General features: G+C 67.4%; 49 protein-coding genes, 3 tRNA genes and 1 pseudogene (1 of these 53 running past the window's edge). 25 read left to right on the top strand and 28 right to left on the bottom strand.

What is annotated here, in order from left to right; all coding sequences use genetic code 11:
• The 3 genes from A605_RS00265 to A605_RS00255 all read left to right on the top strand — a co-directional run.
• On the top strand, positions 1-251 hold the 3' portion of the coding sequence (locus A605_RS00265) for a rhodanese-like domain-containing protein (RefSeq protein ID WP_015399492.1). It extends 46 nt beyond the left edge of the window; only the last 251 of its 297 coding nucleotides appear in the window; the start codon falls outside the window, past its left edge; it ends in the stop codon at positions 249-251.
• 33 nt (positions 252-284) lie between these two features.
• Entirely contained in the window at positions 285-1148 is an 864-nt protein-coding gene (locus A605_RS00260) for a sulfite exporter TauE/SafE family protein (protein WP_015399491.1), read from the top strand.
• Positions 1149-1379: 231 nt separating this feature from the next.
• Positions 1380-2654, top strand: coding sequence for an MFS transporter (locus A605_RS00255; RefSeq protein WP_015399490.1), 1275 nt, complete (start codon positions 1380-1382; stop codon positions 2652-2654).
• A gap of 356 nt (positions 2655-3010) precedes the next feature.
• On the opposite strand, the gene A605_RS15605 is transcribed toward A605_RS00255, so the two are convergent.
• The 6 genes and pseudogenes from A605_RS15605 to A605_RS00225 all read right to left on the bottom strand — a co-directional run bounded on the left by A605_RS15605 (position 3011) and on the right by A605_RS00225 (position 8038).
• Complete coding sequence (locus tag A605_RS15605) at positions 3011-3163, bottom strand: hypothetical protein (protein ID WP_015399489.1); 153 nt, start codon at positions 3161-3163, stop codon at positions 3011-3013.
• Positions 3164-3976, bottom strand: a pseudogene (locus A605_RS00245) (class E sortase). It lies immediately after the preceding gene.
• A 464-nt stretch (positions 3977-4440) separates the two neighbouring features.
• Positions 4441-5847, bottom strand: coding sequence for an MBL fold metallo-hydrolase (locus A605_RS00240; RefSeq protein ID WP_015399488.1), 1407 nt, complete (start codon positions 5845-5847; stop codon positions 4441-4443).
• 298 nt (positions 5848-6145) lie between these two features.
• The gene (locus A605_RS00235; protein WP_015399487.1) at positions 6146-7132 is read right to left on the bottom strand and encodes a M56 family metallopeptidase; all 987 of its coding nucleotides are present in this window, start codon (positions 7130-7132) and stop codon (positions 6146-6148) included.
• Positions 7129-7500: a BlaI/MecI/CopY family transcriptional regulator gene (locus A605_RS00230; protein ID WP_015399486.1), complete on the bottom strand. Its 372-nt coding sequence runs from the start codon at positions 7498-7500 to the stop codon at positions 7129-7131. Before A605_RS00230 ends, A605_RS00235 begins: the two co-directional genes overlap by 4 nt.
• Positions 7490-8038 (bottom strand): hypothetical protein, encoded by a 549-nt coding sequence (locus tag A605_RS00225; protein WP_015399485.1) that lies wholly within the window; start codon positions 8036-8038, stop codon positions 7490-7492. Before A605_RS00225 ends, A605_RS00230 begins: the two co-directional genes overlap by 11 nt.
• A gap of 127 nt (positions 8039-8165) precedes the next feature.
• Here A605_RS00225 and A605_RS00220 point away from each other — a divergent pair, with 127 nt between their 5' ends.
• The 3 genes from A605_RS00220 to A605_RS00210 all read left to right on the top strand — a co-directional run bounded on the left by A605_RS00220 (position 8166) and on the right by A605_RS00210 (position 10810).
• A complete protein-coding gene (locus tag A605_RS00220; RefSeq protein WP_027004387.1) occupies positions 8166-8936 on the top strand; it encodes a DsbA family protein in 771 nt (256 codons plus the stop codon).
• A 4-nt stretch (positions 8937-8940) separates the two neighbouring features.
• Entirely contained in the window at positions 8941-9810 is an 870-nt protein-coding gene (locus tag A605_RS00215; protein ID WP_015399483.1) for a cytochrome c biogenesis CcdA family protein, read from the top strand.
• A gap of 187 nt (positions 9811-9997) precedes the next feature.
• Positions 9998-10810 carry a cytochrome c biogenesis CcdA family protein gene (locus A605_RS00210; protein ID WP_015399482.1) on the top strand — a complete coding sequence of 271 codons (813 nt, stop codon included), beginning with the start codon at positions 9998-10000 and terminating at the stop codon, positions 10808-10810.
• 40 nt (positions 10811-10850) lie between these two features.
• Here the strand turns inward: A605_RS00210 and A605_RS00205 are convergent, their stop codons facing one another.
• A complete protein-coding gene (locus A605_RS00205; protein ID WP_027004386.1) occupies positions 10851-11486 on the bottom strand; it encodes a TlpA family protein disulfide reductase in 636 nt (211 codons plus the stop codon).
• A gap of 387 nt (positions 11487-11873) precedes the next feature.
• Here A605_RS00205 and lnt point away from each other — a divergent pair, with 387 nt between their 5' ends.
• Positions 11874-13343: an apolipoprotein N-acyltransferase gene (gene lnt / locus A605_RS00200; protein WP_015399479.1), complete on the top strand. Its 1470-nt coding sequence runs from the start codon at positions 11874-11876 to the stop codon at positions 13341-13343.
• 230 nt (positions 13344-13573) lie between these two features.
• On the opposite strand, the gene A605_RS00195 is transcribed toward lnt, so the two are convergent.
• The 3 genes from A605_RS00195 to A605_RS00185 are packed head-to-tail and all read right to left on the bottom strand — an operon-like array spanning position 13574 to position 16393.
• Positions 13574-14755: an MFS transporter gene (locus A605_RS00195; RefSeq protein WP_015399478.1), complete on the bottom strand. Its 1182-nt coding sequence runs from the start codon at positions 14753-14755 to the stop codon at positions 13574-13576.
• Between the two features lie 13 nt (positions 14756-14768).
• Complete coding sequence (locus A605_RS00190) at positions 14769-15728, bottom strand: zinc-binding dehydrogenase (protein ID WP_015399477.1); 960 nt, start codon at positions 15726-15728, stop codon at positions 14769-14771.
• 20 nt (positions 15729-15748) lie between these two features.
• Positions 15749-16393 carry a lipocalin family protein gene (locus A605_RS00185; RefSeq protein ID WP_015399476.1) on the bottom strand — a complete coding sequence of 215 codons (645 nt, stop codon included), beginning with the start codon at positions 16391-16393 and terminating at the stop codon, positions 15749-15751.
• Between the two features lie 136 nt (positions 16394-16529).
• Between A605_RS00185 and A605_RS00180 the strand changes: the two genes are divergently transcribed.
• The 3 genes from A605_RS00180 (at position 16530) to A605_RS15670 (ending at position 18574) form a co-directional block, all read left to right on the top strand.
• A complete protein-coding gene (locus A605_RS00180) occupies positions 16530-17063 on the top strand; it encodes a hypothetical protein (RefSeq protein WP_015399475.1) in 534 nt (177 codons plus the stop codon).
• 120 nt (positions 17064-17183) lie between these two features.
• Positions 17184-17795: a hypothetical protein gene (locus tag A605_RS00175; RefSeq protein WP_027004385.1), complete on the top strand. Its 612-nt coding sequence runs from the start codon at positions 17184-17186 to the stop codon at positions 17793-17795.
• Between the two features lie 182 nt (positions 17796-17977).
• A complete protein-coding gene (locus tag A605_RS15670) occupies positions 17978-18574 on the top strand; it encodes a hypothetical protein (RefSeq protein ID WP_015399473.1) in 597 nt (198 codons plus the stop codon).
• A 74-nt stretch (positions 18575-18648) separates the two neighbouring features.
• Here the strand turns inward: A605_RS15670 and A605_RS00165 are convergent, their stop codons facing one another.
• The 4 genes from A605_RS00165 to A605_RS00150 form a co-directional block, all read right to left on the bottom strand.
• A complete protein-coding gene (locus tag A605_RS00165; protein WP_015399472.1) occupies positions 18649-18957 on the bottom strand; it encodes a CHY zinc finger protein in 309 nt (102 codons plus the stop codon).
• 62 nt (positions 18958-19019) lie between these two features.
• A complete protein-coding gene (locus tag A605_RS00160) occupies positions 19020-20270 on the bottom strand; it encodes an amidohydrolase (protein ID WP_015399471.1) in 1251 nt (416 codons plus the stop codon).
• A 42-nt stretch (positions 20271-20312) separates the two neighbouring features.
• Positions 20313-21074, bottom strand: a complete 762-nt coding sequence (locus tag A605_RS00155; protein WP_015399470.1) for a hypothetical protein — start codon at positions 21072-21074, stop codon at positions 20313-20315.
• Positions 21075-21091: 17 nt separating this feature from the next.
• Positions 21092-21841: a DUF5058 family protein gene (locus A605_RS00150; protein WP_015399469.1), complete on the bottom strand. Its 750-nt coding sequence runs from the start codon at positions 21839-21841 to the stop codon at positions 21092-21094.
• 218 nt (positions 21842-22059) lie between these two features.
• Here A605_RS00150 and A605_RS00145 point away from each other — a divergent pair, with 218 nt between their 5' ends.
• Positions 22060-23022, top strand: coding sequence for an Lrp/AsnC family transcriptional regulator (locus A605_RS00145; protein WP_015399468.1), 963 nt, complete (start codon positions 22060-22062; stop codon positions 23020-23022).
• 358 nt (positions 23023-23380) lie between these two features.
• On the opposite strand, the gene A605_RS00140 is transcribed toward A605_RS00145, so the two are convergent.
• Positions 23381-23464 (bottom strand) — tRNA-Leu (locus tag A605_RS00140).
• A 350-nt stretch (positions 23465-23814) separates the two neighbouring features.
• On the opposite strand from A605_RS00140, the gene A605_RS00135 reads away from it, so the two are divergent.
• From A605_RS00135 to crgA, 8 genes are all read left to right on the top strand, one after another.
• Entirely contained in the window at positions 23815-24735 is a 921-nt protein-coding gene (locus tag A605_RS00135) for a DUF3662 and FHA domain-containing protein (RefSeq protein ID WP_015399467.1), read from the top strand.
• A gap of 44 nt (positions 24736-24779) precedes the next feature.
• A complete protein-coding gene (locus A605_RS00130) occupies positions 24780-25274 on the top strand; it encodes an FHA domain-containing protein FhaB/FipA (RefSeq protein ID WP_015399466.1) in 495 nt (164 codons plus the stop codon).
• Entirely contained in the window at positions 25271-26746 is a 1476-nt protein-coding gene (locus A605_RS00125; RefSeq protein ID WP_015399465.1) for a PP2C family protein-serine/threonine phosphatase, read from the top strand. Before A605_RS00130 ends, A605_RS00125 begins: the two co-directional genes overlap by 4 nt.
• Positions 26747-28132, top strand: a complete 1386-nt coding sequence (locus tag A605_RS00120; protein ID WP_015399464.1) for an FtsW/RodA/SpoVE family cell cycle protein — start codon at positions 26747-26749, stop codon at positions 28130-28132.
• A complete protein-coding gene (locus tag A605_RS00115; protein ID WP_015399463.1) occupies positions 28133-29566 on the top strand; it encodes a penicillin-binding transpeptidase domain-containing protein in 1434 nt (477 codons plus the stop codon).
• Positions 29566-31248: a serine/threonine-protein kinase gene (locus tag A605_RS00110; protein WP_015399462.1), complete on the top strand. Its 1683-nt coding sequence runs from the start codon at positions 29566-29568 to the stop codon at positions 31246-31248. Before A605_RS00115 ends, A605_RS00110 begins: the two co-directional genes overlap by 1 nt.
• Positions 31245-33236: a Stk1 family PASTA domain-containing Ser/Thr kinase gene (gene pknB, locus A605_RS00105; RefSeq protein ID WP_015399461.1), complete on the top strand. Its 1992-nt coding sequence runs from the start codon at positions 31245-31247 to the stop codon at positions 33234-33236. Before A605_RS00110 ends, pknB begins: the two co-directional genes overlap by 4 nt.
• Before the next feature lie 116 nt (positions 33237-33352).
• The gene (gene crgA / locus A605_RS00100) at positions 33353-33622 is read left to right on the top strand and encodes a cell division protein CrgA (RefSeq protein ID WP_015399460.1); all 270 of its coding nucleotides are present in this window, start codon (positions 33353-33355) and stop codon (positions 33620-33622) included.
• A gap of 1135 nt (positions 33623-34757) precedes the next feature.
• Here crgA and A605_RS00095 read toward each other — a convergent pair.
• The 4 genes from A605_RS00095 to A605_RS00080 all read right to left on the bottom strand — a co-directional run bounded on the left by A605_RS00095 (position 34758) and on the right by A605_RS00080 (position 39669).
• Entirely contained in the window at positions 34758-35441 is a 684-nt protein-coding gene (locus A605_RS00095) for a rhomboid family intramembrane serine protease (RefSeq protein WP_015399459.1), read from the bottom strand.
• Positions 35442-35556: 115 nt separating this feature from the next.
• Positions 35557-36081, bottom strand: a complete 525-nt coding sequence (locus A605_RS00090) for a peptidylprolyl isomerase (protein ID WP_015399458.1) — start codon at positions 36079-36081, stop codon at positions 35557-35559.
• Positions 36082-36249: 168 nt separating this feature from the next.
• The gene (gene metE, locus A605_RS00085) at positions 36250-38574 is read right to left on the bottom strand and encodes a 5-methyltetrahydropteroyltriglutamate--homocysteine S-methyltransferase (RefSeq protein ID WP_015399457.1); all 2325 of its coding nucleotides are present in this window, start codon (positions 38572-38574) and stop codon (positions 36250-36252) included.
• 84 nt (positions 38575-38658) lie between these two features.
• Positions 38659-39669: a methylenetetrahydrofolate reductase gene (locus tag A605_RS00080; protein WP_015399456.1), complete on the bottom strand. Its 1011-nt coding sequence runs from the start codon at positions 39667-39669 to the stop codon at positions 38659-38661.
• Positions 39670-40070: 401 nt separating this feature from the next.
• On the opposite strand from A605_RS00080, the gene A605_RS00075 reads away from it, so the two are divergent.
• The 3 genes from A605_RS00075 (at position 40071) to A605_RS00065 (ending at position 43527) form a co-directional block, all read left to right on the top strand.
• The gene (locus A605_RS00075; RefSeq protein WP_015399455.1) at positions 40071-41000 is read left to right on the top strand and encodes a hypothetical protein; all 930 of its coding nucleotides are present in this window, start codon (positions 40071-40073) and stop codon (positions 40998-41000) included.
• Between the two features lie 272 nt (positions 41001-41272).
• Positions 41273-42670 (top strand): MmgE/PrpD family protein, encoded by a 1398-nt coding sequence (locus tag A605_RS00070; protein WP_015399454.1) that lies wholly within the window; start codon positions 41273-41275, stop codon positions 42668-42670.
• Positions 42671-42693: 23 nt separating this feature from the next.
• Positions 42694-43527: a phosphosulfolactate synthase gene (locus A605_RS00065; protein WP_015399453.1), complete on the top strand. Its 834-nt coding sequence runs from the start codon at positions 42694-42696 to the stop codon at positions 43525-43527.
• Positions 43528-43912: 385 nt separating this feature from the next.
• Here A605_RS00065 and A605_RS00060 read toward each other — a convergent pair.
• The 4 genes from A605_RS00060 to gyrA form a co-directional block, all read right to left on the bottom strand.
• A tRNA-Ala gene (locus A605_RS00060) sits at positions 43913-43985 on the bottom strand.
• Between the two features lie 9 nt (positions 43986-43994).
• Positions 43995-44071 (bottom strand) — tRNA-Ile (locus tag A605_RS00055).
• Between the two features lie 99 nt (positions 44072-44170).
• Positions 44171-44515: a DUF3566 domain-containing protein gene (locus A605_RS00050; RefSeq protein WP_015399452.1), complete on the bottom strand. Its 345-nt coding sequence runs from the start codon at positions 44513-44515 to the stop codon at positions 44171-44173.
• A gap of 3 nt (positions 44516-44518) precedes the next feature.
• Positions 44519-47128, bottom strand: coding sequence for a DNA gyrase subunit A (gene gyrA, locus A605_RS00045; protein ID WP_015399451.1), 2610 nt, complete (start codon positions 47126-47128; stop codon positions 44519-44521).
• Between the two features lie 125 nt (positions 47129-47253).
• Here gyrA and A605_RS00040 point away from each other — a divergent pair, with 125 nt between their 5' ends.
• The 3 genes from A605_RS00040 to A605_RS00030 all read left to right on the top strand — a co-directional run bounded on the left by A605_RS00040 (position 47254) and on the right by A605_RS00030 (position 48462).
• The gene (locus A605_RS00040) at positions 47254-47466 is read left to right on the top strand and encodes a hypothetical protein (protein WP_015399450.1); all 213 of its coding nucleotides are present in this window, start codon (positions 47254-47256) and stop codon (positions 47464-47466) included.
• Entirely contained in the window at positions 47463-47735 is a 273-nt protein-coding gene (locus A605_RS00035) for a hypothetical protein (protein WP_015399449.1), read from the top strand. Before A605_RS00040 ends, A605_RS00035 begins: the two co-directional genes overlap by 4 nt.
• Positions 47736-48021: 286 nt before the next feature.
• A complete protein-coding gene (locus A605_RS00030; protein ID WP_015399448.1) occupies positions 48022-48462 on the top strand; it encodes a DUF6918 family protein in 441 nt (146 codons plus the stop codon).
• A gap of 93 nt (positions 48463-48555) precedes the next feature.
• On the opposite strand, the gene gyrB is transcribed toward A605_RS00030, so the two are convergent.
• From gyrB to dnaA, 5 genes are all read right to left on the bottom strand, one after another.
• Positions 48556-50610, bottom strand: coding sequence for a DNA topoisomerase (ATP-hydrolyzing) subunit B (gyrB, locus tag A605_RS00025; RefSeq protein WP_015399447.1), 2055 nt, complete (start codon positions 50608-50610; stop codon positions 48556-48558).
• 150 nt (positions 50611-50760) lie between these two features.
• Positions 50761-51372 carry a DciA family protein gene (locus A605_RS00020; protein WP_015399446.1) on the bottom strand — a complete coding sequence of 204 codons (612 nt, stop codon included), beginning with the start codon at positions 51370-51372 and terminating at the stop codon, positions 50761-50763.
• Positions 51365-52600, bottom strand: a complete 1236-nt coding sequence (gene recF, locus A605_RS00015; protein ID WP_027004383.1) for a DNA replication/repair protein RecF — start codon at positions 52598-52600, stop codon at positions 51365-51367. The genes A605_RS00020 and recF overlap by 8 nt, the downstream gene beginning before the upstream one ends.
• An 83-nt stretch (positions 52601-52683) precedes the next feature.
• Complete coding sequence (dnaN, locus tag A605_RS00010) at positions 52684-53871, bottom strand: DNA polymerase III subunit beta (RefSeq protein ID WP_015399444.1); 1188 nt, start codon at positions 53869-53871, stop codon at positions 52684-52686.
• Between the two features lie 797 nt (positions 53872-54668).
• On the bottom strand, positions 54669-56387 hold the full coding sequence (gene dnaA, locus A605_RS00005) for a chromosomal replication initiator protein DnaA (protein WP_015399443.1): 1719 nt from the start codon (positions 56385-56387) through the stop codon (positions 54669-54671).

The following is a 56387-nucleotide window of genomic DNA, read 5'->3' as shown; positions in this document are numbered from 1 at the left end:
ATCAGGTCCTCGATGTCCGGGAGGACTTCGAGGTGCGCGAGGACATGATCCCCGGTGCCATCCACATCCCCATGGGCCAGCTGGGCTCCCGGCTCGGCGACCTCGACAAGGACCGGCCCATCATTGTCGTCTGCCGCAGCGGCAACCGCAGTGCGGCGGTGGCCGATGCCCTCAACCAGGCCGGGTACACGGCCGACACCATGACCGGCGGGATGACCGCCTGGCAGCGGGCCGGCCTTCCGACCCGCTGACCCAGGCCCCCGGCTACCCGACTAGGACACCCCATGACCCTCACGCTCATCCTCACCTTGTTGTTGTCGATCCTGATCGGCCTGTCGCTCGGCCTGCTCGGCGGCGGCGGATCGATCCTCACCGTGCCCATCTTGACCTATGTCGCCGGGATGGACCCGAAAGAGGCCATCGCCGCCTCCCTGTTCGTCGTCGGCGTGACCTCCGCGGTCAGCGCGATCAACCACGCGCGCAACCACCGGGTGAAGTGGCGCACCGGCGTGATCTTCGGCGCCGCCGGCATGGCGGGTGCTTTCGGCGGCGGATTGCTCGGCGGGCACATCCCCGGGACGGTGTTGATGATCGCGTTCGCGCTGATGATGATCGCCACCTCCATCGCGATGATCCGCGGCCGCAAGGGCTCCGCGGGTGAGACCAAGGACCGTGACCTGCCCCTCGGCAGGGTGATCCTCGACGGCCTGGTCGTCGGCGTGATCACCGGTCTGGTGGGCGCGGGGGGTGGGTTCCTCGTCGTCCCCGCGCTGGCCCTGCTGGGTGGATTGTCCATGCCGGTGGCCGTGGGCACCTCCCTGGTGGTCATCACCATGAAGTCGTTTGCCGGCCTGGCCGGCTACCTCACCTCCGTCGAACTGGACTGGGCCCTGGTGGGCGCGGTCACCGTCGCCGCCGTCCTCGGCTCGTTGCTCGGATCCCGCCTGGCCGGGCGCATCCCTGAAGCACTGCTGCGCAAGGGCTTCGGCGTCTTCGTCCTGGTGATGGGCGTCTTCGTCCTCATTCAGGAGCTCTTCGACACCACCGGGGTCGCTGCTATCGCCGCCGCTCTCGTGGCCGTCACCGCAGCGGTTTGCTGGTCCACCGTTCCCGCCTGCCCCCTGCGGAGCACCGCCGCAGCCCGGTAGGAGCCCACCACTTCCCCATCTCCGGCGCCCGCGGCCACCACCGACAGGTGCACTCGCCCACTCAACCCAGCAGGACGCGTTCCCGATCCGTCGACCGAGGTGCCACCGACCTTATGGCCACGGAACCGAGAACACGTCCTGTTGGCGTTTCCTGCGCACACCACCACCTCACCCATGCGGTGGTCCGGCGGATCCGCACGCCTTCCTCGATGCCCCTGACAGGAGTTTTCCATGTTCTCTCGTCCACGACCGGTCCCCGTGCTGGGCCTGCGGGCCAACGCCACCCAGTTCACCCTCCTGGTGGTGGTCAATGCCCTGGTCGGCGGCATGGTCGGCCAACAACAGACCGTGCTGCCCCTCCTCGCCGAGCACGAATTTGGCCTGACCGGCTACACCTTCATGTTCACTTTCATCGCCGCCTTCGGAGTGACCAAGGCCGCCGCCAACTGGTTCGCCGGAACGTGGTCGGATCGGTACGGACGCAAACCGATCCTGCTGATCGGCTGGCTGATCGCCCTGCCAGTGCCGGTGATGCTCATCCTCGCCCCGACCTGGTGGTGGGTAATCGCCGCCAACGTCCTGCTCGGAATCAACCAGGGCCTGACCTGGTCGACGACCGTGGTGATGAAAATCGACCTCGCGGGGCCTGCCCGCCGGGGCCTGGCGATGGGGCTCAACGAGGCCGCCGGCTACGCCGCAGTCGCGGTCACCTCCCTGCTCGCCGGCCACCTCGCCGAGCAGTATGGACTGCGCCCAGTGCCGTTCCTACTGGGCCTGGCCTATGCCGTCCTCGCCCTGGGCATCAGCACCTGGTGGGTGCGCGAAACCCGGGACCACGCCACCTTGGAGGCCGCTGGAACCAACCACCCCGACCCTGACGCCCCTATCCCGGTACGGACCAATCGGGATATCTTCCTCGATACCAGCATCCGCGAACCAGCCCTGTCCGCCGCCAGCCAGGCGGGACTGGTCAACAATCTCAACTTCGGCCTGTCATGGGGACTGTTCCCCCTGCTGTTCGCCACCGCAGAGCTGAGCCTGACCCAGATCGGGGTGCTCGTCGCCCTCTACCCCGGAGTGTGGGGCGTCGGACAATTGATCACCGGTGCGGCCTCCGACCGGTTTGGCCGCAAACCCTTCATCACCAGTGGCATGGCCACCCAGGCTCTTGGACTGGCGGTCATCGCTCTCAGTGACGGTTTCACCGGTTGGGCGATCGGCGCCGTCGTCTTGGGGGCAGGCACCGCTCTGGTCTATCCCACCCTGTTGGCCGTGGTCGGCGATGTCGCCCACCCCGCACAGCGGGGCCGCACGGTGGGGGTGTACCGGGTGTGGCGGGACCTCGGTTATGCGGCCGGCGCCTTGCTCGGTGGGATGGTCGCCGACCTCGTGGGCCTGCATGCTGCCGTGTGGGTGGCTGCGGCCATCAGCGCGGTCTCCGCGCTGGTGGTGGCCGTCCGGTTGTACGAGACCCACCGACCGATGGGCGCCATGATCCCTGCCTGATCCCCTCCCACCGTCTGGCGCCTTCGAGTTCCGCTCGCTCCTCTGCCTCCCCGGAGGCAGAGGAGCGAGCCGCGGTGACGGGCATTGAGCCCAAGTACCAGCCCGAGTCACAGGCAGTCCATCCGGTGCTGATTGATCCCCTCAAGTTCCTCCGGGAAAGCACAGGAAAGAATCAAGAAGGAGGGAGCGTCTCATCAGGGACGCTCCCTCCTTCTTGATTCTTCCTATTCCCCGGGGTCCGCGCCCACCGTCGACAGGTATACTCACCAACCCAGCCCATCAGGGCGCGGTGACCAGCCCCATGACCAAGAAGCCAGGCTCCCTCACGATCCCCAGGCTTCAATAATCCTCATGCTTTAGACAGCCACGTCGTTGTAAGGCATCAGCGTGGCCACCCAGGGGAAGACGACCTGCATGAGCAGCATAAATACCGCCGCCAGCAGAACAATGAGCAACATCAGCCTCACCAGCCAAGAGCCAGGGAGAGCCCGCCACAACAGTCCATACATCTAGTTCTCCTCCAATAGCACTGCGGGCATCTCGCCGGTGACCTTCGGGGTCGACTCGACCTCCATGGCGTGGACGATCATGCGTTCCGCGTTCGAAAACTGCGGATGGCAGGTGGTCAGCGTGCCCAGCCCCTCCAGTTCGGAGGCCGGGGCGAACACGGACGTGCCCGGCACCGGGTTGATCACCTCGATGTCGCCCGGAAGAGTGATGTGCCGACCCTGCACCCCCGCATATTCGCCGCTGGAGACCCGTTCCACCTGCTGCGGGGTTAGGCACCCGGTAGCCTCGGCTCGGCGGGCGTCGCCCTCAACGTCGATGGGCAGCACCCGGTAGGTGATTCACTCGGACTGCGTTTCCAGGACAATCGCGTCGCACACCTCCAGATTGTCTAGGTCGTTGAAGGGCGCGCCTTTGCCCACGCGGTGACCAGCCACGGCGAAATTGCCGGCTTCCCCGGGCAGCTGGGACTCAATGTAGCGGCCCGGGCCTGCGAGCAGGCCCTCGTCAGAGGTGCCCTCGACGACAGTGAACTGGAAGTCCGGGCCGAAGGCGGAGATATGGATTCAGGCGAACGCCTCGCCGAGCTCAGGCGTCAGCTGCTGGCGCGGATTCACCTGTTCGGTTTCTGCGCCGGCCCATTTCTCTTCCAGGGCGTTCGCTTTCTCATCCTGGAGCCGTCCCGAGGCGAGGCTGGTCCAGTAGGACTCGTAGAAGGCAAACAGCAGGATAAGGGCCCCCATCGTGAGCAGCAGCTCGCCGAGGACCTGGGTCATGCTCACGCGCCGACGTCCAGTGGCTGTTGTCTGGCTCATGCGAGAGGAGCTCCTGGAAATGCTGCGGTCAGGAGGTAAATCGGTGGAGGGGCCTGCATATTGCATGGGTGCCGGCCCTGAGGGCTGAACCCCACAATTTTGGTGCCGCCAGTAGATTTGGCCGAATCGCCATCTCAGGTGACTCGGTGAGTGTAGCGCCTCCCGTCCAGGAGGTTCTCGATATTCCACAGGCGGACCCCCGGTCGGGTTCAGCCGGTGATGGTCGTATCACTGCCCCAGAACATCATGGCCAGCTCCATCTCCACCATGGGTTCCGGTCCCACTTTCCGCAAGACGCAGTCGACTGGGATTGATATCCCCACAAAGTCCCGGCTTCGCATCCATGAGGACGAGCGACCCGCCCGAGGCTCATTGATCCACTTAGCTTCCTCGGGGAGATCTCGGGGAAGAAGCAAAAGAGGGATCGTCCCTGATGGGACGGTCCCTCTTGTCACAGCTTCGGTTTAGCGCTGAGTGGCGCCCACCTTGGCCTGGTGGTCACACCACGCCTCGTAGGAGCCTTCCAGCTCGACGACGTCGTAACCGGCATTGCGCAGTCCGTTGGCCGCCACCGAGCTGCGGGTACCGCTCTGGCAGTAGGTCACGATGGTGCCCTCCTCGGGGAGCTGGTCGAGGTTCCACAGCACCCGTCCGCCGTGGAGCTGGGTGGCCCCGGGGACGTGCCCGTCGTCGTATTCGCTCTTGGCGCGGACGTCGAGGCGCATCACCGCGTCGAAGGACTCGAGCTCGACGGGGCTGATCACCCGTGGCATGGTCTGCGGCAGACCCTCGATGCCGGTCACGTAACCGGCGACGGCGTCAATACCCACACGGACCAGGTGGTCCCAGAACTCCTGCGCGGACTCCTGGTCGTCGGCCAGCAGGACCAGCGGACGGTCGTCGTTGTCGGGGTCGATGACCCAGGCGGCGTAGGTGGCCACCGAGCCCCCGGCGGGGATGTTCAGGGCCCGGGTGACGGTGCCGGTGTGGACCTCCTCGGCGGAGCGGGTGTCGACGAAGGTCACCTCATCGGCCTCCAGCTGGGCGGCGACGGTCGCGGTATTCAGCTCGGTCAGGGGGGCACGCTCGCCCATGATGGCCGGGCCACGACGGTTGTGCACCTTCATCCTGCCGAAGTAGGCCGGGGCATCAGGCTGGCCGTCGAGCAGCTCAGCGATGAAGCCCTGCTCGTCGTTGTCGGCCAGGTAGTGACCCCACCAGGAGTACTTGCGCTCGTAGCCGACTGTGGTCGACGGCAGGGCGCCCAGTGACTTGCCGCAGGCTGAGCCCGCCCCGTGGCCGGGGAAGACCTGGATGTGGTCGGGCAGGGTGAGGAACTTGTCCCGCAGGCTGGCGAACATCTGCTTGGCTCCCTCGAAACGGGTGTCCACACCCCCGGCGGCCTCGTCCAGCAGATCAGGTCGCCCCAGGTCCCCGGCAAAAACGAAGTCACCGGTGAGCATGTATCCGGGCTCGTCGGCGAAGGCGCCGTCGGTGACCAGGAAGGACAGGTGCTCCGGGGTGTGGCCGGGGGTGTGGACGGCCGCGATGGTGATGTTGCCGATCCGGATCTCATCGCCGTCGTGCAGCCGCTTGGCGTCGAATTCGTACTGCCAGTCCTGGCCGCCTTCACCCGAGACGTAAACATCCGCTCCAACGGCCGCAGCCAGCTCCCGGGTGCCCGAGAGGTAATCGGCATGGATGTGGGTCTCGGTCACGGCGACGATCGTCATGCCATTTTTGTCTGCCATCGCCCGGTAGACGTCGATGTCTCGACGGGGATCGACCACCACGGCCGTGTTCTTGGCCTGGCAGCCGATGAAGTAGCTCGCCTGGGCCAGATCCTCGTCATAGATGCGTTCGATGAGCATGGTTTCTCCTTCGCAGGAAATCGGGGACAGCCGGGGAAGTTCTCCTCGGTCGTACACCACAACCATAATACCCCCTGGGGTATTCCGCAATGGTGGAGCTCCCCGAAGAACGTAGCTTCAGACGCCCCGTGCGGGCTCTGTTCGCTCGCTTTTTGACGATGCACATGCAAGACCTGCCCCTGTAGCACCAAGACGTCTCCAGCGAGTCACATGTCCCCCTGCCCGGGAAGCCTCAAGAACCTGAAAAGCCCCGTCGGCTCAACCGGTCGAGACCAAGGCAGATCAGACAGGGAATCTGCTAGATGCAGCCACTGAGTAACGCCCCGGCGTAGGACGCGAGGACGACGGCACTGACTGCACCCAAGATGAGAAGCTGGGCGGAGGCTGCCGCCGCCGGAAAGTATCCCCGCCTACCGACTTCGGGGCGGACCAGGTGCGGAATGCGATCGGGGCCGGCCGCCAACAGCGGACCGGAGGCAGAGTCAGCGACTCCCGCCGGTGTCGTGCGGTCGCCGAGGACAAGGAGGGCCCGGACCATAGCCGGGGTCCCCGCCTGTCGGCAGGCCCGCTCATCTGCCGCGATTTCCAGATAGGCCGGCAGCGCCGCGGCCGCCTCCCGGATAAAAGGCACCCAGCGCAGGTGGGCGGCGATGCTGGCCACCAGGTCGGAAACCACGTGGTGGCGTTGCCGCAGGTGGGCGGCTTCGTGGGCGAGGACCGCCGTCAACTCGTCACCACCCAACCGGTCGAGCGTCCCGGTAGACACCGCGATACCGCCCTGCCGGGAGGAAAAGGCTAATGCCCAGGGGCGGTCATCGGCCACCACCGCCACCGTGTGCCCGTGAATCATCTGCCGGGTGGAGCCGTCGAGCACCACGGTCGCTGTGTCCCGGGAACGTCGCACTCGGCCCCGGTATTCCGCGATGACACCGACAGCACTGATGACTCCGGCCAGTACGGGAACGGCGATGAGCACGGCGGAGGGAATTCGCGTATCGAAGGGGGCGGTGGTGAACGGATTGGAGGCGGCCAGGCACTGCCGGCACACCTCCGAGGCCCCGACGGGCAAGATCACCGGCCCGGAAACCACCCAGGCAAAGATCAGACCCAGAGACAACAGCGCTGCGGGCCAGATGAGGATACCCCCGGCCAAAAGGGCAATCGCCACCCGCGGTACCCGCGCCAGAGCGGGGGCGGCTTTACGCAGGAAAACCGGTCCGATCAGACCCACGGCAAGAAGCATCACGACGACAAAGGCCGCCCACAGAATCGGGGCGGTGATCATGGCCGCCCTTCCTGCCGTTGCAGATATTCCCGAAGCAGGGCACGGTCGTCCTCGCCGATGGTGTCGACGAAGTGGAGGATTGATGCGGTCCGGTTCCGACTGGCCTCAAGGGCCTGGTCCATGATTCCGGCGGTGTATTCCTCCCTGCTCATTTGGACGGCATGCCGGGCCGAGCGCCCGTCCTTGACGACGGTGACCATTCCCTTGCCCCCCAGGTGGCGTAGGACGGTCGCGATCGTCGTGTAGGCCGGGTCCCCGGGGAGGTGGTCGATGACCTCCCGGACCGTCAGTTGCCCGTGATTCCACAAAATGTGCATCACCTGCTCTTCCAGCGGTCCCAGGGCCGGAATTCCCCGCTCAGTGCTCATTGGTCGACTCCTTCTGTCGCTCGGGCATCGGACACGATACCTGCCCCCGGAGCCGCCACATGAGGGCGATAGCAGTCAGCACCAGCCCGATTAACGCGAGATAGGGCTGTGCGGGGGCAAACCACGTCAGGGCCCCGGAGTAGCCAAGGGCCAAGAGCACAATTTTATTGCAGACCGGACACCCCACCGCGAACCAGGCCAGAGCCCCTCCGGCCAGTCCCAGGTGGCTCGACCGTTGCGCGCCACGGTCCTGCTCCCGAGCATCCGACCCGTCAGTTGTCACGTAGGTGGTGATGAGCATGCCGGACAACCCCGAGGTCACCAGCCAGACGGGGTAATTCCACCACACTGTGGGAATCTCCCGACCAAACCACGGATTCGGGATGAGCACACTGGGCACACCGATGAAGAGCGCGACCACCACCGCGGTAACAAGCGCGATCATAACGTGGCGGGGAGCCCACCAGGACAATGCCGTGAGCACATCCCGACGCCCCTGCCGGGGGCGCTCGAGAACCAGGACTGTCGAGTTTTCCATGCCCCTCAGCCTGCCACAGATCAACTACTCCGCGTAGTCGACTATGACAGGTAGTCGACTATGTGTCATAGTCGATTTAGTTTTGTAGCAGAGCTGCCCCTACAGGGGGGCATGGAGGGAAAGTCACATGGCCCGAGGATCCGACACCCGCAGGTCCCGCAAAAACACGTGGGTGGTTCCGGCAATTATTATCGCCGTCGCGGTGGTGCTCATCGGCATCGTTGTGGTCATGAGCCGGGACACCGGTTCCGCGGGAGCCGGTCCGCAGACTGCAGCAGGAGCACAGGTAGGACCGGAAGTCCCCTCCCAGGGGGGAAGTGCGCAGGAGCCCGCGGGACCAGATCTCACCGCCGTGGAGACCAGGGATGAGACAGATCCTTTGGCGGTGGGCCCGGTGGATGCACCGGTGGGGCTGGTGGTCTTCTCCGACTACCAGTGCCCCTACTGCGCCAAATGGAGCGCAGAGACCCTGCCGGCGATGATGGAGTACGCCAAGGCCGGGGACCTGCGGATCGAGTGGCGTGATCTGAACCTGTTCGGGCCAGCCTCGGAACGGGCGTCCCGCGCCGCGTACGCTGCGGCCCTCCAGGGCGAAGACGCCTACCTGGAGTACCACCACGCCTTGTTCAACAACGGTGAAAACCGCTCAGAAGAACAACTCAGTGACGAAGCACTGATCGCCCTGGCCGGGGACCTGGGCCTGGATACCGAGGCCTTCACAGCCGACTTCCACGCCCCGGAAACCGCCGAGGTGGTGGCAGGTAACGCACAGTTGGGACCGGACTTGGGGGTCTACTCCACACCGGCGTTCATCCTGGGCGGCCAGCCGATCATGGGGGCACAGCCGACCGAGGTGTTCCTGGGCGCTGTGGAACCAGCCCTCTCGGACAAGGAGTAGACACGTGGACGTCGGTCTGGTGAGCGCTTTTCTCGGCGGTGTGCTGGCCCTGTTGAGCCCCTGTGCCGCGTTGCTCCTTCCCGCCTTTTTCGCCTCCTCAGTAGGTGCTGGTCCACGGCTCCTGCTTCACGGGGTCATCTTCTACGCCGGTCTTTTGGTGCTGTTCGTCCCGCTCGGGCTGGGGGCCGGGTTCCTGGGGGAATTGTTCGTCTCGCACCGACAGACCATCATCGTGATCTCCTCTCTCGTGCTGATCTTGCTGGGCATCGTGCAGATCTTCGGCCACGGCTTTGACACCTCCCGACTCCTCCCCGGCCAATCCAGCCTGCAGTCACGAGCGGTAGCGTCGACCGGACTGGGAAAAAGCTTCCTACTGGGCATGACGAGCAGTGTCGCCGGGTTTTGTTCCGGCCCTATCCTGGGGGCGGTGTTGACCCTCGCGGCCACCAGCGGCAATGCCTTCTCCTCAGCGCTGATCTTGAGCACGTATGGGGCCGGAATGGTCCTGCCCCTGATCGTGATCGCCGCCCTGTGGACCCGAATCGGACAACGCGGGCAACGCATGTTGCGCGGCCGAGGGTTTAGTTTCCTCGGCCGACAGTGGCACACCACCTCAGTCATCAGCGGAGGGCTGATCATCGTGGTCGGCATTATCTTCTGGACCACCAACGGACTGGTCGGCGTGCCAGAACTAGTCCCCGCCGAGACACAGGCATGGCTGCAGCAGGCAGCCTCCCTATTCGGCAATCCGCTTATCGACATTGTGGCCATCATCCTTATCGCCGCCGTGATCCTTCTTATGTGGAACAAACGAAGAGATCCCCAGGACACCTCACACGCTGTCCGGGAAAGCGGTTGGACCATCACCCGCTGACCGCGATGGATCACCCCGATCACACGTGCCCCCGGGGTCGGCCGCGATCGGTAGCGTGCCGGCCCCGGCCATCTCACCCCACAGCGTCCTGGGTATCGAGCACCGGTCGGCCGCGGTGCCCCCTCGAAGGTCATTGTCGAGGGCATCCTGGACATCGCCATAACCCTGGCCGAGGAGGTATACCCCTATGACCGTCGATGTGCTGGCGCAGCTGGCGATCGGTGAGCAGTTCGCCACCACCGCTGCGACCGGCCCCTTGCTGCTCGGCATTCTCGCTGCCGCCGCCGCGGGCCTGGTCTCCTTCGCCTCCCCGTGTGTCATCCCGCTCGTCCCCGGCTACATGTCCTACCTGGCTGGGGTGGTCGGGGCCGAGGTCGACTACGACGCGCAGCGCGGACCGGTGATCACGAAACGCCAGTGGGCGGTAGCCGGTGCGGCCGGACTGTTCATCCTCGGCTTCACCGTCGTCTTCGTACTGGCCACGGTGACTGCTTTCGGCGCCATCAGCATGCTCACCCTCAATGCGGATACGCTCATGCGCCTCGGGGGCGTGGTCACCATCCTCATGGGACTGGTGTTCATGGGGCTCGTGCCCGCTCTGCAGCGCGACACCCGGTTGAGCCCGAAGGGGTGGACGACCTGGCTCGGTGCCCCGCTGCTCGGCGGGGTCTTTGCCCTGGGTTGGACCCCGTGCCTGGGACCCACACTGGCGGCGATCATCTCCGTTTCCGCCGGCACCGAGGGGATGACCGCAGTACGCGGGGTCGCCCTCATCATTGGCTACTGCCTGGGACTCGGCCTGCCGTTTTTGCTGGTTGCCTTCGGCTCCGCCCGGGCCATGCGCACGATTGACTGGCTGCGGCGTCATTCACGGAAGATCCAGATACTCGGGGGTGTGCTGATGGTCCTCGTCGGTATTGCCCTGCTCAGCGGAGCCTGGGCTTACTTCATCAACTGGGTACGTCAATGGACCGTGGAATACGGCGCCACCTTACTGTAGTTCTTTCCAGCCGCCGGCAGCCTATCGGCGGCTGGAAGGCTCATGCCCCTTGGCCAATCAGTCCTTCGGCGACTTTCTGCTCGAGTTCCTCCACCGACCGGAAGGTCTGCGCGAACACGGCGACCTGCTCCCCATCGACCGCCAAGACCGTGATGGGAACCACCCCCGGCAAGCCGAGCGTTCCCGCAAACGTATTGTCACCATCCTGGTAGCTGGGAAGATCGACCCCTAGAGAGTCAAGCATCTCCACGCCGTTGGCCGGATAAGCATCTGCATGCACGCCCACCACGTTGTATTCCGGGTGCGCGTCGGCGAACTCATCAAAAATAGGCAGCTCCTCCCGGCAGGGCTCGCACCACCAGGCCCAGACATTGATCACGCTCGCCTCGGTGTCCTCAGGCTGACCATCAGCCGGAGTATCACCATTTTCTGCCCCCAGACAGGGAAGTTCCACGCCAGCAGCACCTTGTCCGGTACAGCGGGGCCGCACCCCTTGGGGTACCTCGGCCGGATTCGGGGCGATATCGTCAACCGGATCAGGCTCCGGTTCCTGCGATCGAAGAACCACACCTGGCCTCTGGTCTTCCGGACCACTGAGCATGACCGGAACGGCGAGGACAACCAAGATGGCCAGTAACACCCCGCCGATGAGGTATCCCTTGATGCTGTTATTCATCCCAAATACTCCTACTGCCTCCAGCAGTTGTGCGCGGTCACCTTTCTTGGCAAGCACCGCCGGCCTTGCTGTAGCCTCTGGCGCGCCGACGGTGCTGTTGCTTTCCCCATATCCCTAGGCGCTTGTTTAATCGGCACCTCGCGTCATGTGCTCATCCTGCGGCAGGAGCCATGGCCCGCGATCGAATTGAGGTTACTATATTACGTAGTCGACTACGTGCCATAGTAGCAATCTGGGCGTCCAGGTTCCGGACGAGAAATCCCCTAGTGCCACAAGAGAAGCGAGGTTGGTGTGACCACCACAAGCAAGCGGACCGTGACGGACTCACCACCTCCGGGAGGGAGAGCTGGTGACAGTTGGGGCAGGCTGGCCGTAAGCGCCGCTTCGATGGGGGCAGCCGCGCTCGTATGGTGGTTGGCCCTACCGCCCCGCGGTTGGTGGGTGCTGTTCCCGGTGGGTGTGGCGGTGTTCATGCTGGCCCTGGCAGGCCAGCCACTCCGCCACCGTTTCTGGCTCGGTGGATTGGGTGGGGTGGTTCACTACGCTATTGCCCTGGATTGGCTCGCTGATTTCAATGTGGCCGGATACGTAGCAGTTGTGGCCTTCCAAACGCTGCTATTGACGTTGGTTGCCGCTGTCTCACGCAGCGATATCACTTTCCGTCAGAGCTGGTCGGGGTGGTGGCTGCTCACGCCTGCCGCCTTGGTGGTGTTGGAGGCGGTGCAGCACCGGCTCCCATTCGGCGGTTTCCCGCTGCCCGCGTTCGGGCTGAGCCAGCCTGACGGTCCCTTCATGGCTGCGGCCCCCTTGGGCGGGTCCCTGCTGGTGACCGCGTTGGCTGTAATCTCGGGTGCCGGTGTCGCCGCTGTCATCCTCGGTCCGCGACGAACCCGGAGAATATCGGTGGTCGCAGTCGTAGGCGCACTGGCGGTGCCGTTGGCTGCCCCAGCTGCCGTGGGTGATGCGACAGAAGGCGCCCTTGATGTTGTGCTCGTCCAAGGGGGAGGCCCCCGCGGGCTTCACGCCATCGACACCGGCTCGTTTGATACCACCCGTAGGCACCTACAGACAGTGGAGGGCATCACGGGTAGCCCCGATCTGGTCCTGCTGCCCGAAAATGTCGCCAATGTTGACGGCCCCGTTGCCGGATCCTCCATCGATGCAGCCTTTGCGGAGGTGGCCCGGCGGCTCGAGACCCACGTTGTCGTTGGGGTTACCGAGTCTGAAGGGGAGGGATTCCGGAACGCGTCGGTGTTGTGGGGTCCGGACGGTGCCCGGTTGGGCCGCTATGAAAAGCAGCACCGTGTGCCTTTCGGTGAGTACATTCCCCTGCGGGATTTGTTCGAACGGCTCAGTGAGGACACGCGATTCGTGCCGCGTGATGCCATTGTTGGCGAGGGGCCCGCGGTGCTTGACCCGGAAGGGACCCCACGACTGGGGATAGTCATCTCCTACGAGGTGTTCTTCGCCTCCCGGGTCGCTGATGCCGTCCGCCAGGGCGGGCAGCTGCTTCTTGCACCGACCAACGCCTCGTCGTTCGTCACTGATGAAGTACCCGCGGTCGAAGTGGCTGCCTCCCGGATGCGTGCCAGCGAGTTCGGCCGCACCGTGCTTCAGGCTGCCCCCACCGGCTACTCGGCGGTCATCCAACCTGATGGGACAGTGTCCCAGCTCAGCGACTTGGGCACGAGCGAACTACTGACAGCAACCGTTCCACTTCACACTGGCAGGACGCCATACGCGCGAATGGGCGACATACCCATGATGGTTCTCGCGATGTTGGTGTTCGCATGGCCAGTGGTCGCCCGCCTCGTCAACTCGCAGAGGAGAAGGCCGGATACAGACACCTCCGCCTGAATGTCGTGGGCCGTGTCAATGCCGCTCCTGTGGTACCGCGGTCGTTTGTGCCCGGCTCTACGGGCACCCCATTCCACCTTCGGGTGTGCACTCAGATGACGAAGACCAGCAGCGGGAGCAGGAGTATGGCGGTTCACGCCGCAAACGAGGCGGCCAGGACCGAGCCACGCGACCGCAACTCGTAGAGGATGCCTGTGGGCACGAGTGAGGAAATGTTGATCCGACCACCCTTACCTATCCCGCCACATCACCGCCACCCCACTCATCTGCACGGCGACGAGCACGATCACCAGCCCCGCCATCCACGGCATCCCGAACGTGGAGACCACCGGCCCGGCCACCACCCCGCCGAGTGCGCCGGCGATGTTCATGGTCAGGTCGCTGCGTCCCTGGAACGCGGTGCGCAGCCCGTCCGGGGCGGCGGCGGTGAGCATCGCCGAGGAGCCTACGAGCGTGGCCGACCACCCGAGCCCGAGCAGCAGGAGCGCGACCATCACCACGGTCTGCTCGCCGCTGAAGGGCACGAGCAGCACCGCGCACGCCAGGGTCAGGGCACAGCCGAGCAGAATCGTGGACCGCGTGCCCACCTTGTCGGCGAGCACTCCCCACACCGGCGCCAGCGCGTACATCCCGCCGACGTGCGCGGAGACCGTCAGCCCGACGACGACCATCGACGCCCCGTGGCCGTGCAGGTGCACGGCGGTCATGGACATGATCGCGATCATCGTGAAGTGCGCGAGCGCGACCGCGAAGATCGCCGAACCCACGACCGGGTGCCCGCGCAGCCGCGCCCGTCCGCTTTCCGACGCCCCCTCCCCCACCCCCGCCGGGCGCAGGTCGGGCCGCAGCATGACCTGCAGCACCGCGACCGCCACCCACTGCGCGAGGATGCACACCAGGTACGCCCCGGAGAACGATGCCAGGCCGAGGCTCTCCCCGAGACGCTCCGTGGTGTCGAAGAGCAGCGGGCCGGCCACCGCGCCCACCGTGGTGGACCACACCACCAGCGAGATGTCGCGCCCGCGGGTCTCCTCCTCGGCGACGTCGGCCGCCGCGAAGCGGGCCTGCAGGTTCATCGCCACCGCGGCGCCCAGGAACAGGAATCCGAGCAGGACCAGCGGGAACAGCCCGGTGTTGGCCCCGCCCAGCGCGGAGAGCGCACCCAGTGATCCCAGGACCAGGCCCGTGCTCAACGACGCCCGCCTGCCCCGGTGCCGCACGAGCCGCGCCAGGGGCACGGCCCACAGTCCCGCTCCCACGGTGGTCACCGTCGACGCCGCCCCGCCCCAGGCCTGCCCGGCCATGTCGGCGGCGAGCAGCGCGCCCATGGAGTAGGTCACGCCGTGGGCGAGCCCGGCCATCACCTGCGCGATCATCAGCGCGGTGAGCACCCGGCGGCGGTCGGCGTTCACGATCGGCTCCCCGCTAGATCACGGCGACGTACTTGCCGGTGACGTGGCCGTCCATCAGCCCGGCGTAGGCCCGCGGCACCTCGGCCAGACTGAAGGTGCGGGTCACCCGCGGGGCGAGGCGGCCGGCGACCACAAGGTCGAGGAGCTCGACGAGCATGTCGCGCAGTTCCCTCCGCGCCCGGACGTCGCCGTGCCGGTGGGCCGCGCCGAGGGCGATCTCGTGGACCGAGGGCGCGGTGGTGAACTGCCGCACGGCGTCCCAGTCGGGGCGGCCGGTGATCGCGGCGAGCCCGCCGCCGAACGCGAGCGTCGGCAACAGCTCGGTGGCGGTGCCGACGCACTCGACGACCGCGTCGACCCCGCGCCCGCCGGTCAGCTCGCGCACGCGGGTGGGCACGTCCTCGTTGCGGTAGTCGATGACCTCGTCCGCGCCGAGCTCGCGCACCTGGTCGTGGTTGCGTGCCGACGCCGTCCCGATCACCCGCGCCCCACGCAATGCCGCCAGCTGCACGGCGAACCCGCCGACGCCGCCGGCTGCGGCGGTGACCAGCACGACGTCGTCACCCGTGACCTTCAGGCGGCGGTCCACGGACTGGAAGGCGGTCATGCCGGCGCACGGCAGCGCGGCGGCGTCCGCGTCGGACACGGACTCCGGGATGGGCGCGAGCACATCGGCCGGGGCGAGGCAGTACTCGGCCAGCCCGCCGCCGTGCGCGACTTCGAGGTGGACGACGACGCGGTCGCCCGCGGTCGCGTGGGTGACGCCGGGGCCGAGGGCGTCGACGGTGCCGGCGACGTCGATGCCGGGCACCTGCCCGGGGGACTGTCCCGGCGCGACCTTGTGGTCGACGGGGTTGAGACCGCAGGCGTGGACCTTGAGGCGCACCTGGCCCGGGCCGGGTTCCGGGACGTCGAGGTCCGTGAGCGCCAGGGTGTCGGCGGTGCGGTCCTCCGTGAGGGTGAGGGCCTTCATGCGGTCTCCTTCCGGTTGTTCTACTGGGTGCACAGCGGGGCGACGTCGCCGCGTCCCCCGGCCATGGGCACGGTGAGGAAGGCGCACGACCACCAGCTGCGCGACTCCACGATGCCCCGGACCTGCGACCACTGCTCCGGACTCAGGTCCGGGGTGCGGGAGAGCACGAAGCCGGAGAGCCGGTCCGGATCGCCCACCACGGCCAGGGAGTAGTCGTCGGCGAGATAGGTGACGCGGTAGTTGGTCGGCCCGTTCGGGTCCTGGAAGGGCACGCCGCCGAAGTTGACGCGCAGGGAGGCGTCGGAGCGGACGGTCGCGGTGCCCTCGATGACGGAGTCCGGGCCGACCAGCGTGCCGCAGGAGTTGCGCACGGAGATGGTCCGCTCGTCGAGCATCTGGTACTCGGCGGTGGTGTCGTGGGCGCACTGCACGGTGTAGGGCTGCGGGAGGGCGGCGACCTGGTACCAGGTGCCGGCGTAGCGCTCCAGGTCGACCTTCTGATCGGTCTCGGGGAGCTGGTTCGCACCCGAGAAACCCCGGGGTACGAGCTGGCTGGAGCCGCCGAGCTGGCGGCCGCCGTCGAAGGCGTCCTGGGCGTGGGCGGCGGGCACGGTCAGTGCCGCGGCCAGGGTGAGTGCGGTCAAAGCGGTGAGCATGCGGCGCATGGGGTGCCCTTCGGGGAGGGAAAGTGTGATTCAGGTTTCAGAGTAGAGAAATCCGGCCCCCGCCGCCGGGAACCCGACCGGCCCGACGACAGCGCCGCGTTTTCCGGCACAACCGAATCGTGCAATAGTAGGGCGCATGAGCTTCCTCTCCCGTCGTTCCGTGAAGACCGGTGCGGTCACGGCCGCCACGGTCGCCGCCCTGGCCACCGTCGCCCCCGCCACCGCTTCCGCGGATCCCGTCGACCGCGCGCTGGCTGCGCTGCCCGCCGGCGAGATCACCTGCGAGCAGGCCAACGAGTACTGGACCACCGAGGCCCAGTACGACAGCATCGCCGCGCAGGCCCGCGCCGTGGCCGTGTTCCACCCGCGCGGCGGCGAGATCCGTGACGCCCTCGCCCGCGTGGACGAGGCCGCCGACCGCTGCGGACTCAAGGGTGGCGGCACCGCCAATCCGGCACCTGCCCCGGGCAACGGCGGTTCCCCCGCCCCGCAGGCACCGGCCAACAACAAGGGCCCGGCTCCGGTCGGCCAGGTCATCACCGTTCCGGTCGCCCCGGGCACTCCGACCGTCAACGTGCCGGTCGGCGACGTCGCCACCTTCGTCATCCCGGACGTGTTGCAGATCGTGGCCGACTTCTTCGCCCAGTTCGGGGTCGGTTCCTCCCGCTAGCCGGTCACGCTGACCCGCCAGAGGCCCGGCGGGGCTTCCCGTCGGTCCTCTTTCATGCGTGACGGTGGTTTTTGTACTTTCCGGTTTCAGGATCGGCCTATCCGTGTCATAGTGGTCGCCATGAGCATCCTCTCCCGCCGGACCGTCAAGACCGGACTCATCACCGCCGCCACCACCGCCGCCCTGGCCACCGCCCTGCCCGCCACCGCTTCCGCGGATCCCGTCGACCGCGCGCTGAACGCGCTGCCCGCCGGCCAGATCACCTGCGAGCAGGCCGAGAACTACTGGACCACCGAGGCCGAGTACAACGAGATCGCCGCCCAGGCCCGCGCGGTGGCCGTCTTCCACCCGCGCGGCGGCGAGATCAACGCGGCCCTGGCCCGCGTGGACGAGGCCGCCGACCGCTGCGGTCTCAAGGGCGGCGGCGCCGTGGCACCGGCACAGCAGGAGCAGGCTCCGGCCCCGCAGGCCCCCGTCCAGCAGCAGCCCGTGCAGACCAACGACGACGCTCCGGCACCTGCCCCGGTGCCCGTCCAGGAGGCTCCCGCCCAGGAGACCGCCCCCGCCGACGACGAGGCCGCCACCGAGCGCCAGATCTTCACCGTCCCGGTGGCCCCGGGCACCCCGACCGTCGACGTGCCGGTCGGCGACGTCGCCACCGTCGTCATCCCGGACGTGCTGCGGATCGTCGCCGACTTCCTCTCCCAGTTCGGCGTCACCCTGCCGCGCTAACCACCCCCGGTGAGGGCACGGTCGCCGGGGTTCGGCCGAGCACCGTCGGACCCCGGTTTCCTGACGTTTGACCCGCGTTCAAAGGCGCTCCGGTTACCGCAATGGGGGGAAGAACGAAAAGTTGAGGAAGCAGTTTCTCATTTAAATATCAGCTTCTACCCATGCATGTCATAGTAAGCGGCATGAACCTTCTCTCACGTCGTTCGGTCCGGACCGGCATCGTGACCGCCGCTTCCGCCGTTCTCCTCGCCACCGCCCTGCCCGCCACCGCCTCCGCCGACATCGTCGATGACATGCTCGCCAAGCTGCCCTCCGGCCAGATCACCTGTGAACAGGCCGGAAAATACTGGACCAGTGAGGCTGAGTACGACAAGACAGCCTCCCAGGCCCGCCTCGCCGCAACCTTCCACTCACGCGGCGATGAGATCCGCGCGGCCCTGGCCCGCGTCGAGGAGGCCGCCGACCGCTGCGGTCTCAAGGGTGGCGGACAGGCCCCGGTGGAGATGCCCGCCGAGCCGGAACCGTCCCAGCCGGCCCCCTCTCCGCAGAACCCGGACACCCCGGCCTCCAACGAGAACGACCGGGACGATGAGGACGACCAGGACACCGAGCCCCCGACCCCGACTCCGGGTGAGGACGCCACCCCGGACAATAACGACACTGAGACCATCCAGGACGACCAGGGCTGGGACCACGACGACTACGAGGTGCCCGCTCTCGGCTCCTCGGACATCCCGCTCCTTCTCGGCCTTCTCATGGGGTCCGGCTCCTCCCGCTGACCAATGCCAACAGCCCACATCACTCAGCCCGTGCCCGGCCCAGCGCCGGCACGGGCCTCGCTGTATGAGCGGGCCTACAGCTCAAAGTACAGCGGTGCGTGCAGGCTGCACCCCGGATTGAAGGGGTGCCCGCAGCCGGGGCAGCCGAGCGAACGCGAGTACTCGCGGTAGCCCATGACGTGCCCGCACGCACCGCAGAGCACGGACCCGGCGGCGTCGGTACGCATCCTGCCGAAGGGGTGGTCGGTCAGCTCGTCGTGGCAACGGTGGCAGGCGAAGAACCCGTCGCAGGTCGCACAGCGGTTGGCGACGACGTCGTGGGGGCCGGCGTAGTGCACGCAGCGGCCGCGATCGTCGACACGGACACCGAGAATCCTGGTCATGGGGCGCAGCGTACCGGAGGCGGGCGTCGGCAGTGGACAACCGTTTCCCGGCCCCACCGGAACTACACGCGGGCGGCCGCCGGCTCCGCGGAACGGGGGACGTCCGCGCCGGAGGACAGATAGTGCCCGATGGCCGCCAGGGCGGCCCGCACACCCGTGCTCAGCGTCGGCTCCATGACCGGCAGGAAGTACGGCGAGTGATTCACCGGCGGGTTCGGATCCTCGGGGTCGGAGCCGCCGAAGTACCAGAAGACGTAGGGCACGCCGATGCTGTCGCCGAGCCAGCCGAAGTCCTCGGAGCCCATCTTGGGCGGGTTGATCACGACCTTCCCGTCACCCAGTTCCTCAGACAGCGCCCCGATGATCCGTTCGGTGTGCGCGGGATCGTTGTACATCCGCGGGAAGGTGTAGAGCTCCTCGATGAGCGGTTCCGGCGCGCCGGAAGCCAGGGCCTCGGCTTTCACGATCCGCTCCACCGCCGCGAGCACCTGCGCGCGGACCTCGTCGGTCAGGGTCCGGATGTTCAGGGTGAATTCTGCCTTCTCGGGAATGATGTTCTCCTTGAGGCCGGCGTGGAAGGTGCCGCAAGTGACCACGGCCGGGTCCAGCGGGGCCAGCTCGCGGGAGGTGATGGACTGCAGGCGGTTGAGCATGTAGACGCCGAGGGCGATCGGGTCGATGGAGTCCTGGGGTTGCGAGCCGTGGGACTGGCGGCCGAAGACGGTGATCTTCAGGGAGTCGGCCAGCGCCATGGTGCTCTCCGGGGTGATGCCGATGGTGCCGGCCGGGTTCGGGAACACGTGCTGGCCCAGAATCACCTCCGGCCTGGGCACCTTCTCCCACAGCCCGTCGTCGACCATGGCGCGGGAACCGGCGGCCGTCTCCTCCCCGGGCTGGAAGATCCACACCACGGTGCCGTGCCATTCCGCGCGGCGGTCATGCATCAGTTTCGCCGCGGTCAGCGCGGCTGCGACGTGGGTGTCGTGTCCGCAGCCGTGCATCACCGGAACCTCCGTGCCGTCCTCGAGACGGCCGGTCGCCGCGGAGGCGTACTCGGCACCGGTGTCCTCCTGGATGGGGAGTCCATCGGTGTCCGCCCGGAAGGCGATGACGGGGCCGTCGCCGTTGCGGTCGATTCCGACGACCCCGGTGCCGCCGCAGCGGAAGTGCTCGATGCCGATCCCGGAGAGCTTGTCCTCTATATAGGCGGCGGTCCGGTGTTCCTGCATGGACAACTCCGGGTGGGCGTGCAGGTGCCGGTACATCTCGTGCAGGGCCGCGGCGTCGTTCTCGGGTACGGAGGTGGTGAGCATGGGGAAAGGTCCTTGTCTGTGGGGATGAGTCGGAGGGGATGGCTAGGCGTCGGGGGTGGTCTGCGCCGGTCCACGCTCGCGGACGAGCCAGCTGATCACGATGGAGGCGATCACCACGACGGCGGTGGCGAACATCGCCAGCTGCGGGAAGATCGGGACGATGAGGAACTGCATGATCAGGGCGAGGGAGATGGCCACGACGGTGGCGCGCAGGTTCTTCATGGAGACGATGGCCTGCACCAGAATCGCGCCCATCAGGGACGGCAGGATGTAGAGCCGCGCGACCTCGATGATGTCCTGCGGGACGAGCGAGACGAGCCAGGTACCGAACAGCCCGACGAAGACCAGCAGGCTGAGCAGATGGACCGTGGCGGCACCACCGATCGCCATGACCGCCGAGAGGTCACCACGCCGGGACCCGGGTTTGGCACCGATGGAGGACTGCGCGACGATCGCCGCCGGGAGCAGCTTGTTGGAGATGTTGCCGATCATGAAGGCCTGGTACATGGCGGCCGGCCCGAGGATCGGGAAATAGGTCAGCGGCTCGAGGAACCACAGGACGCCGAAGGTCGCGGCAACGGCGAGGAACGCGAGCCAGACCATCCCCGGGGTGATCTCCAGGCCGCCGAAGAACACGAGGTAGGCGGGCCCGAGCAGCGAGAAGATCAGGCCGGCGGTCATGGTCCAGGTGCCGTACCGGCTGGTCCGGGTCTCGAAGCGGGACATGGCTTCGTCGGCCTGCGAGGCGCTCGGGGCGTCCGGCTGGGTGGTCGGCTGGTTGGTTGGTGTGGAGGTGATTGCCATGATGGTGCTCCCTTGGGTCAGGCGGCGGTGTGGAGGAAGTAGGCCGCGGTGATGGTGATGGCGATGGAAAAGCCCAGCGACCATTCCTTGAGCCACTTGGCCCGCAACACCTTGGCCAGGAAGAGGCAGAGCGCCATCACACCCGCGGAGATGAACACCAGCACCAGATGGATATTGGACTTGGGCAGCTCCGCGACGGTGATCATGGAGAACGCACCGAGCAGCGCAGCGGCCGGAATCAGCGCCATGGCCACCGGGTTCCTGGTGGCGAGCGACTTTCCGCCGCGCTTGAGCACCGGCGTGAGCAACAGTGTGCACAACATCCACATCGCGCCGGAAAGGCTCATCGCCACGAACGCGACGGCGAAGACCTGCTGGGTGTACGAGTCGCCGCCCAGTTGCGCCCCCATGGACACGGCCGAAAGGTTCGCCGAGCCGGTCTCCGCCTGGACGGAGCCGATCAGGCCGATGCGCATCAACACCGCCGGCGTCCCGAAGAGCGCGAGCAGCGCGATGGCAACCAGCACCACGGCCAGCGACGGCCCGATGGAGGCCACCGCGCCGGCGCGGAAGGACTCCTTCAGCTCGCGGTTCGGCATGTCGATGCCCGGGGCCGCCGCCCGGGCCGCGCGCACGTAGAGGATCGTCTGCACGAAGATCACGCCGAAGACGCCGAATGCGCAGAACCAGAGGAACGGGGTGTTGGCCACGGCCCAGATGTCCGTCGAGGACGGATTCGTGGCGGCCAGGACGAGCGGTTGAGTCACGGTGTCTCCTTCTCAGGCACTCACGGTCGATGCATGTGATGTGAATCTCACGGACTCAACAATCGGCGATGTGCCACGCTCATGGCAAGAGAAGAGGATTTCTGCCAGAAATCTGGCTGATTCGGCCATTTATGCGGCAGAAGAATGCCAGCATAAGGGGAATCAGCCAGATCCTGCTTCCGGGCGGGTGAAACCGTTCCCCTAGCGAACTGAGAAATATGAGGACCACGGAAACCCTGAATCCGTTGCAGCGCCGCATCGTGGGCGCCCTGCAGGTCGATGGCCGTGCCACCTGGCGCAAGATCGCGCGCGTGCTCGGTGAGCCCGAACGCACCGTCGCGCGCTATGGCGCGGCACTGCTGGAGAGCGGCACCGTGACGGTGGCGGCCATCGAGAACCGCTCCGGCACCATCGTGGCGACCTTCTCCTGCACACCCGGGGCGGCACGGATGACATGCGAGTCCCTGGCGCAACGCTCGGACACCACATACACCTACCTGATCACCGGTCCCGACGACGTGGTGACCGAGTTGCACTACAACGGCGACCCGGCGGACGTGCTGACCATGCAGTTGCCGGCCACGCCCGGGCTCGCGCGCTACTCCACGTATCCGGTGTTGAAGTACTTCAAGACGATCCGTGGCTGGCGCGCCGGAGTGCTCACCGAGACCGAGGAACGGGCCCTGGCCGACCCCTTCGGCCCGGACCGCACCAGTTGGGAGCACAGGGAACCACCCGAGGAGACCGACCAGGCGATCATCGAGGTCCTCAAGGCCGACGGCCGGGCGAGCCTGGAGTTCACCGCCCGGCAGGTGGGCCTGAGCGAAAGCTCGGTGGCCCGCCGCCTGGAGCAGATCCTCGGAGATACCCGCGCGACGATCCGCACGCTGGTCGAGCCCGGCCTGATGGGACTTCCAGTGGAGGCACAGCTGTGGGTGCAGACCACCCCACAGCTGATCGACAGGCTGGGCACGGAGCTCGCCGCCGCACCCCAGGTCCGCTACGCGGCGGCCATCGCCGGCGACTACCAGCTGCTTATCGACGTCACCATGCGCAATCAGGGTGATCTCTACCGGTTCATCTCGGATTCCCGGTGGGGCGAGAGCATCACCAGAGTCCGCACCGCGATGGTGGTCGGCGCCCGGAAGCGCGGCGGACGCCTCTTCGGGATCTCCGCCTGAGTCTCAGGCCACTGAGCAGGATCCTGTCACCAGAGCTGCAAAAGTATCTACCGGCGGTACTTGTGAAGATCCATGAACACCAGCCCGCCGTCAGTCACCACCGCCCTACATCCTCCGCCTGTCCTGAAGGGGCGGTTTGCTGGTGAAAAAACGGCTGATTCACCAATTTTCCGGGACACACCGCCTCTTTAGGACGCGACTCACAGCGCAGTGTCAGCGTCCCGAGCGCTGCCCCAACAGCCGCGCTGGAGCAACGCTCCCGGGAAAACACACATTTTTCCTATAGGCCCCCAGTCCCCGCGCATAGGGCCAAACACGAAAAATCCCGGCTCCTCACGGGAGCCGGGATTTTATCCTGTGGGCGAAGGGGGACTTGAACCCCCACGTCCTTGCGGACACTGGCACCTGAAGCCAGCGCGTCTGCCAATTCCGCCACTCGCCCGAGTGGTTGATCGCTTTGCGACTTCCTTAAGATAGCACGCACCCCCTAAGGAAAGGCAAATCCACAGCTCAGACCGCAAAAACCGCCCCTCAATCAACACGATAAAAACAGGGGAGATCCTTGTCACGGCTACGTTGAGGGCGGGTGTGCCCCCTATACTAGTGACCATCGTGCGCGCGTCGCCGGTGAAAGACGCCTGTAGCAGGGCCTTTTGCCGGGCCTACGACGCAGCGCGTGGCGGCGGAACCCGGGATCGACCGATCCCTTTCCACCGCCCCTCGTCACGTTGAGCACCGTGGCGGGGTGCTTCATCCATCCGGTGAGCCAGATCAGAAAGGAGGGCTGCGCCGATGTCGATCATGGGACGTTTCGCCAAGTTGGACAGTGCCCTCCAGCGGGGTCTGGACAACGGTTTCGCCTTTGTCTTCGGGGGGCGGGTCGTGCCCGCCGAGATCGAGGAGCTGCTCAAGCAGGAGGCGGAGGACCACCTTTCCGTCACCGAGGACAAGCGACTCGTCGCCCCGAACGTCTACGTCGTGGGGGTCTCCTCCCGGGATCTGGAGAACCTCTCGGGGGATAACGCCGAGCTGCCGTCCGGCTTCGCCGACCAGATGTCGCGCTACTGCCGTAACCAGGGTTGGCTGCTGACCGGTCCCGTCATCGTGCGGGTCGCCGAGGAATCGGGTCTGCGCACCGGCCAGCTGCGGGTGTCGTCCTACGAGGACCCCTCCCCCACCGATGACAGCGGCTTTGACGCCATCAGTCACGGCGACCAACCCGGCGACCAGCCCAGTGACCGGGACGACCGCGAGCCGTCGCCCCCGCCCCCACCGCCCGTCGCGGCGCCGGTGCCACAGGCACGACCGGCGCCACCGCTGCCGGAGTCAGATGCACCACCCACGGAAATAGCCCCAGCCCCGGATTCTCAGGAGGAAACCATGAACGCGCAGCCCGCGGACGCCGAGAGGGAGCCCATCGTCAGCCTGCTGCTGCAGGACGGCTCCAGCCGGACCTACCGGGTCCGGGAGGGCTCGAACATCATCGGCCGCAGCAATGACGCCGACCTCCGCCTGCCGGACACGGGTGTGTCCCGTCAGCACGCGGAGATCACCTGGGACGGCCACGACGCCGTGCTGGTGGACCTGCAGTCCACCAACGGCACCACCGTCAACGACACTCCGATCGAGAATTGGCTGCTCGCGGACGGCGACGTCATTACCATGGGCCATTCGCACATCGAGGTGCGCATCGTTGAGCCGTCCCCGCGCTGAGCACCCCACCCACCCGGAACAGCCTTGTAGGAGGTAGCCCCATCATGGATTCGATCGTCCTGACGGTCTTCCGCATCGGACTGCTGGTGCTGCTCTGGCTGTTCGTGCTGGTCGCACTCAACGCGATGCGCAAGGACGCCAACGCCGCCGCCAGCGGTGGCGGAGCGGCCGGCCGCGGACGCAAGAGCGCGGGCTCGGGCGGCGCCCAGGGTGCCGCCCCGCCGGTCGCCCCGCGGCGCCGGGAAACGGCACGCCGCATCACGGTGGTCGAGGGCCCGCTCAACGGCTCCCACATGGAGTTGGCCACCCTGGAGGAGATCGTGCTCGGCCGCAGCCCGGACTGTGACTTCGTCCTCGGCGACGACTACGCCTCCGCCCGGCACGCCCGGCTGTTCCGCCGCGGTTCGGACTGGTTCGTCGAGGATCTGGACTCGCGCAACGGCACCTTCGTCGGTGGTTACCGCATCGACCAGCCGGAACGCGTGGGGGTGGGCGCCGACATCAAGGTCGGCCGGACGACAGTGAGGTTGGTCCCGTGACGCTTCGACTCCACTACGCCGTCGCCTCCGACCGCGGCCTGGTCCGCGGCAACAACGAGGACTCCGCCTACGCGGGCCCGAATCTGCTCGTGCTGGCCGATGGCATGGGCGGGCACGCAGCCGGCGAGATCGCCAGCCAGATCATGGTCACCCACCTGCAGCGCCTCGACGCCGACCCGGGTGACAACGACATGCTCGCCCTGCTCGGGGGCGTCGCCGACGACGCCAACCGCGAGATCGCGAAGATGGTGCGCGAACGCCCCGAGACCGACGGCATGGGCACCACGCTGACCGCGCTGATGTTCAACGGCCGCGACCTCGGCCTCTGCCACGTGGGCGATTCGCGCGGCTACCTGCTGCGTGACGGTCTGCTGGAGCAGGTCACCGTCGACGACACCTTCGTCCAGTCGCTGGTCAACGAGGGCAAGCTCGATCCCGAGGACGTGTCCACGCACCCGCAGAAGTCGCTGATCCTCAAGGCCTACACCGGCCGCCCGGTCGATCCGACGCTGGCCACCCTCGACGCCCGCCCCGGCGACCGGCTGCTGCTGTGCTCCGACGGTCTGTCCGACCCGGTCACCGCCTCCACCATCGAGGAGGCGCTGCGCGTGGGCACCCCGGAGGTCGCGGCCCAGCGGCTCATCGAGCTCGCGCTGCGCTCCGGCGGCCCCGACAACATCACCGTCGTCGTCGCCGACGTCGTGGAGGACTCCACGCTTGACGACGCCGCGCGGGCCGCCCTGCCCGGCACGCCCGTCACCGCGGGCGCGCTGCTGGGCGAGAACCCCGAGGACCCGAAGCCCGACACGGCCGCCGGGCGGGCCGCCGCCCTCAACCGGCGCCCGCAGACGGTCTCCCCGGGCGGTGACGCCACGCCACAACCGCTCTCGGGTGCCGGTGAGGTACCCGAGGCTGCCGAGGAGGAGGAAGTGCCGCGCCGAGGCGGCACTTTTCGTCTCTCCGCCCTGATCGTCGCACTCGTCGTGCTCATCGGGCTCGTCGGCGGTGGCTGGTGGGCCTACCAGCGCGTGGACAGCTCCTACTTCCTGGCCACGGGCGCGGACGACCAGCTCGTCGTCGAGCACGGCGTCGACTTCTCCATCTTCGGCCGCGACCTGCACTCCCCCTTCCAGGAGGCCTGCCTCAACGCGGAGGGTGACCTGCGGCTCGTCGACGTCGAGGGCAGCGAGGACTGCCCCTCGTTCTCCCTGCAGGATCTGCCGGAGTCGGTGCGCGCCAGCGTGCCCGGCCTCGAGGGCGGGTCCTATGATCAGGTCAACCAGCAGCTGCGCCGGCTCGCCGACCAGGCGCTGCCCGTGTGCGTGACCCGGGAGAACCCGCCGGCGGAGGGGGATCCCGCGGCACCCGCCGAACCCGCCGACACCGCCAACCCCGATGCCCCTGAACCCGGCGCGGTTGCCGACTCCGGGGATCTGTCGTCCCCGGGGGTCAACTGCCGGGAGGTGAACTAAATGAACTTTCTCAAGCGACTCGGCTCCCGCCGCACCGAGATGGGCCTGCTCATCCTGGCCGCGATCGTTCTCGCGGTCATGCTGGCGAATCTGGAGCTGTCCCAGGGCAACGCCCTGACCACCGACATGCTGTGGCTGATCGGCGGCTTCATCGTCGTCTTCTCCGCGGCGCACATCGCGATGTGCCTGAAGGCCCCGCACGCCGACCAGATCATGCTGCCGGTGGCCTCGGTGCTCAACGCCCTGGGCCTGGTCATGGTCTACCGTCTCGACATAGCCAATGACACGGGCATGGCCAGCCGCCAGATCCTGTGGACCCTGGTGGGCATCGTCCTGCTCATCGGGGTGCTCGTGCTGCTGCGCGACCACAAGTCCCTGAGCCGGTACTCCTACCTGCTGGGCCTGGTGGGCCTGATCTTCCTGGCGCTGCCGCTGGTGTGGCCGACGTCGGTCAACGCCGACGCCCGCATCTGGATCAGCATCGGCCCCTTCACCGTGCAGCCGGGTGAGTTCTCCAAGATCCTGCTGCTGCTGTTCTTCGCCCAGCTGCTGGTGAACAAGCGCGCCCTGTTCACGGTCGCCGGCTACCGCTTCCTGGGCCTGGAGTTCCCGCGCCTGCGTGACCTGGCCCCCATCCTCGCGGTGTGGGCGGTGGCCATCCTCATCATGGCCGCCTCCAATGACTTCGGTCCGGCGCTGCTGCTGTTCACCACGGTGCTCGGCATGTTGTTCCTGGCCACCGCCCGGGTGTCCTGGCTCGTCATCGGCGTCGCGCTCGTCGGGTTGGGGGCGGCGGCCGTCTACGCGGTGTCCGGAAAGATCCAGGAGCGCGTGGCCAACTTCCTCGACCCGCTCGCCCATTACGACTCCACCGGCTACCAGCTGTCCCAGGCGCTGTTCGGCATGTCCTGGGGCGGTATCACGGGCACCGGTCTGGGCCAGGGGCACCCCGAGCTGGTGCCGGTGGCCCACACGGACTTCATCCTCGCCGCCGTGGGTGAGGAGCTCGGCCTGATCGGCCTGGCCGCCGTGCTGGTGCTCTTCGCCCTGCTGGTGGCCCGCGGGTTCCGCGTCTCGCTGACCGTGCGCGACTCCTACGGCAAGCTGGTGGCCGCCGGCCTGTCCCTGGCCATCGCCATCCAGATCTTCGTCGTCACCGCCGGCATCAGTGCGCTCATGCCGATGACGGGTCTGACCACCCCGTTCATGTCCGCGGGTGGTTCCTCGTTGATGGCCAACTACATCCTGCTGGGGCTGCTGCTGCGCATCTCCGATTCCGCCCGCCGCCCGGCGGAGACCACCGGGACCCCGGCGGCCGCCATCGCCGACGGCGGGAGCGGGACCGGTTACTTCCCCTCGGCCGAGCAGCAGGAGGTGGGACGCTAGATGAACCGTTCCATCCGTTTCGTGGCGATCTTCTCGCTGCTGCTGACCCTCGTGCTGCTGGTCAACCTGACCATCATCCAGTCCTTCCGGCAGGACGAGTACGCGAACAACCCGCTCAACGCGCGCGGCTTCTACGAGTCGAGGATGATTCCGCGCGGCCAGATCTCCGCCGGCGGACAGGTGCTGGCCTCCAGCTCCCCCAACGCGGAGGGCGTCTACCAGCGCTCCTACGGCACCGACAACCCGGCGGCCTTCGGCTCGACCGTCGGCTACTTCTCGGACACCTACGGCGTCGCCGGCCTGGAGGCCAGCTACAACAGCATCCTCAACGGCACCGACGATTCGCTGTTCACCACCAACTGGCTGGATCGCCTCACCGGGCAGACCCCGGACGGCGCCAACATCGAGCTGACCATCGATCCGACCACGCAGCAGGTCGCCCACAACCAGCTGGTCGGCAACGGCTACGAGGGCGCCGTCGTCGCCCTGCGCCCGTCCACCGGCGAGGTGCTCGCCATGGCCTCGAGCCCGAACTACGACCCGAACGCCATCGTCGGCCCGAATTCCGCCCAGGCGTGGGAGCAGTTGACCACCGATCCGGACAACCCGCTGCTCAACCACGCCACCCAGGAGACGCTGCCGCCGGGTTCGATCTTCAAGGTCATCACCACCGCCGCGGGCCTGCAGAACGGCTACAGCCCGGACTCGCAGCTGACCGGCGCGGCCTCGATCACCCTGCCGGGCACCACCACCACCCTGACCAACTACGCCGGGCAGGCCTGCGCGGGCGGCGGGCAGGTCTCGCTGCTGACCGCCTTCCAGTACTCCTGCAACACCGCCTTCGTGGAGATGGGCATCGACATCGGCGCCGACGCGATGCGCCAGACCGCCGAGGCCTTCGGCGTGGGCGAGACCTATGACCTGGGTGTGCCGATGGCGTCGGGCTCGCTCGGTGAGCTGCCCGACGACGCCGCGCTCGGCCAGACCGCCATCGGCCAGCGCGACGTGACGATGTCCGCGCTGCAGGCCGCGGTGATGGCCGCGACCGTCGCCAATGAGGGCCGACGCATGGAGCCCTACCTCGTCGACCGGATCACCAGCTCCGATCTGGAGGAGCTGCGCACCCGCGAGCCACGTGAGATCACCCAGGCGGTCAGTCCCGAGATCGCCGCGCAGCTGACCGAGCTGATGTACGCCTCCGAGCGCAACACCACCGGCGGCCGCGGCGGCATCGCCTCCAAGACCGGTACCGCCGAGCACGGCGAGGGCGTTCCCCCGCACACCTGGTACGTCGCCTTCGATCCGGACGCCGACGTCGCCGTCGGGGTCGTCGTCAAGAACGGCGGCGGCTACGGCACCTCCGCCACCGGCGGCCAGGTGGCCTCCCCGGTGGGCCGCGCGGTGCTCGACGCCGCGGTGCAGGGAGGTGCCTGATGGCCGACGTCGACGGAATCGAGCGGCTGCAGGGGCTCATCGGCGAGGACTACCGCCTGCAGTGGATCATCGGCCGCGGTGGCATGTCCACCGTGTGGCTGGCCGATGACGTCGTCAACGACCGTGAGGTCGCGATCAAGGTGCTGCGCCCGGAGTTCTCCGACAACAACGAGTTCCTGGAGCGGTTCCGCAACGAGGCGGACGCCGCGCAGCTGATCGACTCCGACAACGTCGTGCGCACCTACGACTACCGCGAGATCCCCGACCCGGCCGGGCACACGTTCTGCTTCATCGCCATGGAGTACGTGCGCGGCGAATCACTGGCCGACCTGCTGCTCCGCGAGGGGCCGCTGCACGAGACGCTCGCCCTCGACGTGCTGGAGCAGGCGGCCCACGGGCTGTCGATCATCCACCGCATGGGCATGGTCCACCGCGACATCAAGCCCGGCAACCTGATGGTCACCCAGAACGGGCGGGTCAAGATCACCGACTTCGGCATCGCCAAGGCGGCCGCCGCCGTGCCGCTGACCCGCACCGGCATGGTCGTCGGAACGGCGCAGTACGTCTCCCCCGAGCAGGCGCAGGGCCAGGAGGTCACCTCCTCGTCGGACGTGTACTCCCTCGGCGTGGTCGGTTACGAGATGCTCGCCGGCAAGCGCCCCTTCACTGGGGATTCCTCGGTGTCGGTGGCCCTGGCCCACATCAACAACGCCCCGCCGGCGCTGTCGACGCAGGTCACCGCCCAGACCCGCGAGCTGATCGGCATCGCGCTGCGCAAGGACCCGAACGCGCGGTTCGCCGACGGCAACGAGATGGCCCTGGCGGTCTCCGCGGTGCGGCTGGGCAAGCGTCCCCCGCAGCCGGCCTCGGCCGCCATGGCGCGGGTCGCCCCCGAACCCTCCCCGACCGCCTCGACCCGCGCGCTCGGGGCGGTGGCGCACCCGACGACCGTGCACCCGGCCACCGAACTGGCCACCGGCGCAGGTGCCGGCGCGGCCGCCGGGATGGCGGGCGGGGCGGCGGCCACCCGTCCGCCCACCTCGTCCGGCCCGGTCCAGGCACCGAGCCGGAAAGCCGATACGGGCAGGTCGGGCGGGTTCGGCACCGGCATCCTCATCGCCGTCGTGATCGCCGCGGCCGTCGGTGGTGCCGTGCTCGCCGCGCAGGCCGGCCTGTTCTCCGGGCTGACCGGTGGCGATGACCCGGAGCCGTCGACCGTGCCGCCGGAGGTGGTCACCGAGTGGGTGACCCCGACGCCGTCGCCCGAGCCCGCACCGACGCAGTGGTGGAACCCGACGCCGGCCCCGACCTCCCCGCGGGAGAACTCCCCGACCACGAGGCCACAGCAGAGCCCGACGCCGGGCCCGACCTCCCCGCCGGAGGGCACTCCCCCGACGCAGATCACCCCGCCGCCGGTGACCGTCCCGACCACGGGCGGCAACGATGGCGGTACCGGCGGCACGGGTGGTGACGGGGGCGGTACCGGGGATACCGGGGACACGGGGGACACGGGCGGAACCGCTACCGGGAACGCCGGCGGGACCGGTGGAACCGGCACCGTGGACGACCCGGGAACCGCCGCCCAGGGTAACGCCGGAGCCGATTCCGGCGACATTCCTGGGGCGGCCGTTACCCAACAGATCGACGGCCCGGCCAACCAGACCAACGGAGGTGGACCATGACCCTGATCGGGAACCGCTACGATCTCGGTGAGGTCATCGGCACCGGCGGCATGTCCGACGTCTACGCCGCCCATGACACCCTGCTCGGCCGGGGCGTGGCCGTGAAGATGCTGCGCGTGGAACTCGCCCGCGACGTCAGCTTCCGCGAGCGTTTCCGCCGGGAGGCGCAGAACTCCGGCCGGCTCAACCATCCCGCGATCGTCGCCGTGTACGACACCGGCGAAACGGAGATCGACGGCGTCGGCGTCCCCTTCATCGTCATGGAGCGCGTCCACGGGCGCACCCTGCGCGACATCATCCGCGAGGACGGCCCGCTGACGCCGGCGGCCGCCGCCGACATCCTCATCCCCGCCTGCGAGGCGCTGCAGGCCTCCCACGATTCGGGGATCATCCACCGCGACGTGAAGCCGGCGAACATCATGATCACCAACACCGGTGCGGTGAAGGTGATGGACTTCGGCATCGCCCGGGCACTTGATGACTCCACCTCGGCGATGACGCAGACCTCCGCGGTGATCGGCACCGCCCACTACCTCTCCCCAGAGCAGGCGCGCGGCAAGTCGGCCGACGCACGCTCGGACGTCTACGCCCTCGGGTGCGTGATGTACGAGCTGGTCACCGGCCGCCCGCCCTTCGAGGGCGAGACCCCCTTCGCCGTGGCCTACCAGCATGTGCAGGAGGAGGCGGCTCCCCCGTCGGAGTCCCTGCCGGATCTGGCGCCCACCGCGGCCGTCAACATCGACTCCGTGGTGCTCACCGCCATGGCGAAGCACCCGGCCGACCGGTACCAGACGGCGCTCGACATGCGCGACGACCTCGAGCTGCTGGCCCGCAACGCGGTCACCCAGGCCGCCCGCTCGCACGTCGCCGTCCCGGACGAGGACGATGCCCCGACGACCGTCTCCCCGCCGGTCACCCCGACACGGACGGCCGCGGCGGCGGTCCCGCCGCCGGTGACTGCCGCCGCGACGGGCGCGGCGTCGTCACGCGGTGCGACCCGCGGCCACAGGGGGCAGAGCTCCGGCAACCGCTGGCTGCGCTGGCTCGCCGTACTGCTGGCTCTGGTCGTCCTCGGCATCGGCGGGGCGTTCGCCTGGGATCTGTGGCGGGACCGCAGCGAACAGCAGATCGCCTCCCAGATGGTCACCGTCCCCGACCTGGCCGGCGTGGACCGCCAGACCGCCGTGACACAGCTCGAGGAGCTGGAGCTGCGGGTCGACGTCAACGAGGAACCCAGCCCCGACGTGGAACGCAACACGGTCATCCGCACCAACCCCACCGCCGGTTCACAGCTGCAGAAGGGCACCTCCGTCACCCTGACGGTCTCCTCCGGACGCGAGGTCACCGATGTCCCCGACGTCACCGGCCTGACCGTGCAGGAGGCCGCCGACGTGCTGGCCGAGGCGGAACTCCAGCTCGAGCAGCAGGTGCAGGAGGAGAGCTCCGACACCGTGGCCGAGGGACAGGTCGTCTCGCAGAACCCGGTCGGTGGCTCGCAGATCTCCAAGGGCTCCACGGTGACGATCACCGTGTCCACCGGCCCCGAGCAGGTGCGCATCCCGGTGCTCAGCGGCATGCAGCTGTCCCAGGCGGAGGCCACCCTGAACTCGCTGGACTTCGTCCCGCAGGTGCAGATGGTCGACTCTCTGCTCCCCGAGGGCGAGGTGATCTCCGTCCAGGGCGAGGGCGCCTCCTCCCCGCGCGGCTCCACCGTCGTGCTGGAGGTGTCCAACGGCCAGCTGTTCGAGATGCCCGACATCACCCGCATGGACCGGCAGGAGGCCCTGGCCGCCCTGCGGTCAGCCGGGTGGGAGGGCCCCGACGGCAACCTGCGCGCGGGCGAGCCGGTGGCCACCGGTGCGCTCATCGACCAGGGGCTGATCGCGGTGTCCCAGCCCGCCGAGGGTGAGACCCTGCGCCGCGACGCCGTCGTGACCGTCCGGTACTGGGAATTCGACCTCGGCGCGCTGACCGGTGGCCAGCCTTGAAGCGGTTGGCTTCCGCCCGAGCCGCTGATTCCCGGCTGGTAGTCTTATCGGCAGGAACACGCGGCCGCGGCGAGCACCTCGTCCCCGCCATGAACCCCTGACCCTGAAGGTGTGCCATGCCCAAAGCCAAGATCAACAAGAACCCCGTCACCGCGTCGACCCCGTCGACCGCCAACCGCACGCCGGTCAAGATCAACACCGGCGGCACGCCCATGTGGTACAAGGTGCTGATGTTCGCGTTCATGCTGCTGGGACTGGCCTGGCTGGTCGTGAACTACCTCGCCGGCGACATGATCCCCTTCATGCTCGAGCTCGGCGCCTGGAACTACGGCATCGGCTTCGGTCTGTTCATCGTCGGCCTGCTGATGACGATGGGCTGGCGCTGACCGCTTGACTGCCTGACCGCTGTGCGCCTGTGCGGCCGTGCCCCGGACCTGTTGGTCCGGGGCTTTTGTGATTGCCCGCCCAGGAGTGCGTAGCTGCGCACGTTCTGCACTTGCCCGAAGGGAGCCTCTTAACGGTGAGGTTCTCCCCGTCCCGTAGCCCGTTCAGACCCGGCCTGGGGGCCGGGTGGTGGCCTTCGGCCCACAGGGCGTGGCGCGGCAGATGGGTGTGAGGAACCGGACGGCACCAGCAACGGCGCGCGATGACCGGAGGAGGCCGCTCCCTCTCCGACGGACAACCCAGTGGGACCCGGGTTTTGTGTTTTTGCCGGTCACTCCGGATCATTCACCTGCGAAATTACAGGAACCGGCACATCCCGCCCGGCCCCGCGACGCCGAGGGAACTGGCATTCCTCCGACCGTCCCGATTCCTGGTCCGTGAGCGGATCGGAGACATGTGATTCAACGCGTCACGACGGAACCCGGGGAGAACGCGGACCACTGAATCACAAAAACTGCCCGTGACCGTGGAACAAGGCCTTCGCAGGGCGAGTTTCCTTCTCCCCACACCGACCAACGGCGGTCAGGAGTGCGCAGCTGCGCACTCTTTTTCTGCATTTCCCCACCTGAACGGCCTTAAGACACGCAGCGCCCCGCTCCCGGCACAGTCTTCACCGGCGTTTCCCGCCGCCCCGGGAAACAGGGTGGCCGGGAGATGGCCGACGCGCCGCGCGGGGGTGAATGACAAGTTTCCCGGATGTCCGGAACCTGAACCCCACAAACTGTGGAAGACGCACACCATTGGGAAAAAGTTATCCACAGGCTGTGGGTAAATCTGTGGAATTGTGACGAATCCGGGTGAAATTCCACTTATCCACAAGCTGTGGAAGTATCTGTGCACTAATTCCACCGGACGAGCATCAGTTCGAGAAAATTCTTGTAATTCAAGGTGAGTCAGCCTGGATTAGCTCAGGTGTTGGGAAATAACAAAAGTGTAGTTATCCACACTGTGGATAACTCTTGTGGACAATTCCGGTTGCGGTGGAAACGGTGAATAACTTCCCGAGTTGTCCCCAGGTGCCGCACACCCCGCCACGGCACCGCCCCGCATCACCCCCAAAAATCACATGAATCGCACTCAGAACGTGAGGGACACCCCGCCGACATCCATCAACCACCCCATTGTGAGCGCGACCGACACCGCCAGGACCGCCAGCACGCCCGCCCACCGGACGCGGGGACTGCGGTGAATGACAAAACCGAGCATGAGGAAACCGAAGACCAGGCCGCCGAGGTGCCCCCAGAGCGACACGCTGGAGCTCATGAAGGTATAGACCAGGTTGACTGCGATGAGGATGAGCGGGGCCCGCAGGTCGGCGCGGCGTCGTAGAGCCACTCCGACGAGCAGCACCATCAGCGCGTATATCGCGCCGGAGGCGCCCGCGGTCGGGGTGGTGGGGGCCATCCACAGCACCGCGGCGGAGGCGCCGATGCCGCCGGCGAAGAACGCCGCCGTGTAGAGGGCGGTGCCGGTGTATCGCTCGACCTCACGACCGATGAGCATGAGCAGGAAGACGTTGATCGCCAGGTGGCTCAGATCCACGTGGAGGAACACCGCCCCGATCGCCCGCAACGCACCCAACGGGGAGGACAGGACCGCGGGTCCCCACAGGATCCACGCCTCAGCGAGCGGGGAGCCGGAGAGATTGGCCATGATCGACCGCGACTGCACCGCGGTGACCAGCCACACCAGTACCGCGAGCAGGGCGAAGACGGTCGTCGCGGGCACGTCGCGGTACCAGCGGCGCAGCCATTCAGTCATCGGGTCGGGTTCCTTTCGGTTCTCATGAATCCGGGTACAAGAAAACCCGCGCGGCACGGCCCAGGAAGGGACCGCACTCGGCGCGGGTGGAGGATGCCGGGAAAGAAGCGGGTTCTTACTCGGAGATCTCGACGGACTCGATGACCACCGGCTCATTCGGGCGGTCCATGCGGTCGGTCGGGGTGGAGGAGATGGCGTCGACGACCTTCTGGGACTCGGCGTCGGTGACCTCGCCGAAGATGGTGTGCCGGTTGTTCAGGTGCGGGGTCGGGCCGGTGGTGATGAAGAACTGCGAGCCGTTGGTGCCCGGGCCGGCGTTCGCCATGGCCAGCAGGTAGGCGCGGTCGAAGCGCAGCTCGGGGTGGAACTCATCGGCGAACATGTAGCCCGGGCCGCCACGGCCGGTGCCGGTCGGGTCGCCGCCCTGGATCATGAAGCCGTCAATGACGCGGTGGAAGATCGCGCCGTCGTAGAACGGGCCCTTGTCGGTGCCGGAGGCGTTCTCGGTCTTGTACTCCTTGGTGCCCTGGGCCAGGCCGACGAAGTTGTCGACGGTCTCGGGGGCGTGGTTGCCGAACAGCTCGATGACGATGTCGCCGCGGTTCGTGTGCAGCGTCGCGGTAGCGGTCTTGTTGGTCATGCGGACCATCCTAGTGAACGCGGTCGCGTCGTGCCGGGAGTCCCCCTTACCTTACGGGTGAGACGGGGGGCGCGGTGGCGGCGCCTCATCCGGCGCTGTCCGCGGGGTGGCCCGGGTCCGTCGGTCGCACCGGATCCCGGCCACCCCGCGACCGCCTACCGTCACCGCTTACTTCACCGGCTGCAGCGACTCGGCCACCAGGTCGCGGGCGAGGACCAGGTTGCGCAGGGCCGGCTCAACCTCGGCGTAGCCGCGGGTCTTCAGGCCGCAGTCCGGGTTAATCCACAGACGCTCGGCCGGCACGTTGACCAGCGCGGCCTTGATCAGCTCGGAGAGCTCGCCGACGCTCGGCACGCGAGGCGAGTGGATGTCCCAGATGCCGGGGCCGATCTCCGAGGTGAAGGAGTCCTCGAGGTCGCCGAGCAGCTCCATCCGCGAGCGGGCGGCCTCGATCGAGGTCACGTCCGCGTCCAGCGCCGCAACGGCCTCGATGATCTGGCCGAACTCGGAGTAGCAGAGGTGGGTGTGGATCTGGGTGTCCGGCTTCGCGTCCAGGGCCACCAGGCGGAAGGAGCGCACGGCCCAGTCCAGGTAGGAGGCACGGGCGTCCGAGCGCAGCGGCAGCAGCTCGCGCAGGGCGGGCTCGTCGATCTGGATGATCCGGATGCCGGCGTTCTCGAGGTCGGCGACCTCGTCGGCCAGGGCCAGCGCGATCTGGTCGGCGGAGACGGACAGCGGGACGTCGTCACGCGTGAACGACCAGGCCAGGATGGTCACGGGGCCGGTGAGCATGCCCTTGACGTGCTTCTCGGACAGCGACTGGGCGTAGCGGGCCCACTCGACGGTCATGGCCTCGGGCCGGGAGACGTCACCGATGACCAGCGGCGGGCGGGTGCAGCGGGAACCGTAGGACTGGACCCAGCCGAACTCCGTGGTGACGAAACCGTCGAGGAGTTCGGCGAAGTACTGGACCATGTCGTTGCGCTCGGGCTCGCCGTGGACGAGCACGTCGAGGCCGAGGCGCTCCTGCAGGTCGATGACGCTGCGGATCTCCTCCTTCAGCGCGGCCTCGTACTCGGCGTCGGTGAGTTCACCGGCGCGGTGGCCGGCGCGCGCCTTGCGCACCTCGGCGGTCTGCGGGAAGGAACCGATCGTGGTGGTCGGCAGCTCCGGCAGGTCGAGGGACTTCTGTGCCTCGACGCGCCCGGCGAAGGCCGGTTCGCGCTGGACCGCCCCCTCCGGCAGCTCGGCGACACGGGCCTGGACGGCCTCGTCGTGGGTGCGGTGCGATTCGCGGCGGGTGCGCACGGCGCGGTCGGAGCGGGCGAAGGCGTCCGCGGCGGCGACGGTGCCGTCATTCAGCGCGGTGGCCAGGGCCGTGGCCTCGCCGATCTTCTCGTCGGCGAAGGACAGCCACCCGGCGACGTCGACGGGCAGTTTCGTCTCGACGGCCACGGTGTGCGGCACGTGCAGCAGGGACACCGAGGAGGACACGGACAGCTTCTCGACGCCCGCGTCGCGCAGCGACTCGAGCACCGTGAGCCGCTCGCGCAGGTCCGCGGCCCAGACGTTGCGGCCGTCGACCACGCCGGCGACGAGCGTGGTCTCCGGCCCCACGGCGGCGGCGACGCGTCGCGGGTACTCCGGATCCGTGGCCAGGGTGGCCGGGGCGAGGTCGACGTGCAGGGCCTCCGGCGCGGCCTGGGTCAGGGCGTCCAGTCCGGCGCGCAGGGAGCCGTAGGGCGTGGTGACCAGGACGTTCGGGCGCTCGGCGCCGACGCGGGCGTCGAGAAGCGTGCCGTAGGCGGTGGCGGCGTGATCGGCGAGCCGGTCGTCGGGGGCGACCTGCAGGTCGGCGGTCAGGGCCGGCTCGGCGAGCTGGATCCAGTCGACGCCCGCGGCGGCCAGGGAGGACAGGACGACCCGGTAGGACTCGGTGAGCTCGGCCAGGCGCTCCAGCGGGTTCCCGGCGCCCTCGGCCGGCTTGGACAGGGCCAGCAGGGTGACGGGACCGACGAGGTAGGGGCGCACGGTGTGGCCGGCGGCCCGGGCCTCGGCGACGAGCGAGAGCACGCGGTCGGGGCGGGCGACGAAGCGGCCGGCCTCGGCGACCTCGGGGACGATGTAGTGGTAGTTGGTGTCGAACCACTTGGTCATCTCGAGCGGGGCGCGCTCGGCGTTGCCGCGGGCGAGGGCGAACTCCTCGTCGAGGGGGACCTCATCCGCGTCGCCGCCGAGCAGGCCCACGGTCAGGGCGGTCTCCAGGACCTGGTCGTAGAGCGCGACATCCGCCGGGATGGCGTAGTCCCCGGTCAGCCCCAGGTTCCGCAGCCGGGCGTAGGTGTCCACGCGCAGGGAGTGCGCGGTGGAGGTGAAGGTCCCGGCGTCGATGCGTCCGGCCCAGTAGGATTCGAGAGCCTTCTTCAGCTCACGGTTGGGGCCGACGCGCGGGTAGCCCTCGATGGTGGCGGCGGGAAAAGTGTGTGCAGACATGAAAAAGGAAGCCTTTCGGAAGGTGTTCGATGGTTCTGAACTGCTCTTCGCGGGGGCTCCCGGTGCATGCAGTGGGTGTGCGGCTCATCCGCCCGGTGGGCGGGGCGCCACTCCTATGCGGTCCAGCAGTTCTGTGGTGACATCCGGCTTGTTGTGGGTGTAGATGTGCAGACCCCCGGTGCCGGCGTCCAGGATGGTCTGCCCCAGTTCAGCGGTGAGGCCGAGTCCGACCTCGTGCTCGCCCTCCGGACCGGCGGTCTCGAGCCGGCGTATCAGCCGGTCGGGGACGGTCAGCCCGGAGAGCTGCCCCATTCGGCGCAGCCGCTGAACGCTCGTCATCGGCATGATGCCGGGGATGAGCGGGATGGTCACGCCCGCCAGGCGGGCTCTCTCCGCGAAGCGGAGGAAGTCCTCCGCGTCGAAGAACAGCTGCGTGATGGCGAAGTCGGCGCCGGAGCGCTGCTTGGCCAGCAGGACGTCGATGTCCTCGTCGTAGTTCGCGGACTCGGCGTGCCCGTTGGGGTAGGCGGCGACGCCGACGGCCAGGCGGCCGGCGGCGAAGCGCAGGGCCTGCTGCTTCTCGACGTCGCGGATGAGACGGACGAGCTCGTCCGCGTGCTGGAGGTGACCGGGCGGCAGCCCGGTCTGCCCTTCGTCGAGGTCGCCGCGCAGGGCCAGCAGGCCGCGGACGCCGGCGTCGACGAGCCGGTTGATCCAGGTGAGCAGTTCCCCGCGGTCGCCCGCCGTGCAGGCCAGGTGCGCCAGGGGGCGCATGCGGGTGGTCGCGGAGATCTGCGCGATGAACTCGGTGGTGCCCTCCAGCCAGCCGGAGCGCCGCGAACTGGTCACGGCGATGTAGTCCGGGTTGTAGGACTCGAGGGTGGCCAGGAGATCGGCGATCTTGGCCTGATCCGCGTCGTGGCGGGGCGGGATGACCTCGAAGGACAGCGCCGTGCGGGGGCGGGCGGCGGCCGTGGGCGCGGGGGCGGTGTGCGCACCCGTGAGGTGGGCGCCGGTGTCGGCGGACTCGGTGTCGAGCGGCGCGGAGGCGGAGAATCGGGACGTTGCGCGGCGGTGCATGGTGGCCACGTTCATGTTCTCCTCCTCTGCGGTTGCGGGCCCTGGCGGGCTGTTGATGAAGTGGTGGCGAATGTAGCAAGACGGGACCGGAATCAGAACAGGGAACTCAAAGATATTACTTTGAGAATAGGCGTTGGCCTGGTCTTTCAATTACTGCCGCCGTGAATATAATTCGCGGGCCCACGGCGTGCGGCACGCCTTTTCCGTACCGAGCTGTCTAACCCGTTTCCGGGGTGGCCGGCAGAGTTCCCCACATGTTTTCCGGGGCCGCGGGCGCGGGGTCCGGGAGGCGTGGGAGCCGCTTCAGACTCGCTGGCAGAACGCCGGAAAAATGACGCGAACCCGGCGGCGGGGATCGAAACGTAGCTACGCTGGATGGCACTGAAAGAGCAACTCACCCGAGCGCAAGGAGTCACATGAATCCGTTAACCCTGAAGATGGCTCTGTCCGCGGCCTCGTCCGTCTGGGGCCGCGCCAAGGACCACCGCGAGCAGAAGGCCCGCGAGGCCTACGAGACCCTGGCCGAGGCCGCCGGCTCCGTCGACCTCGATCACCTCAAGGGGCGCTCCGCCGAGCTGCTCGACGAATCCCGCCGCGAGGCGGGGGCGCTGACCAAGGCGGCCCGCGCCCGTCTGGAGAAGGCCCGCGGGGATCTCAGCCATCCCGACACGGCCCAGGCAGAGGCCGACAAGGCCAAGAAGGCCTTCCGCAAGACCCGGAAGGATCTGCGCAAGGACGCCTCCAGGCGCGCCAAGGCCGCCGAGAAGAAGGCGAAAAAGGCACAGGGGAAGAAGCGCCGGAACACCATGCGGAACTTCGGCCTGCTGGCCCTGGTGGCCGCCTTGATCGCGGCCCTGTACTACTGGTTCACCCGCCGCCCGGAGCCGGGGACCACCCCGCCGCACGTCCAGGACTTCTCCGACGAGGGCGCGGCCACCGAGGAGTCAACCGCCACGCTCGTGTACTCCACCAGCACGCCGGAGGGTCAGCAGGCCCCCGCCGGCGATCTCGCGGAGGAGCCCGCCGAGCGTGACGAAGAGCTGCTGAGCGCCCTCGACGAGCAGCTGGAGACCCACCGATCCGAGAACCTGACCGACATCCCCGAGGAGGACACCATGGAGACCCCCGACAACGCCGAGAACGTCGCCACCGACGCCGACGCCAACCCCCAGAAGACCGCCGACCAGGCCGCCGAGGAGATCGAGCGCGACGTGACCGAGGAGGCCGAGGAGACCAAGGGCTCCGGCGAGACCGCCGAACTCGGTGACCTGCAGGCCCAGGGCGAGGAGCTCGAGGACGAGTTCGACCGCAAGATCGGCCGCAACCCGGACGACAACCAGACCTAGGCACGCTGCGGCACCCGCCGCGCTTCGTCCTACCCGATCAGCGCCCAGCCCCTCCCGGGGCGGGGCGCTTTTTCATGTCTTCCTGAAGTTGTGGTCTGTGCAGCGCACCGGGCATCTCCCCCATCGAAGGAAATGATGCAGGTCAGGGCCTTGACATTCAAAACAGTACGATTATACTGTTAACCAGGCAGCTAGGTGAGGCTAGCCTAACTTGAAAGTCATAGACAGGGGTCACCCCGGCACGGGATCGCCCCTGGGAAAGGGGTAGAGACATGACAGAAATCCAGCAGCTCGCGCAATTCGTCGAGCAGGCCTCCCTCGAGCAGATGAGTCCGGAGGCCCTCGAGCAGCTCAAGATCCGCGTCCTGGACACCCTCGGCGTGGCCATCGGCGCCCTCGACGGCGAACCGACCGTCGCCATCCGCGGTCTCCTGACGGACCTCCAGGCCGGTGGGCTCGGCACCGCCACGATGATCGGCGGTGGGAAGACATCGCCGGAGCGGGCGGCCTTCTACAACTCCGCGCTGAGCCGGTACCTCGACTTCATGGACTCGTACCTCGCCAAGGGCGAGACGAACCACCCGTCGGACAACCTGGGTGCGGTCCTCGCCGCGGCCGAGAGCGCCGACGCCAGCGGCGCCGACTTCCTCACCGCGCTTGCCGTGGCCTACCAGATCCACACGCGGCTCTCCGACGTCGCTCCGGTGCGCGACCGCGGCTTCGACCACACGACGCAGGGCGCCTTCGCCGCCGGCGCGGCCGCCGCCAAGGCACTCGGCCTGGACGCCGGGCAGATCGCCAACGCCGCCGCGATGACCGGTACCGCGAACGTCGCCCTGCGGGTGACCCGTACCGGCAACCTCAGCCACTGGAAAGGGCTGGCGTACCCGCATGTGGCCAAGGAGGGCACCTTCTACGCCATGCTGGCGGCCCGCGGCATCACGGGCCCGGAGGAGGTCTTCGAGGGCAACAAGGGCTTCAAGGAGTCCGTCGCCGGCGACTTCGGGATCGACTGGTCCGCCGAGGACCTCGAGTCCGTGCGACACACGATCATCAAGAAGTACAACGCCGAGATCCACTCGCAGTCGGCCCTGGAGGCCGCGCTCAAGCTCCGCGGGTCGGTGGGCTTCGACATCAACCGCATCCGCGAGATCCGGCTGAAAACCTTCGACGTGGCCCACAAGATCATCGGTGGCGGTGAGGAAGGCGACAAGCGCACCGTCCGCACCAAGGAGGAGGCCGACCACTCCCTGCCGTGGATGCTCGCCGTGGCGCTGATCGACGGGGAGCTGAACCCGGCGCAGTACGCCCCGGAACGCATCGTCGCCGCCGACGTCCAGCAACTGATGAGCAAGGTCGTTATCACTCCCGACGAGGAGCTCTCACGCCGCTTCCCGGCCGAGATGTCCGCCGACCTGACCATCGTCCTCGACGACGGCACGGCATTCCACACCGCCGAATCGGCCTACGCCGGCTTCCACACCCAACCGTTGGACTGGGCCGGGGCCCGCGCCAAGTTCGACGCCCTGACGGCGCCGTTCGCGGATGCGGAGCTGCGCGACCGGATCGCCGGGATCGTCCACACCCTCGAGTCCCGGGACTCGGTGAGGGAGCTAACCGCGGTCCTCGCCGAGGTCTCCCCGACCCGGAATCACGAACGTAACCAGTAAGCACCGACAGAAAGGACACCACCATGACCAACGCAATCGACTTCGATGTCGCCTTCAACTTCGTTCCGCGGGCCCACCGCCCGGCCAAGCCGCGCACCTACGGCATGACCGAGATCCGCGCCCCGTACTACAACACCTTCGGCACCCGGCACCTGCAGGACGTCTTCGACGTCGCGGGCCCCTGGGTTGACGGCATCAAGTGGGCCGGCGGTTCGTTTGCCCTGCTGCCGCCGGAGCAGGTCCGCAAGTTCAGCGACATCGCCCATGAGAATGGCGCCTACGTCTCCTCGGGCGGCTGGATTGAGACCGTCCTGCGCTACGGCGAGGACGCCGTCGACCAGTACCTCAAGGAGGCCAAGGACGTCGGCTTCGATGTGATCGAGATTTCCACCGGCTTCATCATGCTGCCGACCTCCGGCCTCGAGCGCCTGGTGGAGAAGGTGACCAAGGCCGGTCTGAAGGCCAAGCCCGAGCTGGGCATCCAGATCGGCTCCGGTGGCGACTCAGGTGTCGAGGAGCTCGCCGCCGAGTCGAAGAAGGACATAGGTGACCTCATCGACCGCGGCAAGCGCGCACTGAACGCCGGCGCATCGATCATCATGATCGAGTCCGAGGGCATCACCGAGAACGTCGCCGAGTGGAACACCTCGGCGGCCGCCTCCATCATCAACGGCCTGGGTCTGGAGAACGTCATGTTCGAGGCCTCCGACGGGCCCGTCTTCGAGTGGTACGTCAAGAACTACGGCAACGAGGTCAACCTCTTCGTCGACCACTCCCAGATCCTGCAGCTGGAGGGTCTGCGCCAGAACATCTGGGGCAACAAGTCCACCTGGGGCCGCGTGATCAACCCCCGGTAGGACAGGCCACGCGAACGGATCTCGTCCGGGAAAGCATCTCCCCGCCCGTGAAGGAACCGACCTCCGGCTCACCCCGGAAGCCGGTTCCCTCTTTCACTCCCCGTCTGCCGGAAACACGACCGCGACGCTTCGACAGCTGGGCGCGGAACCTGCCCGGAATCCGATGTTTCACGTGAAACCGGGCTGGAGCCCACGAGCGAGCGGAACACAGTGTTTCACGTGAAACGCCGCGCAGTCCCTCGTTGAGCGAGCCTTCGGCGGAAACACCTGCACGTTGATAGCGGCAGCACTGGGAACCACTCCCCCACCCCACCGACGCCCTAACCGGGCCCACAAAAAAGAACCACCCTCCGTTCCCGGAGGGTGGTTCCTGCAGTGTTCCCTGTGGAGCATAGGAGAATCGAACTCCTGACCTTCTGCTTGCAAAGCAGATGCTCTACCAATTGAGCTAATGCCCCATTGTTCCTTGGTGGGCCTAGCAAGAATCGAACTTGCGACCTCATCGTTATCAGCGATGCGCTCTAACCGACTGAGCTATAGGCCCTGGGAACGAATATGTACTTTACCCACCACTTCGGATAAATGACAAATCGCCTGGTCGAAGGAGATTTTTCCCCGACCAGGCGACCATTCTGCAGTGGCCCTACTCCGCCTCTTCCCGGAGGGTGACGGTCAGGCCACCGAAGAGGTCCACGATGGCGTTGTAGACCACCGCGGCCAGTGGGGCGAGCACCGTCATCAGGATGGCGCCGATGGCGCCGATCAGCGCAGCGAAGGAGATGACCATGCCGAAGGTGATCGCCTGGGAGCCACCGATGTCACCGATCAGGCTGTTCAGCTGGTCCCAGATACCCGCGGCGGACATGCCGGAGTACAGCAGAGCCACGGCCAGGAGCCAGGCAACCAGTGCGACCAGGGACATGGCCAGGCCGACACGGAAGGCCGACAGGGGCGAGATCCTGGTCACGGCTACATCTCGTGCTGCCATTTCTTACTCCTCGGTAACATCTTCGCCGGTTTTGGTCTCGTCCGACTCTACGCCAGCGATTTCCTCCAGGCTCTCCTGCGTCTGCTTCTTGCTGCGCTCGGCCGGGCCGTCCACCGCTCCCTTGGCGACCTTCTCGGCCTCCTCCTCGCCTTCTTCCTCGACGTTCTTGTCGATGGCGAGCAGCTGGACGTCATCCTCGAGGTTGACCAGTCGGACGCCCATCGTCGCGCGGGAGGAGGGGCGGATCTGGTTGACCTCGGTGCGGATGACGCCGCCGGCGGAGGTGATGGCGAAGATCTGGTCGTCGTCGTCGACGGCCAGAGCGCCGATGAGCTTGCCGCGCTTCGGGGTGTACTTGAAGGTCATCACGCCGAGACCGCCGCGGGCCTGTGCGGTGTACTCCTCCATGCCGGTGCGCTTGCCGTAGCCGCCGGAGGTGGCCACCAGCAGGTAGGCGCCGTCGCGCACCACGCTCATGGCCAGCAGCTGGTCCTCGCCGCGGAAGCGCATGCCCTTCACACCGGCGGTGGCGCGTCCCATGGGGCGCAGCTGGTCGTCGTCGGCGGTGAAGCGCACGGCCTGCCCCTCCTCGGAGACGAGCAGCAGGTCGTCATCCTCGGAACACAGGGCGGCGCCGATGAGACGGTCGTCGTCGTTGAGGTTGATGGCGATCAGGCCGGCGGAGCGGGCCGACTCATAGTCGGTCAGGCGGGACTTCTTCACGCGACCGTGGGCGGTCGCCAGCACCAGGTAGGGGGCGTCCTCGTAGGACTGGATCTGGATGACCTGGGCGATGCGCTCCTCGGGCTGGAACTCGAGCAGGTTGGCCACGTGCTGGCCACGGGCGGTGCGGCTGGCCTCCGGCAGCTCGTAGGCCTTGAGCCGGTAGACACGGCCGAAGTTCGTGAAGAACAGGATCCAGTCGTGCGTGGAGGAGATGAAGAAGTGGCGGACCACGTCCTCCTGCCGGAGCTCAGCGCCGCGCACGCCCTTGCCGCCGCGCTTCTGCGACTTGTAGGCGTCGACCTTGGTGCGCTTGGCGTAGCCGGTGGAGGTGATGGTGACCACCACGTTCTCCCGCGCGATCAGGTCCTCCTCGGAGACGTCCCCGGAGGCGGCGACCAGCTGGGTGCGGCGCTCGTCGCCGTACTTGTCGACGATCGTGGCGAGCTCGTCGCGCACGATGTTGCGCTGGCGCTCGGGGCTGGCGAGGATGTCCTTCAGATCGGCGATGATCTTCTCGACCTCGGCCAGCTCGTCGACGATCTTCTGGCGCTCCAGAGCGGCCAGACGGCGCAGCTGCATCGCCAGGATGTGGTCGGCCTGGGTCTCGTCGACCGTGAGCAGGTCCATCAGGCCGGTGCGGGCGATGTCGACCGTGGCGGACTCGCGGATCAGGGCGATGACCTCGTCGAGGGCGTCGAGCGCCTTGACTAGGCCGCGCAGGATGTGGGCGCGCTCCTCCTTCTCGTTGAGGCGGAACCGGGTGCGCCGGACGATGACCTCGATCTGGTGCGCCACGTAGTAGCGCAGCATCTGGTCCAGTCGCAGGGTGCGCGGCACGCCGTCGACGATCGACAGCATGTTGGCGCCGAAGTTCGTCTGCAGCTGCGAGTGCTTGTACAGGTTGTTGAGGACCACGCGCGGCACGGCGTCGCGCTTGAGGGTGACGACGATGCGCATGCCCACGCGGTCGGAGGACTCGTCCTCGATCTTGGAGATGCCCGCCAGCTTGCCGTTGGTGACCTGCTCCGCGATGTTGGCGATGAGATTGTCCGGGTTGACTTGGTAGGGCAGCTCGGTGATCACGATGGTCTGCCGGTTGCCGACCTCCTCGATGGCGGTCACACCGCGCATGCGGATGGAGCCGCGACCAGTGGTGTAGGCGTCCTTGATGCCGCTGTCGCCGACGATGAGGCCGGCCGTCGGGAAGTCCGGCCCCTTGACGAACTTCATGCAGGCGTCGAGCGCCGCCTTCTCGTCGGCGTTCGGGTTCTCCAGCAACCAGTAGATCGCCTCGGCCAGCTCATTCAGGTTGTGCGGCGGAATGTTGGTCGCCATGCCGACGGCGATGCCGTTCGAGCCGTTCATCAGCAGGTTCGGCACACGCGAGGGCAGGACGTCCGGCTCGGCGGTCTTGCCGTCGTAGTTCGGGGAGAAGCTGACGGCGTCCTCGCGGATGTCGCGGACCATCTCCATGGCGATCGGGGTGAGCTTGCACTCCGTGTAACGCATGGCCGCCGGGCCGTCGTTGCCGCGGGAACCGAAGTTACCCTGGCCGTCGATCAGCGGGTAACGCATGTTCCACGGCTGTGCCAGACGCACCAGGGTGTCGTAGATGGCGGAGTCGCCGTGCGGGTGGAACTGACCCATCGTGTCCGAGACCGGGCGCGCGGACTTCACGTAGCTGCGCTCCGGGCGGTAGCCGGAGTCGAACATCGCGTAGATGATGCGGCGGTGGACGGGCTTCATGCCGTCGCGGACTTCCGGCAGGGCTCGACCCACGATGACCGACATCGCGTAGTCGATGTAGCTGGTCTGCATCTCCTCGTTGATGTCGATCGGGAGAATGCGGTCGAACAGGTCCCCTGCCCCGTTATTGTCGTCGCTCATGCTCACCTTCTTGTTCGGGGGTTAGACGGATCCATCCTACCTGGGAAATCGCCGCAAAAGCACGTTGAGAGCCGCTCAGAGCCCTGCAGCCGCACGCGACGGTATCAGTCTGGTATCACTGAGACATGGCCATGACACTGCGACTGACCTCCGAACAGGACCGCGCGCTGACCCTGCTGGCCAGCGCCCAGGGTTCGAGCAAGCATGAGGCCGCCGTCCGCGCGATCGTCACCGCGGCCACCCGCATGCTTGCCGACGCCGAGGTGGCCCAGCTCGCCCGCGACACCGTCGCCGGGCACGCGGCGCTTGAGGGACGCGTCCGGCGGGCCCGCCGATGATTCCGGGACTGACCCCGGAACAGCTGCTGCTCATCGCCGACGAGTTCGCGCGCGTGAACCGGGTGGAGGTGCGCAGCTTCGCGGCCCTGGCCCAGGCGGCGGCCACCCCGGGGGCGCACTTTGCCGGTGTCCCCGTCTTCGCCGACGTCGCGGCCGCCCGCGCGGGACTCGAGGACGCCGTCCGCCTGCTCGAGCCCCTGACGGGACGAAACAACGCCTTCGCATCCGTCTGCGGAGAGGTCTACGAGAAATTCGCGGCCGCCCGGTAGCGGGGGCGGTAACGGCCGTGGCAATGGTTGGCGCGCCATGCGTGAACTGTGTAAAGTTGGCAACCGTTGTGGTTGCAGTTAACTAGTGTGTTTGGTGTGACTAAGTTTCTGCGGTGGAAGAACCGCAACATCAGCGATCCCCGTTGTTGAGTACACCCAAAGTTGGTGTTCTGAACCATGGGGATCGCTTTTTTCCTGTGCATTTCCGGCAACGGCCCGCGCAGTGCGGACCGCCCGCCCTCTAAGCTGTACTCATTCCCGTATCCCTGATCCGAAAGGCTCCGACATGTCCGACCTGTCTCAGCTCCTCAGCGACGAGAAGCGCCCCGCCGTCGCCTCCGATCTCGCCGCCTTCGTCGAGTCCCAGATCTCGGAGCAGTCCGGCATCACCGGCATGGCGATCAAGGGCGCCGCCGCAGCCGCGCGGAAGGTCGACAGCAACATCGTCCCCAAGGGCGTCAACCGCATGCTCCCGGACCTCCTCGGTGACCTCGACCCGCACTGGCAGGCCTTCCAGGCGGACGCCTCGACCGACTTCGGCGAGTTCCTCGCCGGCCGCAGCCCCCAGGTCGTCGACGCGCTCATGTCCGTGGCCGACCGCAACGCCGAGCAGATCTCGATCCCTGCGCTGGCGAAGGCGTACAACTCGCTGCGCGGCAAGGGCGCGAAGCTCATCACCCCAGCCGTCCCGGAGCTCGGCCGCATCCTGCAGCGCAACATGGACTGAGTGGCAGAAACGACGCCCCGGTGCCCCCTGTTTCCAGGGGCGGCACCGGGGCGTCGTTCATCCGCTGTCACGCTGCGCTCCCGCGCGGCGGAACTACACGTCCAGGAAGCGGACGTCCTTCGCCTTGCGGGTGATGAAGCTGCGGCGGGCCGCGACGTCGTCACCCATGAGGATGGAGAACAGCTCGTCGGCGCGCTGCGCGTCGTGCAGATCCACGCGACGCAGGAAACGCACCTCCGGATCCAGGGTGGTCTCCCACAGCTCGTTCGGGTTCATCTCGCCGAGACCCTTGTAACGCTGGATGCCGTCGTCGGTGTTGATCTTCCAGCCCTTCGCCAGGCCCTCCTCGAGCTGCTCGTCGCGCTCCGCGTCGGAGTAGGCGAAGCCCGGCTCGTGCTTGGACCACTTGAGCTTGTACAGCGGCGGGTTCGCCAGGTAGACGTGGCCTTCCTCGATCAACTGCGGCATGAAGCGGAACAGCAGGGTCAGCAGCAGGGTGGCGATGTGCTGGCCGTCGACGTCGGCGTCGGCCATCAGCACGACCTTGTGGTAGCGGAGCTTCGAGAGGTCGAACTCCTCGTTGATGCCCGTGCCCAGGGCGGTGATGATGGCCTGGACCTCGGCGTTCTTGAGCACCTTGTCCAGCCGGGCCTTCTCCACGTTGAGGATCTTGCCGCGCAGCGGCAGAATCGCCTGGTACATGGAGTCACGGCCGGCCTTGGCGGAGCCACCGGCCGAGTCACCCTCCACGATGTAGAGCTCGGACTTGACCGGATCCTTCGAACGGCAGTCGGCCAGCTTGCCCGGCAACCCGCCGAGATCGGTGGCGGACTTGCGGCGCACCAGATCCCGGGCCTTACGGGCGGCGATGCGCGCCTGCGAGGAGGCGACGGCCTTACTGACGATCGCCTTGGCCTCGGCCGGATTGGCGTCGAACCAGAAGGAGACGTGCTCGTTGACGGCGCGCTGGACGAAGGACTTGATCTCGGTGTTGCCGAGCTTGGTCTTCGTCTGGCCCTCGAACTGCGGATCACCGACGCGCACGGACACCACGGCCGCCAGGCCCTCGCGGCAGTCGTCACCCGTGAGCTTCGGGTCCTTTTCCTTGATCAACCGGTGATCGCGGGCGTACTTGTTCATGAGGGTGGTCAACGCCGCGCGGAAACCCTCCTCGTGGGTGCCGCCCTCGTGCGTGTTGATCGTGTTGGCGAAGGTGTGGACCGACTCCTTGAAACCGGAGTTCCACTGCATGGCGATCTCGACCTCGTGGTCCGCGCCCTTGGCCTCGAAGCCCACGATGGACGGGTGAATGCCCGTCTTGCCCTTGTTGAGGTGGTTGACGTAGTCGACCAGTCCCTCCGGGTAGTGGTAGACGGCCTTCTTCTCACGCTTCTTCGGGGCCTTCGGCGCTTCACCGGCGGCGGCCTCCGGGGCGTCGACGTCGTCGAAGGACGGGCCGTCCAGGGACTGGGCGGTGTCGCCCTCCTCGGCCAGGGCCTCGAGCTCGAGCTCCTCGTCGGTGACACGCTCGTCCTTGAGCGTGATCGTCAGGCCCTTGTTCAGGAACGCCATCTCCTGCAGTCGGCGGGCGATGGTGTCATAGTCGAACGTGGTGGTCTCGAAGATCTCGGCGTCCGGCCAGAACCGGATGGTCGTGCCGGTGCCGCGGGCGTTGCCGCCCTCGACCAGTTCTTCGGGGAGTGCGGTGTTGAAGTTCTGGAACCAGTGCTTGCCGCCCCGCTTGATGTCGGCCTCGACGCGGGTGGACAGGGCGTTGACCACAGAGATGCCGACGCCGTGGAGACCACCGGAGACGGCGTAGGAATCGGAGTCGAACTTGCCGCCGGCGTGCAGCTGGGTCATGACGACCTGGACCGTCGGCGCACCGGAGGGGTGCATCTCGACGGGGATGCCGCGGCCGTCATCGACGACCTGGACGCCGCCGTCGGCGAGCAGAGTCACCTCCACCTTGGAGGCGTGGCCTGCCATGGCCTCATCGACGGAGTTGTCGACGACCTCCCACACCAGGTGGTGCAGGCCGCGCGCACCGGTCGAACCGATGTACATGCCCGGGCGCTTCCGGACGGCCTCGAGACCCTCCAGGATCGTGATCGATGAGGCATCGTAGTTGTGTTCAGGGGTAGCCACGTGAAACGAGTACTCCTCGCGAAATTGAATTTTGAGACCTTTTTATTCTACACCCTTAACTCCCCTACCTGCCGAGGGGTCGCTCCCGCCGGAGACCCGTTCTCGCGCGGGAGAGAGGAAATTCCCAGGTCGCCTTTCGCCGCCAAAATTCTACCCGTAGGTGTCGCGCGGGCCGCGGCCCTTGATGTGGAGCCGGCCCTTGCGCCAGTTGGGCGTGCGCGGTCCGAAGATCTTCAGTTCGGCGATGATGTCGGGGCCGACCCGCTGCGCGATGATCTGCAGGATCTGGCGCTGCATCATCCGCAGATTCGTCGCCCAGGCGGTGGAGTCGCAGGTGATGAACAGGGTCTTGTCCTTGATCATCTCGACCTTGGTGTGCTGCGCGATCTTCTCACCGACGAGCTCGTCCCAGTGGCTGTGCACCCAACCGCCCGCGATCTCGTGTTCCCAGCCGCGCTTGGCGATCTCGCCGCCGAGCAACGATCCGAAGGACTCCACGTCGATCTTCCGACGTGGAAACCGCCCGTCCGCACCACTGCGTATCCCCGGCCCGCGGCGTCCCCGCAACGGCAGGGCACCGCCGGATTCCCCCGACGTCGGGCCCTCCCCGGCGGGGCGCTTGCGGGGGGTCCGCCGTGGCACGGGATTCTTACCCTGGTTGGCCAGGTCGGGAACCCGGCCCCCGCGCTTCTTCGCCGCGGCGCGCATGTTCTCGAAGGCCGCCGAGACCGGATCGACCGGCCCCTCAGGAGTGTCAGCCATCGACGGCCTCCAACTCGGAGATCCGGCCGGAGTCGGTGTCCCGGACGGTGACGTTGTAGCGGGCGACGACCGCCGTGTCGAGGTTCCCGGGTAGGTCACCGTCGACAGCGGCGGTGATGAGCACCTGCTCCGCGTCGGCGGCCAGATCCACCAGTTTCTCCCGGCGGCGGGCGTCGAGTTCCGCGAACACGTCGTCGAGGATGAGAATCGGATCGGTGCCGTCACCGCGTAACAGGGAGAACTCCGCCAGACGCAGCGACAGGGCGAACGACCAGGTCTCGCCGTGGGAGGCGAAACCCTTGGCGGGCTGATCCCCGAGCAGCAGGTCGAGGTCGTCACGGTGGGGACCGACCAGCGAGACGCCGCGCTCGACCTCGCGCTGCCGGACCCGGCCCAGCTCGGAGAGCATCGCCGCCTCGAGGAGGGCGACCTCATCCGCGCCGCCGGCAGAAGTTCCGGTGCCGGTGTCATTCTCCCCGTCGGCACCGGTCAGCTGCTGCAACGCCTCGTCGACGGTTGAGCGGTAGTCCACCCGGGCCGGCCGTGACTCCGGGGCGATGCCGGAGTAGGCGCCGTGGATGTGCCCGCCCAGTTCCGTGACGAGACGACGGCGGGCGGCGATGACCTGGGCGCCGAGGCCGGCGAGCTGGGAGTCCCAGGTGTCGAGGGTGGCCAACGCCGAGACGCCGTCCTCGTCGCGGTAGCCGCGGCGCAGCGCCGACGAGGCGTTCTTGAGCAGGGCGTTGCGCTGGCGGAGCACCTTGTCGTAGTCGGCTTTGACGCCGGCCAGCCGTGGGGTCCGGGTGGCGACGATGTCATCCAGGTAGCGGCGGCGCTCGGCGGGCTCGCCGCGGACCAGCGCGAGATCCTCCGGGGCGAAGAGCACGGTCTTGACCACCCCGAGCAGTTCCCGCGGCGAGGCCAACCGGGTCCGGTTGATCTGCGCCTGGTTCGCGGCATGCGGTTTGATCAGCAGATGCGCGGTCAACTCGCGGCCCTGATTGACCGCGGTCGCCGACACGCGTGCGTTGGCGGCGCCGTGGCGCACCAGCGGGGCGTCGTGGCTGATCCGGTGCGAGGCCAGGTGCGCGGTGTAGCCGACGGCCTCGACGATATTGGTCTTGCCGAAGCCGTTACGGCCCACGAATACCGTGACCCCGGGCTCGAGCGTCAGGGACAGCTCGGACCAGGAGCGGAAGTCACGCAGGTCAAGGGATCTGATGTGGATGGCGTTTCACCTCCCCGGATGCTCGCGGCGACCTTGGCGATGGCACCCGACGCAGTGCCGGGCACCGGTGGACGGGCGCATGCCTAGCCCGGAAGTCTGACCGGCATGAGGAGGTAGGTGAAGTAGGTGTCCGGGGTCGGGAAAGTGCCGTCGGCGTCGGCCTCCGGAAGCTCCTCCGGCTCCGGGATGAGGATCGCCGGACGGGAGGGCTCGGTGAAGCCGAAGACCACCCGGTTGGTGTTCACGACCGCCAGGCCGTCCTTCAGATAACCCGGGTTGAAGGCGATGATCAGCTCATCGCGGCCGGAGAAGGCGCAGGGCAGCCGCTCCTCGGCGTGGCCGGAATCCGTGCCGCCGGCCGAGAGGATGACCTCGCCCTCGGTGAACTGCATGCGGATCTGCGCGTTGCGCTCAGTGACCAGGCTGACGCGGCGGATCGCCTCCTGCAGGGGAGCGATCTCGACGGTGGCCATCGAGGTGTGCGTCTTCGGCAGCAGCGGCTGGATATTCGGGAAGTCCGCGTCGAGCATGCGGGCGGTGGTCTCCCGGTTGTCGGTGTGCACGCCGAACAAACCCTCGCGGCCGATCTGGTCGCCGGTGCCCACGGCGATCTCGACGGGATCCTGGATTCCGGTGTCCAGCGTCCGGGCGTTGTCCAGAAGCGTCTTGGCCGGGATGAGGAGCTTGGCGGAGACGTCCGGGGAGGCCGGATCCCACTCGAGGGTGCGCAGCGCCAGGCGGAAGCGGTCGGTGGCCGCGAGTTCCACGTTCGGGCCGTTGATCTCCATGTGCACGCCGGTGAGCATCGGCAGGGTGTCATCCTTGCCGGCTGCTGCGGCGACTTGGGTGACGGCCTCGGAGAACAGGCGGGCGTCGATGGTGCCGGTGACCTCCGGCAGCTGCGGGATCTGCGGGTAGTCGTCGAGCGGGATGAGCGGCAGCTCGAAGCGGGAGGAGCCACAGCTCACCAGCGCCTTCGAACCATCGACCTGGAGGTCGACCGGCTTGTTCGGAAGGGTGTTGACGATCTCGGCGATAAGCTTGCCGGCGACGGCGATGCGTCCGGACTCGGCGATCTCGGCTGCGATGCGCACGCGGGTGGAGACCTCGTAGTCGAAGCCCGCGAACTCCAGGCCGTTGTCGTCTGCGGTGATGATCATGGCGCGCAGCACCGGTTGGGTCACCTTCGAGGGCAGGCTCCTGGCGACCCAGGCGACGGCGTGGGCCAGATCATCCCTGGCCACCCGGAACGACACTGCTTGTGACTCCATGCTTGGTGGTGCTCCTCGACTAATCACACGTGCACTTGCGGACGCGGCGACGTGTAATTCCGTCGCCGCGAGTATGCGGTCCGTCCCGGCCCGGTGACTTCTTGTAATTCCAGGAAGTCGGAGGGGTCCGGGAGACCGCCTGAATGACAAGTTCCAACGTACCCCAACCACAGCGGTGATCCTTATCCGGGATTTGTAATTCGTTCCGCCCGCCGCCCGGTGGCGGGAGCGAATTCCTCGAGTTGTCCCCACATCCTCTTTCTTCTAGATGGATTACAAGTAATTAGTTGGTAAGGGCAGTAGGGCCTGTGCAGTCTGTGGACCGAGGGGCGAATTACAAGGTGGCCGGGTTGATCCGTCCTGTGATCCGGGGTGTGGGATCCCTGTGGATAATTCGACCGGTCTGTGGATAACTTCCCGGACTTCCGTTTTCTCCACAGATCCGATCGATCCACTCACCGTCGATACACAGCCAAAACGGGGTTATCCACAGGCCTGATCCTCGCGTTCCGCGAGCGCGGGTCGTGACGAGTCTCATGAAATAACAATCATGTAATTACACAGGTGTGAATAAAGCTGGGGATAATTTTCCGCCGCCTGGCGGCGGCGGGTGTCCGTCGCGGATGTGGTTCTCGACGACCCCGCAGTGCACACTGCGCGCTCGTCGAGAACCGGCCGGGACGCGCCACGACCGTGCGACCCCGGGATCGGCGACACCCACCGGCCGACCCTGGCAATGGGTGGCGGGTGGGTGTCAGTTGTTCCGGCTTCTGCCGGAGGCGGTCCGGACCTGGGAATCAGCCCCGGCCGCGGTTCTTGATCAGCTGTGTGAGCTGCTGGATCTCGTCGTAGGTATCGCGCTTCTCCGTCATTTCCTTGCGGATCTTGCGCTCGGCGTACATGACCGTGGTGTGGTCCTTACCGCCGAACTGGTCGCCGATCTTCGGTAGCGAGAAGTCCGTCAGTTCACGGCACAGGTACATGGCCAGCTGACGGGCGTGGGCCACGGCCCGGGTCTTGCCCGCACCGGTGAGGGTCTCCATCGAGATGTTGAAGTATTCCGCGGTGACCTCCATGATCGCCGCCGGGGTGATCTCGACGTCGGCGGCGTCCGGGAGGATATCGCGCAGGGCGATCTCGGCCATCTCGCGGTTGATCGGTTCGTTGACCAGCGAGGAGTAGGCGCTGACGCGGATGAGCGCGCCCTCGAGCTCACGGATCGAGGACTCGAAGCGCGAGGCGATCATCTCGAGCACGTCGCGGTCGACGCGGGTGCCGTCCGCCTGGGCCTTCTTCATCAGAATGGCGATGCGGGTCTCCAGATCCGGCGGCTGGACGTCCGTGATCAACCCGCCCTCGAAGCGGGTGCGCAGCCGGTCCTCGAGGGTGGTCAGCTGCTTGGGCGGACGATCCGAGGACAGGATGATCTGTTTGTCAGCCTGGTGGAGGGCGTTGAAGGTGTGGAAGAACTCCTCCTGCGTGCCTTCCTTACCCTGCAGGAACTGGATGTCGTCGACCATGAGGATGTCGAGGTTCCGGTAACGCCGCTTGAAGGATTCCTGCCGGTCGTCACGCACGGAGTTGATGTAGTCGTTCGTGAATTCCTCACTGGAGACGTACTTCACGCGCAGGCCGGGCTGCAGCACCTGGGCGTAGTTGCCGGCCGCGTGCAGCAGGTGGGTCTTGCCCAGGCCCGATCCACCCCAGATGAACAGCGGGTTGTAGGCGCGGGCCGGATTCTCCGCGACAGCGACGGCCGCACCGTTGGCGAAACGGTTCGATGAGCCGATGACGAAGTTCTCGAAGGTGTACTTCGGGTTCAGCGACTTGTCCCGGTTGGGATCGTGCGCCGGGGTCTCGCGGGGCAGACGTTGTCCCTGTTGAGGAGGGGTGGGGGCCGCCGGGTAGGAGAAGGACTGCGAGTCCGGGAGGGTGTGCGGCGGGGAGTAGGACTGCTCCCGGACGGTGGCCGCATCCTGGAAGTGGGCCGGGGCGTGCGTGGGCGTCCAGCCGTCGGTGTTGTTCTGTTGTTCGCCGATCCCCGGTAGCTCCGTCTGCACCGGATGTCCGGGATGTCCCGCGTGTCCGGGGAACTGCTGCGGCTGCGGAGGAGGCGAGGTGTGAGTCTGCTGGGGATACTGCGGCTGTTGTGGTGGCTGTTGTGCCTGGGTCGGGGGCTGTTGCTGGGGAGCCTGTGCGAAGGGATCCGTCTCGGGTGCCGGGGCGGCCTCGGGCTCGACGCTCACCGCCAGACTGCAGGGGCGACCCATGCGGTGCGAGAGCACCTTCACGATGTGTTCGCCCAGGTCATTCTCCACGACCTGCTTGGCCATGACGTGCGGAACGGCCAGCACGGCGTAGCCGTCAACGAGGACGATGGGCCGGGCGAGCTGGAGATAGGCCCGCTGCTGGTGGGTGAAGGTCGGTATGTCGGAGTCCGGGAGCTCGGACTGCCGCAACAGCTCCGTGAGCACCTCCCGCCATGTGTCCACCAGCGATGTCGATTGTTCCGCCAC

Source organism: Corynebacterium halotolerans YIM 70093 = DSM 44683 (assembly GCF_000341345.1).
GTDB classification, from domain to species: domain Bacteria; phylum Actinomycetota; class Actinomycetes; order Mycobacteriales; family Mycobacteriaceae; genus Corynebacterium; species Corynebacterium halotolerans.
This window is presented reverse-complemented; position numbering and strand designations above follow the sequence as displayed.

What these genes read in the sequence shown, in the direction of transcription:
- A605_RS00260 (WP_015399491.1), top strand. Translation starts at nt 285, where the DNA reads ATGACCCTCACGCTCATCCTCACCTTGTTGTTGTCGATCCTGATCGGC.
- A605_RS00255 (WP_015399490.1), top strand. Translation starts at nt 1,380, where the DNA reads ATGTTCTCTCGTCCACGACCGGTCCCCGTGCTGGGCCTGCGGGCCAAC.
- A605_RS15605 (WP_015399489.1), bottom strand. Translation starts at nt 3,163, where the DNA reads ATGTATGGACTGTTGTGGCGGGCTCTCCCTGGCTCTTGGCTGGTGAGG.
- A605_RS00240 (WP_015399488.1), bottom strand. Translation starts at nt 5,847, where the DNA reads ATGCTCATCGAACGCATCTATGACGAGGATCTGGCCCAGGCGAGCTAC.
- A605_RS00235 (WP_015399487.1), bottom strand. Translation starts at nt 7,132, where the DNA reads ATGATCACCGCCCCGATTCTGTGGGCGGCCTTTGTCGTCGTGATGCTT.
- A605_RS00230 (WP_015399486.1), bottom strand. Translation starts at nt 7,500, where the DNA reads ATGAGCACTGAGCGGGGAATTCCGGCCCTGGGACCGCTGGAAGAGCAG.
- A605_RS00225 (WP_015399485.1), bottom strand. Translation starts at nt 8,038, where the DNA reads ATGGAAAACTCGACAGTCCTGGTTCTCGAGCGCCCCCGGCAGGGGCGT.
- A605_RS00220 (WP_027004387.1), top strand. Translation starts at nt 8,166, where the DNA reads ATGGCCCGAGGATCCGACACCCGCAGGTCCCGCAAAAACACGTGGGTG.
- A605_RS00210 (WP_015399482.1), top strand. Translation starts at nt 9,998, where the DNA reads ATGACCGTCGATGTGCTGGCGCAGCTGGCGATCGGTGAGCAGTTCGCC.
- A605_RS00205 (WP_027004386.1), bottom strand. Translation starts at nt 11,486, where the DNA reads ATGAATAACAGCATCAAGGGATACCTCATCGGCGGGGTGTTACTGGCC.
- lnt (WP_015399479.1), top strand. Translation starts at nt 11,874, where the DNA reads ATGGGGGCAGCCGCGCTCGTATGGTGGTTGGCCCTACCGCCCCGCGGT.
- A605_RS00190 (WP_015399477.1), bottom strand. Translation starts at nt 15,728, where the DNA reads ATGAAGGCCCTCACCCTCACGGAGGACCGCACCGCCGACACCCTGGCG.
- A605_RS00185 (WP_015399476.1), bottom strand. Translation starts at nt 16,393, where the DNA reads ATGCGCCGCATGCTCACCGCTTTGACCGCACTCACCCTGGCCGCGGCA.
- A605_RS00180 (WP_015399475.1), top strand. Translation starts at nt 16,530, where the DNA reads ATGAGCTTCCTCTCCCGTCGTTCCGTGAAGACCGGTGCGGTCACGGCC.
- A605_RS00175 (WP_027004385.1), top strand. Translation starts at nt 17,184, where the DNA reads ATGAGCATCCTCTCCCGCCGGACCGTCAAGACCGGACTCATCACCGCC.
- A605_RS15670 (WP_015399473.1), top strand. Translation starts at nt 17,978, where the DNA reads ATGAACCTTCTCTCACGTCGTTCGGTCCGGACCGGCATCGTGACCGCC.
- A605_RS00165 (WP_015399472.1), bottom strand. Translation starts at nt 18,957, where the DNA reads ATGACCAGGATTCTCGGTGTCCGTGTCGACGATCGCGGCCGCTGCGTG.
- A605_RS00160 (WP_015399471.1), bottom strand. Translation starts at nt 20,270, where the DNA reads ATGCTCACCACCTCCGTACCCGAGAACGACGCCGCGGCCCTGCACGAG.
- A605_RS00155 (WP_015399470.1), bottom strand. Translation starts at nt 21,074, where the DNA reads ATGGCAATCACCTCCACACCAACCAACCAGCCGACCACCCAGCCGGAC.
- A605_RS00145 (WP_015399468.1), top strand. Translation starts at nt 22,060, where the DNA reads ATGAGGACCACGGAAACCCTGAATCCGTTGCAGCGCCGCATCGTGGGC.
- A605_RS00135 (WP_015399467.1), top strand. Translation starts at nt 23,815, where the DNA reads ATGTCGATCATGGGACGTTTCGCCAAGTTGGACAGTGCCCTCCAGCGG.
- A605_RS00130 (WP_015399466.1), top strand. Translation starts at nt 24,780, where the DNA reads ATGGATTCGATCGTCCTGACGGTCTTCCGCATCGGACTGCTGGTGCTG.
- A605_RS00120 (WP_015399464.1), top strand. Translation starts at nt 26,747, where the DNA reads ATGAACTTTCTCAAGCGACTCGGCTCCCGCCGCACCGAGATGGGCCTG.
- A605_RS00115 (WP_015399463.1), top strand. Translation starts at nt 28,133, where the DNA reads ATGAACCGTTCCATCCGTTTCGTGGCGATCTTCTCGCTGCTGCTGACC.
- A605_RS00110 (WP_015399462.1), top strand. Translation starts at nt 29,566, where the DNA reads ATGGCCGACGTCGACGGAATCGAGCGGCTGCAGGGGCTCATCGGCGAG.
- pknB (WP_015399461.1), top strand. Translation starts at nt 31,245, where the DNA reads ATGACCCTGATCGGGAACCGCTACGATCTCGGTGAGGTCATCGGCACC.
- crgA (WP_015399460.1), top strand. Translation starts at nt 33,353, where the DNA reads ATGCCCAAAGCCAAGATCAACAAGAACCCCGTCACCGCGTCGACCCCG.
- A605_RS00095 (WP_015399459.1), bottom strand. Translation starts at nt 35,441, where the DNA reads ATGACTGAATGGCTGCGCCGCTGGTACCGCGACGTGCCCGCGACGACC.
- A605_RS00090 (WP_015399458.1), bottom strand. Translation starts at nt 36,081, where the DNA reads ATGACCAACAAGACCGCTACCGCGACGCTGCACACGAACCGCGGCGAC.
- metE (WP_015399457.1), bottom strand. Translation starts at nt 38,574, where the DNA reads ATGTCTGCACACACTTTTCCCGCCGCCACCATCGAGGGCTACCCGCGC.
- A605_RS00080 (WP_015399456.1), bottom strand. Translation starts at nt 39,669, where the DNA reads ATGAACGTGGCCACCATGCACCGCCGCGCAACGTCCCGATTCTCCGCC.
- A605_RS00075 (WP_015399455.1), top strand. Translation starts at nt 40,071, where the DNA reads ATGAATCCGTTAACCCTGAAGATGGCTCTGTCCGCGGCCTCGTCCGTC.
- A605_RS00070 (WP_015399454.1), top strand. Translation starts at nt 41,273, where the DNA reads ATGACAGAAATCCAGCAGCTCGCGCAATTCGTCGAGCAGGCCTCCCTC.
- A605_RS00065 (WP_015399453.1), top strand. Translation starts at nt 42,694, where the DNA reads ATGACCAACGCAATCGACTTCGATGTCGCCTTCAACTTCGTTCCGCGG.
- A605_RS00050 (WP_015399452.1), bottom strand. Translation starts at nt 44,515, where the DNA reads ATGGCAGCACGAGATGTAGCCGTGACCAGGATCTCGCCCCTGTCGGCC.
- gyrA (WP_015399451.1), bottom strand. Translation starts at nt 47,128, where the DNA reads ATGAGCGACGACAATAACGGGGCAGGGGACCTGTTCGACCGCATTCTC.
- A605_RS00040 (WP_015399450.1), top strand. Translation starts at nt 47,254, where the DNA reads ATGGCCATGACACTGCGACTGACCTCCGAACAGGACCGCGCGCTGACC.
- A605_RS00035 (WP_015399449.1), top strand. Translation starts at nt 47,463, where the DNA reads ATGATTCCGGGACTGACCCCGGAACAGCTGCTGCTCATCGCCGACGAG.
- A605_RS00030 (WP_015399448.1), top strand. Translation starts at nt 48,022, where the DNA reads ATGTCCGACCTGTCTCAGCTCCTCAGCGACGAGAAGCGCCCCGCCGTC.
- A605_RS00020 (WP_015399446.1), bottom strand. Translation starts at nt 51,372, where the DNA reads ATGGCTGACACTCCTGAGGGGCCGGTCGATCCGGTCTCGGCGGCCTTC.
- dnaN (WP_015399444.1), bottom strand. Translation starts at nt 53,871, where the DNA reads ATGGAGTCACAAGCAGTGTCGTTCCGGGTGGCCAGGGATGATCTGGCC.